The 57,671-nt window shown below is 50.6% G+C and carries 51 protein-coding genes and 1 riboswitch (2 of these 52 running past the window's edge); of the genes, 6 read left to right on the forward strand and 45 right to left on the reverse strand.

Features of this window, described 5'->3' with window-relative positions:
- From ACZ481_RS12310 to ACZ481_RS12325, 4 genes are all read right to left on the reverse strand, one after another.
- Positions 1-64, reverse strand: partial view of a YicC/YloC family endoribonuclease gene (locus ACZ481_RS12310; RefSeq protein WP_464770425.1) — the start only. It extends 809 nt beyond the left edge of the window; 64 of the gene's 873 nt are visible here — the first part of the coding sequence; its start codon is at positions 62-64; the stop codon falls past the left edge of the window.
- Positions 65-223: 159 nt separating this feature from the next.
- Entirely contained in the window at positions 224-829 is a 606-nt protein-coding gene (locus ACZ481_RS12315) for a hypothetical protein (protein WP_464770426.1), read from the reverse strand.
- 192 nt (positions 830-1,021) lie between these two features.
- On the reverse strand, positions 1,022-1,855 hold the full coding sequence (dapF, locus tag ACZ481_RS12320; protein ID WP_464770427.1) for a diaminopimelate epimerase: 834 nt from the start codon (positions 1,853-1,855) through the stop codon (positions 1,022-1,024).
- Between the two features lie 21 nt (positions 1,856-1,876).
- Entirely contained in the window at positions 1,877-4,633 is a 2,757-nt protein-coding gene (locus ACZ481_RS12325; protein WP_464770428.1) for a calcium-translocating P-type ATPase, SERCA-type, read from the reverse strand.
- A gap of 139 nt (positions 4,634-4,772) precedes the next feature.
- Here ACZ481_RS12325 and ACZ481_RS12330 point away from each other — a divergent pair, with 139 nt between their 5' ends.
- Positions 4,773-6,521, forward strand: coding sequence for an Rqc2 family fibronectin-binding protein (locus tag ACZ481_RS12330; RefSeq protein ID WP_464770429.1), 1,749 nt, complete (start codon positions 4,773-4,775; stop codon positions 6,519-6,521).
- Here the strand turns inward: ACZ481_RS12330 and pyrR are convergent.
- The 27 genes from pyrR to ACZ481_RS12465 form a co-directional block, all read right to left on the reverse strand.
- Entirely contained in the window at positions 6,511-7,074 is a 564-nt protein-coding gene (gene pyrR / locus ACZ481_RS12335; protein ID WP_464770430.1) for a bifunctional pyr operon transcriptional regulator/uracil phosphoribosyltransferase PyrR, read from the reverse strand. The genes ACZ481_RS12330 and pyrR overlap by 11 nt on opposite strands.
- 4 nt (positions 7,075-7,078) lie before the next feature.
- Positions 7,079-8,032 carry an RluA family pseudouridine synthase gene (locus ACZ481_RS12340; protein WP_464770431.1) on the reverse strand — a complete coding sequence of 318 codons (954 nt, stop codon included), beginning with the start codon at positions 8,030-8,032 and terminating at the stop codon, positions 7,079-7,081.
- Positions 8,033-8,041: 9 nt separating this feature from the next.
- Positions 8,042-8,512 carry a signal peptidase II gene (gene lspA / locus ACZ481_RS12345; protein WP_464770432.1) on the reverse strand — a complete coding sequence of 157 codons (471 nt, stop codon included), beginning with the start codon at positions 8,510-8,512 and terminating at the stop codon, positions 8,042-8,044.
- Between the two features lie 105 nt (positions 8,513-8,617).
- Complete coding sequence (locus ACZ481_RS12350) at positions 8,618-9,322, reverse strand: TVP38/TMEM64 family protein (RefSeq protein ID WP_464770433.1); 705 nt, start codon at positions 9,320-9,322, stop codon at positions 8,618-8,620.
- A gap of 198 nt (positions 9,323-9,520) precedes the next feature.
- Positions 9,521-10,192 (reverse strand): TraR/DksA C4-type zinc finger protein, encoded by a 672-nt coding sequence (locus ACZ481_RS12355; protein WP_464770434.1) that lies wholly within the window; start codon positions 10,190-10,192, stop codon positions 9,521-9,523.
- A gap of 16 nt (positions 10,193-10,208) precedes the next feature.
- Positions 10,209-10,736, reverse strand: coding sequence for a nitroreductase family protein (locus ACZ481_RS12360; protein WP_464770435.1), 528 nt, complete (start codon positions 10,734-10,736; stop codon positions 10,209-10,211).
- Between the two features lie 24 nt (positions 10,737-10,760).
- Positions 10,761-11,087 carry a DUF5665 domain-containing protein gene (locus tag ACZ481_RS12365; protein ID WP_464770436.1) on the reverse strand — a complete coding sequence of 109 codons (327 nt, stop codon included), beginning with the start codon at positions 11,085-11,087 and terminating at the stop codon, positions 10,761-10,763.
- Between the two features lie 77 nt (positions 11,088-11,164).
- A complete protein-coding gene (gene ileS, locus ACZ481_RS12370) occupies positions 11,165-13,957 on the reverse strand; it encodes an isoleucine--tRNA ligase (protein WP_464770437.1) in 2,793 nt (930 codons plus the stop codon).
- A gap of 297 nt (positions 13,958-14,254) precedes the next feature.
- Complete coding sequence (locus tag ACZ481_RS12375; RefSeq protein WP_464770438.1) at positions 14,255-14,557, reverse strand: DUF167 domain-containing protein; 303 nt, start codon at positions 14,555-14,557, stop codon at positions 14,255-14,257.
- A gap of 2 nt (positions 14,558-14,559) precedes the next feature.
- The gene (locus ACZ481_RS12380) at positions 14,560-15,012 is read right to left on the reverse strand and encodes a DivIVA domain-containing protein (protein WP_464770439.1); all 453 of its coding nucleotides are present in this window, start codon (positions 15,010-15,012) and stop codon (positions 14,560-14,562) included.
- Positions 15,013-15,033: 21 nt separating this feature from the next.
- A complete protein-coding gene (locus tag ACZ481_RS12385) occupies positions 15,034-15,828 on the reverse strand; it encodes a YlmH family RNA-binding protein (RefSeq protein WP_464770440.1) in 795 nt (264 codons plus the stop codon).
- Entirely contained in the window at positions 15,829-16,641 is an 813-nt protein-coding gene (gene proC / locus ACZ481_RS12390) for a pyrroline-5-carboxylate reductase (RefSeq protein WP_464770441.1), read from the reverse strand.
- Between the two features lie 25 nt (positions 16,642-16,666).
- Entirely contained in the window at positions 16,667-17,116 is a 450-nt protein-coding gene (locus ACZ481_RS12395) for a cell division protein SepF (protein WP_464770442.1), read from the reverse strand.
- A gap of 18 nt (positions 17,117-17,134) precedes the next feature.
- Positions 17,135-17,806, reverse strand: coding sequence for a YggS family pyridoxal phosphate-dependent enzyme (locus ACZ481_RS12400; RefSeq protein WP_464770443.1), 672 nt, complete (start codon positions 17,804-17,806; stop codon positions 17,135-17,137).
- 437 nt (positions 17,807-18,243) lie between these two features.
- Entirely contained in the window at positions 18,244-19,410 is a 1,167-nt protein-coding gene (locus ACZ481_RS12405) for an ABC transporter substrate-binding protein (protein ID WP_464770444.1), read from the reverse strand.
- A 326-nt stretch (positions 19,411-19,736) separates the two neighbouring features.
- The gene (locus ACZ481_RS12410) at positions 19,737-20,885 is read right to left on the reverse strand and encodes an NAD(P)/FAD-dependent oxidoreductase (RefSeq protein ID WP_464770445.1); all 1,149 of its coding nucleotides are present in this window, start codon (positions 20,883-20,885) and stop codon (positions 19,737-19,739) included.
- On the reverse strand, positions 20,878-21,156 hold the full coding sequence (locus tag ACZ481_RS12415; protein WP_464770446.1) for a (2Fe-2S)-binding protein: 279 nt from the start codon (positions 21,154-21,156) through the stop codon (positions 20,878-20,880). Before ACZ481_RS12415 ends, ACZ481_RS12410 begins: the two co-directional genes overlap by 8 nt.
- Before the next feature lie 3 nt (positions 21,157-21,159).
- Positions 21,160-21,648 carry a 4Fe-4S dicluster domain-containing protein gene (locus ACZ481_RS12420; protein ID WP_464770447.1) on the reverse strand — a complete coding sequence of 163 codons (489 nt, stop codon included), beginning with the start codon at positions 21,646-21,648 and terminating at the stop codon, positions 21,160-21,162.
- Positions 21,641-22,753 (reverse strand): NAD(P)/FAD-dependent oxidoreductase, encoded by a 1,113-nt coding sequence (locus tag ACZ481_RS12425; RefSeq protein ID WP_464770448.1) that lies wholly within the window; start codon positions 22,751-22,753, stop codon positions 21,641-21,643. The genes ACZ481_RS12420 and ACZ481_RS12425 overlap by 8 nt, the downstream gene beginning before the upstream one ends.
- Positions 22,750-23,055 (reverse strand): (2Fe-2S)-binding protein, encoded by a 306-nt coding sequence (locus ACZ481_RS12430; protein ID WP_464770449.1) that lies wholly within the window; start codon positions 23,053-23,055, stop codon positions 22,750-22,752. Before ACZ481_RS12430 ends, ACZ481_RS12425 begins: the two co-directional genes overlap by 4 nt.
- A gap of 178 nt (positions 23,056-23,233) precedes the next feature.
- On the reverse strand, positions 23,234-24,946 hold the full coding sequence (locus ACZ481_RS12435) for a sigma-54 interaction domain-containing protein (RefSeq protein WP_464770450.1): 1,713 nt from the start codon (positions 24,944-24,946) through the stop codon (positions 23,234-23,236).
- Positions 24,947-25,090: 144 nt separating this feature from the next.
- Positions 25,091-25,903, reverse strand: a complete 813-nt coding sequence (gene pgeF / locus ACZ481_RS12440; RefSeq protein WP_464770451.1) for a peptidoglycan editing factor PgeF — start codon at positions 25,901-25,903, stop codon at positions 25,091-25,093.
- Positions 25,904-26,107: 204 nt separating this feature from the next.
- Positions 26,108-28,189: an elongation factor G gene (gene fusA, locus ACZ481_RS12445; RefSeq protein WP_464770452.1), complete on the reverse strand. Its 2,082-nt coding sequence runs from the start codon at positions 28,187-28,189 to the stop codon at positions 26,108-26,110.
- Between the two features lie 472 nt (positions 28,190-28,661).
- Positions 28,662-29,180 (reverse strand): cob(I)yrinic acid a,c-diamide adenosyltransferase, encoded by a 519-nt coding sequence (locus tag ACZ481_RS12450; protein ID WP_464770453.1) that lies wholly within the window; start codon positions 29,178-29,180, stop codon positions 28,662-28,664.
- Between the two features lie 15 nt (positions 29,181-29,195).
- A complete protein-coding gene (gene ndk, locus ACZ481_RS12455) occupies positions 29,196-29,621 on the reverse strand; it encodes a nucleoside-diphosphate kinase (RefSeq protein WP_464770454.1) in 426 nt (141 codons plus the stop codon).
- A gap of 19 nt (positions 29,622-29,640) precedes the next feature.
- Positions 29,641-30,150 carry a gamma carbonic anhydrase family protein gene (locus ACZ481_RS12460; protein WP_464770455.1) on the reverse strand — a complete coding sequence of 170 codons (510 nt, stop codon included), beginning with the start codon at positions 30,148-30,150 and terminating at the stop codon, positions 29,641-29,643.
- 160 nt (positions 30,151-30,310) lie between these two features.
- Positions 30,311-31,180, reverse strand: coding sequence for a zinc metalloprotease HtpX (locus tag ACZ481_RS12465; RefSeq protein ID WP_464770456.1), 870 nt, complete (start codon positions 31,178-31,180; stop codon positions 30,311-30,313).
- 438 nt (positions 31,181-31,618) lie between these two features.
- Here ACZ481_RS12465 and ACZ481_RS12470 point away from each other — a divergent pair, with 438 nt between their 5' ends.
- Positions 31,619-32,869, forward strand: a complete 1,251-nt coding sequence (locus tag ACZ481_RS12470) for a DNA recombination protein RmuC (protein WP_464770457.1) — start codon at positions 31,619-31,621, stop codon at positions 32,867-32,869.
- On the opposite strand, the gene ACZ481_RS12475 is transcribed toward ACZ481_RS12470, so the two are convergent.
- Genes ACZ481_RS12475 through ACZ481_RS12485 form a run of 3 tightly spaced genes read right to left on the reverse strand, consistent with a single transcriptional unit; the run spans position 32,831 to position 34,186 of the window.
- Positions 32,831-33,622, reverse strand: coding sequence for a TerC family protein (locus ACZ481_RS12475; protein WP_464770458.1), 792 nt, complete (start codon positions 33,620-33,622; stop codon positions 32,831-32,833). The two genes, ACZ481_RS12470 and ACZ481_RS12475, sit on opposite strands and share 39 nt — an antisense overlap.
- Entirely contained in the window at positions 33,562-33,909 is a 348-nt protein-coding gene (locus tag ACZ481_RS12480; RefSeq protein WP_464770459.1) for a hypothetical protein, read from the reverse strand. The genes ACZ481_RS12475 and ACZ481_RS12480 overlap by 61 nt, the downstream gene beginning before the upstream one ends.
- Positions 33,881-34,186 (reverse strand): hypothetical protein, encoded by a 306-nt coding sequence (locus ACZ481_RS12485; RefSeq protein WP_464770460.1) that lies wholly within the window; start codon positions 34,184-34,186, stop codon positions 33,881-33,883. The genes ACZ481_RS12480 and ACZ481_RS12485 overlap by 29 nt, the downstream gene beginning before the upstream one ends.
- A gap of 277 nt (positions 34,187-34,463) precedes the next feature.
- On the opposite strand from ACZ481_RS12485, the gene htpG reads away from it, so the two are divergent.
- Together htpG and ACZ481_RS12495 are read left to right on the forward strand one after the other, a co-directional pair.
- Complete coding sequence (gene htpG / locus ACZ481_RS12490) at positions 34,464-36,425, forward strand: molecular chaperone HtpG (protein WP_464770461.1); 1,962 nt, start codon at positions 34,464-34,466, stop codon at positions 36,423-36,425.
- A gap of 269 nt (positions 36,426-36,694) precedes the next feature.
- A complete protein-coding gene (locus ACZ481_RS12495) occupies positions 36,695-38,938 on the forward strand; it encodes a HelD family protein (protein WP_464770462.1) in 2,244 nt (747 codons plus the stop codon).
- Between the two features lie 49 nt (positions 38,939-38,987).
- Here the strand turns inward: ACZ481_RS12495 and ACZ481_RS12500 are convergent, their stop codons facing one another.
- Positions 38,988-39,251 carry a LysM peptidoglycan-binding domain-containing protein gene (locus ACZ481_RS12500; RefSeq protein WP_464770463.1) on the reverse strand — a complete coding sequence of 88 codons (264 nt, stop codon included), beginning with the start codon at positions 39,249-39,251 and terminating at the stop codon, positions 38,988-38,990.
- Positions 39,252-39,421: 170 nt separating this feature from the next.
- Here ACZ481_RS12500 and lexA point away from each other — a divergent pair, with 170 nt between their 5' ends.
- Positions 39,422-40,039 carry a transcriptional repressor LexA gene (gene lexA / locus ACZ481_RS12505; protein ID WP_464770464.1) on the forward strand — a complete coding sequence of 206 codons (618 nt, stop codon included), beginning with the start codon at positions 39,422-39,424 and terminating at the stop codon, positions 40,037-40,039.
- A gap of 78 nt (positions 40,040-40,117) precedes the next feature.
- On the opposite strand, the gene ACZ481_RS12510 is transcribed toward lexA, so the two are convergent.
- A complete protein-coding gene (locus ACZ481_RS12510; RefSeq protein WP_464770465.1) occupies positions 40,118-40,918 on the reverse strand; it encodes a nitroreductase family protein in 801 nt (266 codons plus the stop codon).
- 337 nt (positions 40,919-41,255) lie between these two features.
- On the reverse strand, positions 41,256-41,387 hold the full coding sequence (locus ACZ481_RS12515) for a hypothetical protein (RefSeq protein ID WP_464770466.1): 132 nt from the start codon (positions 41,385-41,387) through the stop codon (positions 41,256-41,258).
- 379 nt (positions 41,388-41,766) lie between these two features.
- On the opposite strand from ACZ481_RS12515, the gene ACZ481_RS12520 reads away from it, so the two are divergent.
- On the forward strand, positions 41,767-41,913 hold the full coding sequence (locus tag ACZ481_RS12520) for a hypothetical protein (RefSeq protein WP_170233230.1): 147 nt from the start codon (positions 41,767-41,769) through the stop codon (positions 41,911-41,913).
- A 248-nt stretch (positions 41,914-42,161) separates the two neighbouring features.
- On the opposite strand, the gene ACZ481_RS12525 is transcribed toward ACZ481_RS12520, so the two are convergent.
- From ACZ481_RS12525 to ACZ481_RS12560, 8 genes are all read right to left on the reverse strand, one after another.
- The gene (locus tag ACZ481_RS12525; protein ID WP_464770467.1) at positions 42,162-43,493 is read right to left on the reverse strand and encodes an MATE family efflux transporter; all 1,332 of its coding nucleotides are present in this window, start codon (positions 43,491-43,493) and stop codon (positions 42,162-42,164) included.
- Between the two features lie 284 nt (positions 43,494-43,777).
- Positions 43,778-44,287, reverse strand: coding sequence for a GNAT family N-acetyltransferase (locus tag ACZ481_RS12530; RefSeq protein ID WP_464770468.1), 510 nt, complete (start codon positions 44,285-44,287; stop codon positions 43,778-43,780).
- 64 nt (positions 44,288-44,351) lie between these two features.
- A complete protein-coding gene (locus tag ACZ481_RS12535) occupies positions 44,352-45,701 on the reverse strand; it encodes an MATE family efflux transporter (protein WP_464770469.1) in 1,350 nt (449 codons plus the stop codon).
- A 116-nt stretch (positions 45,702-45,817) separates the two neighbouring features.
- Positions 45,818-46,001: riboswitch (cobalamin riboswitch) on the reverse strand.
- 131 nt (positions 46,002-46,132) lie between these two features.
- A complete protein-coding gene (locus ACZ481_RS12540) occupies positions 46,133-46,297 on the reverse strand; it encodes a hypothetical protein (RefSeq protein WP_464770470.1) in 165 nt (54 codons plus the stop codon).
- 245 nt (positions 46,298-46,542) lie between these two features.
- A complete protein-coding gene (locus ACZ481_RS12545; RefSeq protein ID WP_464770471.1) occupies positions 46,543-52,527 on the reverse strand; it encodes an autotransporter outer membrane beta-barrel domain-containing protein in 5,985 nt (1,994 codons plus the stop codon).
- Positions 52,528-52,718: 191 nt separating this feature from the next.
- The gene (locus ACZ481_RS12550) at positions 52,719-53,144 is read right to left on the reverse strand and encodes an OmpH/Skp family outer membrane protein (protein ID WP_464770472.1); all 426 of its coding nucleotides are present in this window, start codon (positions 53,142-53,144) and stop codon (positions 52,719-52,721) included.
- 33 nt (positions 53,145-53,177) lie between these two features.
- A complete protein-coding gene (locus ACZ481_RS12555) occupies positions 53,178-53,636 on the reverse strand; it encodes a hypothetical protein (protein WP_464770473.1) in 459 nt (152 codons plus the stop codon).
- 87 nt (positions 53,637-53,723) lie between these two features.
- Positions 53,724-57,671 carry the 3' portion of an autotransporter outer membrane beta-barrel domain-containing protein gene (locus tag ACZ481_RS12560; protein ID WP_464770474.1) on the reverse strand. It continues 2,034 nt past the right edge of the window, so the window shows 3,948 of its 5,982 coding nt (coding positions 2,035-5,982); its start codon lies beyond the right edge, outside the window; it ends in the stop codon at positions 53,724-53,726.

A 57,671-nucleotide genomic window follows, 5' to 3' on the forward strand; every position in this document is an offset into this window, starting at 1 on the left:
CTTTAATTTCGACCACAATCCGATGGCTTGAATCAATATATTCACCCCGGCCAAATCCGGTCATACTTTTTAGCACGAAACCTGCACCTGCCTTTGCGTATGTTATTATTGACTGATAATACAATTTTAACCCGTAGATTTTACCTGTTATTTCGCTTTATTCATGCTAAATCCCTTTTTACAAAAAAAATAAATGGAGATAAACTCCATTTTTGGCAGGTAATCATTTAAAATTCGGCAAATCGAAGTAAAAGCGGCGCTCCTGCTTATCCTTGGTGATGACGAGTAAAGTAATTGGTTTATTCAGCTGAATATCTTTATCGGAAAAATAAAAATAAGAATGGGCCGTATATTGGGGTTTGTCAGGAAAGCGTGGGGTTTTGACGGGCGGGTTTGCCACTGCATGGTAGGGTTTAAACACCTTCTTCTCCTGCCTGAGGGTGACCTGAACTCCGTCGGTAAAATTAGGGCTGTTACCATTGGCAGTTATACTAAAAACCAGACAGCCGGCATAATCGGCAAGAATTTTTTCACTGTCGGCCAGCTCCACAACCTGCTTGCTCCGGACTTTATCCCGGGCATCGTTAGCTATCAGCAAAAAAGGTGTATATAAATAAGCTTTTTCCGTTGTTTCATTAAGTATAGGAGCTTTTTCCTCATAAACAAGCCAGGGGGCAAGAAACTCCGTAAGTGCCAGCTGCTTACGTTTTATGCCGTAATCCTGCGCTTCAAGGATGACTTCTTTATTTACTAATGATATGGCCCCCCCAGGCCAGGGAATGGAGACCAGGAGCAGCAGGCTGAGAAAAAAAGCGGAAAGAAACCTCACCTAAACACCTCCGATGACAAAATATCTTTGCTATTACTATTAGGCACAGGTCCGAAGAATTCCTTTTTTTGCAGGGATAACTTATGTAGAAACCGGCTCAAGGCGAGCCGGTTTTTAGTACCTTGTCAGCAGGGCTAACCGGCTAAAGGCAACGGCGCTTTCGCCCCAAAGCTTGACGCCGGCCGTGTCTGTTTACAATAAGTATTCGCCCCTGAATACCTCAACCGCCGGGCCCGACTTATAGATATGATTATTGTCGGCCCAGTGGATAAACAGGTCACCGCCGTCCAGCTTGACAGTCGCCTGCCGGTCGGTATGACCGTTGAGCACGGCAGCCACTACCGCAGCGCTGGCTCCGGTGCCGCAGGCCTTGGTTATGCCGGCCCCCCTTTCCCAGACACGCATTCTCAGGGTCTGCCGGTCAATGACCTCAATAAACTCAACATTGGTTTTACGGGGAAAGAGGGGATGGGTCTCCAATTTCGGTCCAATGGCGGCCAGGTCAACGGCGGCTGCGTCATCAACAAAAATGACGCAGTGAGGATTGCCCATGGAGAGCGCGGTGAACCGATAGGTTTGGCCGTCGATCTCAATGGCTGCGGCAATTGCCTTGTCATCGGCATTACCGGTCATTGGGATTTCACCGCGGGTAAGTTTCGGTTCGCCCATATCCACCTTAACTGTTACCAGTGTATCCTGATCAAATATCAGCTCCGGCGTGATAATGCCGGCCAGGGTGTCTAGGGTGATCGTTGTTTTATCCGTAAGGCCGGTTTCATAGAGATAGCGGGCCACACACCGGGTCGCATTACCGCACATGTCGGCTTCACTGCCGTCAGAATTAAAGATCTGCATTTTAAAATCAGCAATAGCTGAGGGCGAGAGCACAACAAGCCCGTCGGCGCCAATGCCGAAATGACGGTCACAAACGGCCAGCGCCTGGCGCCGGTAATCAGAAATATGTTCTGTTTCACTGTTGATAATTACGAAATCATTACCCAATCCATGCCACTTTGTAAACTGCATACTATTCCTCCTAGAGTATAGTTACCGGTTTTGCGGCAAAATCGTACGCCGCGCCGGCCGGCGTTTGAATATGTGTTTGCAGCCGTTTACTATCAGTGTCCAGCCGGAAACGGTGAGGACAAGCGCCCAGTCGCCCAATGAAAGCGGCACAGTGGAAAAAATAGCGCTTAAAAAGGGGATGTACATGACAGAAAGCTGCATAACAGTAGAGAATGTTACGGCGGCCAGCAAATATTTATTACTGGTAAAGGTAAGCTCAAAAATGGTTGCCGTTTCGGAACGGCAGTCAAATACGTGGAACATCTGGCAATATACCAGGGTCGCAAAGGCTGCTGTTCTGGCCAGCGCCAAATCATTCTGTAGATAGTATATCACACTAAAGACAAAAAGTGTGCTTAAACCTATTTGAATACCCCGGCCGATAATTTTCCGGCTTAAACCGCGCGAAAAAACACTTTCTCCCGGATGACGGGGCGGACGCTTCATAATATTGGGATTATTGGGGTCGACACCCAGCGCCATGGCCGGCAGGCCGTCGGTAACAAGGTTCACCCACAATATCTGCACAGGCAGCAGCGGCATCGGCAGGCCCAGCAGCGCTGCTAAAAACATAGTCAGCACTTCGCCGATATTGCAGGATAGCAAGTACCTGATAAATTTCCTGATATTATCATAAATGCCACGGCCTTCCTCCACTGCGGCGACAATTGTTGCAAAGTTGTCGTCGGCCAGTACCATAGCGGAGGCTTCTTTCGTGACATCAGTGCCGGAAATTCCCATGGCAACCCCGATATCTGCCTCTTTTATTGCCGGGGCGTCGTTAACCCCGTCGCCCGTCATGGCCACAATATGGCCCTGACGCTTAAGGGCCCGGACAATTCTTAATTTATGGGCCGGCGATACACGGGCATATACAGTGACTTTATTGACGATGGCATCAAGCTCGCCTTCGCTCATCGCATCAAGCTCGGCCCCGGTGAGGGCTTTATGCTGCCCGTCCCTGTATATATGCAGTTCCTGGGCGATGGCAATGGCGGTATTCTTATGATCCCCGGTAATCATTACCGTTTTGATACCGGCTTCGCGGCACAAGGCAATCGAGGCCTTGGCTTCGTCGCGCGGCGGATCGATCATGCCGATTAACCCGGCAAACACCAGCTCCGTCTCGATAGACTCATCGGGGTTCTTGGCCTGAGACGGTGTCAGGCGGCGGTAAGCCACTGCCAGGACCCGCAGGGCCTGGGACGACATTTGTTCGATAATGCTGTTTATGCCGGCCCTGTACTCACTGGTCATAGTAGCAGGGCCGGCCGGTGTGTGATGATAACGGCATAATTCGGTGATGATATCAGGTGCGCCTTTGACATAAAGAATATTATTGCTGCTGCCATCGCGATAGATAACCGACATGCGGCGGCGTTCCGATTCAAACGGAATTTCAGCTACCCGCTGCTGACTCTTTTCTATTGCCGACTGCCAGATATCCGCTTTGGCGGCGGCAACAATCATGGCGCCTTCGGTAGGATCGCCCTCAATCGACCAGCCTGTTTCAGTTTTATTGCGCCAGATACCTGTAATGGCAATATTATTTTGCTTTAAAGTGCTGTTATTGCAGAGAACACCAATTGTCAGGCACTGCTGCAGGGCTTTATCCTGGCTGATCGCAACCGGCTGCTGGTTAAACAGGATATTGCCTTTTATATCATAACCGGTTCCGGTGACATCATATGTATTGCCGTTAGCAAATACCTGTCTTACTGTCATCTGGTTCTGGGTTAGAGTTCCTGTTTTATCGGAGCAGATTACGGTTGTGCAGCCAAGGGTTTCAACCGCCGGCAGTTTGCGGATAATGGCCCGCTGCTTAATCATGCGCTGAACCCCGAGCGCCAGGGCCACAGTTACAATGGCGGGCAAGCCTTCGGGGATAGCCGCAACGGCCAGGCTGATACCGGCCATAGACATCAGAAATAAGGATTCTCCTCTGATTACACCGGTAACGACAACAATTAAACAAATCGCCAGGCAGCCCCACACCAGCAGTCTGCCCAGGTGGTCCAGCCGTCTCTCCAGGGGGGTGATTTCTTCGGCTGTCTCCTGAATCAGGCCGGCAATATGCCCCACTTCTGTGGCCATACCAGCCGCGCATACTACCGCTTTTCCCCGTCCTCTGACTATGCTGGTGCCGGCATAGACCATGTTTTTCCTGTCGCCGAGCGGAACATCTTCATTAAAGCTGCGGTCGGCTACTTTGCGGACCGGCAGAGATTCGCCGGTGAGGGCCGCCTCCTCTGCCTCTAGATTATGGACGTTAATCAGCCGGCCATCGGCTGCCAGCTTATCACCGGCTTCAAGCACCAGTATGTCGCCAGGCACCAGCTCCCGGGCGGGAATTTGCTGCACCATGCCGTTTCTAACTACTCTGGCGGTGGGCGATGCCAGTTTTTTTAGCGCAGACAGTGATTGTTCGGCCCGGTATTCCTGAATAAAGCCTAAAATGGCATTCATCAGGACAATGACTAAGATCGTGACGGCGTCGGCATATTCACCCAATAAGGCCGATATTAACGTAGCTCCAAGCAAGACTAATACCATAAAATCCTGAAATTGTGCTAAAAAACGTTTCCACCACGGCACCTTTTCTTTTTCGGCCAGTTCATTAAAGCCGAATTTGTCCAGTCTGATCTTTACCTCAGCAGTGGATAAACCATCTGCAAAACTGGTTTGCCAGAATTGAACCGCTTCATCTGGTGTGCGTGTATACCATTTTTCCCTGTTCATGCAGCCACCTCGTTAACAATGCATTTTGCCTTATTAACCATGATATTCCGCTAAGTGGCGAATTAGACCGGGTTTGACCGCTAATTGCAGGGGTGATATACTATTGGCAAATTGTTATTCGCTGACGGAGGTTTCGACAATGAATCTTGACGGATTATCGCTTGCCCCGCTGGTCGGGGAGCTTAATGGCTCGCTCGCAGGCGGGCGGATTGATAAAGTGTTCCAGCCGGACCCCTATTCGCTTTTGCTGTGGGTACGGCAGCCGGGATCAACCCTGCGGTTTTTGCTTTCGGCCAACCCGGAGCGCCCCAAACTGCTGCTTACGGCCGCGGCGCCGGAGAATCCGGCTGTGGCTCCCAACTTTTGCATGCTGTTGCGAAAACACCTGGAAGACGGGCGCATTGCCGGTATTGAACAGCATAGTCTTGACCGGATTGTAAACATCAATATCGATGTGCGCGGTGAGCGGGGCATCATTGTTACCAAACGCCTGATTGTTGAAATCATGGGCAAGCACAGCAACATTATCTTAACGCAGGATAATATCATAGTTGACGCTGTCAAGCGGGTGAGTGCCCAGGTCAGCCGTTACCGTCAGGTACTGCCTGGTAAAGCCTATGTTTACCCGCCTGGTCAGGATAGGTTGAATATCCTGACAACAGATCCGTCTCTCTTTGCGGAAAAGGTCCTGGCAGCGCCTGCCGGCTCGCTCAGCAAAGCGATTACGGCCACAGGCATTGGTCTGGGACCGCTTACAGCGCGGGAGATTGCCTGGCGGGGCGGTTTTTTGCCTGATATCATCCTCCGGGAGCTTGATGCCGCCGATGCCGCTGCCTTAAGCGAAGCGGTGGCGAGTATTGCCGCATCCCTGAAAGCGGGCCAGGTCACCCCCAGTATTATGGCCGAGGGGCAGCGGCCGCTGGCGATAGCCGCCTTTGTCCCCGGGCATCTCAGCCAGTATGAGCTCCTCACTTTCCCCAGCATGAGTGCTGCTGTTGAGCATTTTGACAAATATCAGGGCCGTCCCCCGGTGCCGGAGAAAGAAACCCTGAATAAGCTGCTGGCAGCGGAATCAGGCAGGCTGACCCGCAAGCGCTCTGTGCTGGCAGGCGAGCTGTCGCAGGCGGAAAACGCCGGTGAACTTAGAAAATACGGCGATATTCTAATGGCTAACCTGTATACTGTTACTCCCGGCGTCTCCGAACAGGCGCTGTTTGACATATATAGTGCGGAGCCGGAAGCGCAGCAGGTTATGATTAAATTGGACCCTGACCTGTCACCGCTGGAGAATGCACAGCAATATTATATAAAATACAATAAGGCCAAACGCTCGGGGGAGCATTTGGCCGGTCAGCTCAAAGAATGTCAGAATGAGCTTGTTTATTTAGAGAGTATTGCGCTCGCGCTCGCTCACGCCTTTACCAGCGCTGAAGTGAATGAAGTGCGGCAGGAGCTAATCAGTGCCGGCTATCTGAAAACCTCAGACAAGCGGCGCCCGCCGGCTGTGCCCTCTTCCCCGCTCATGGTTAAAAGCAGTGAAGGCTTTAGCCTTATTATCGGCAAAAATAATCGCCAGAATGATCTTGTGACCTTTAAGCAGGCTCAGCCTGACGACATATGGCTGCACACCAAGGATATACCGGGGTCCCATGTTATTATCCGGGGCGAAAACCGGGTCATTACGGATCAGGCCATCCAAGAAGCCGCCCGCTTAGCCGCCTATTTTAGCAAAAGTCGCCAGTCAACCAATGTTCCGGTCGATTATACCAGGCGGCGCTATGTCCGCAAACCCTCCGGGGCTAAACCCGGTTTTGTCATTTATGATCATCAAAATACCGTCTATGTAACACCTGACGAAGCCCTGGGGCAACAATTGCTCAACCGGTGACCATTTCCTTGATGACAACCTGCTCGCTGCCATCGACTGAAGTCAGCTGTACGCTGACTATTTCTTTGCCTGAAGTCGGTACATTTTTGCCCACATAATCGGCCCTTATCGGGAGCTCGCGATGGCCCCGGTCAATTAGCACAGCCAGCTGAATGGCCGCCGGCCGGCCGATATCCATGATGGCATCCAGCGCTGCCCTCACCGTGCGCCCGGTAAATAAAACGTCGTCAATAAGGACAACTTTTTTGTCATTAATCGAAAAAGGTATCAGTGTTTCATGGACAATCGGCTGATAAGCCAGTGTAGACAGGTCATCCCTGTACAGGGTGATATCCAGCACCCCTACCGGTAATTCAATGCCCTCAATCCGTTTAATTTCTTCGGCTATGCGCTGGGCTAACGGCACGCCGCGCGTTCTGATGCCAACCAGGGTTAAGTCGCCGACCCCCTTATTGCGCTCCACAATTTCATGGGCTACGCGGGTAAGGGCCCGTTTAACGGCTTGGGCGTCCATAATTACAGCCTTGTCTACTAAATTTACGTGTTTAGCCATAGTATTACTGCTCCTCTCTTTTTGTTGTTTTCAGTTGGTTAAGTATAGCAGCCATATCGTCAGGCAGGGGGGCGGTAAATATCATGCTCTCACCGGTAGCCGGATGCCGGAGTGAAAGCTCAGCCGAATGGAGTGCCTGCCCGGTGATGGCAAAATGCCTTTTTCCCGGTCCGTATTTAGGATCGCCCACAACCGGATGCTCTATATATTGCATATGTACCCGGATTTGATGGGTGCGTCCTGTCTGCAGCTTGCATTCAACCAAGGTATAATTAACGAACCGCTCGACAACACGGAAACGGGTAATGGCTTCTTTGCTGTTGCTAAAGGTGACCGCCATTTTTTTCCGGTCAGACGGATGACGGCCGATAGGCGCATTAATGATCCCCTGCTCTTCGGCAATATTGCCATGAACAATCGCCAGATATTTGCGGCTGGCCGTACGGTTTTTAATTTGCCCGGCCAGGTCGAGATGGGCGCGGTCGTTTTTGGCGGCTACCATCACCCCGGAAGTATCTTTGTCAAGGCGATGCACAATTCCCGGCCGGATCTCGCCATTGATCCCTGATAAGTCGGTGCAGTGTTCTAACAGGGCGTTAACCAGTGTCCCCTGATAATTGCCGGCTGCTGGATGCACGACCATGCCCCGGGCTTTATTCAGGACAATAATATCGGCATCTTCATACAGGATGGCAAGCGGAATTGATTCTGCCACAATTTCTATCGGTTTAGCCGCGGGAAAAGCGATGACAATCTGATCATCAGCCTGTGTTTTATGGTTGGCTTTGACCGGTTTGCCATTAACAGTGACCAGCTTGTCGGCAATCAGTTTTTGCAGATGGGAGCGGGACAGCTCGGGCAACCGGTTTGTCAGAAGGATATCCAGCCTGACGCCCTGTTCTGCGTCTGTAGCCGCAAAACTTGCGGTATGACTGACTGGTGTTTGCTCTTGTTCCACAGTATCATCCTATCTTGATTTTTCTTGGTTTTCATTAGGGAAAGACCTAAATAGCAGGGTGTAAATCACGCAGCCGACACCGGTTACGATCGCAATATCAGCCACATTGAATACCGGCCAGATACGGAAATCAAAAAAATCAACAACATAGCCGGTTTGGATTCTGTCGATCACATTGCCGACCGCCCCGCCGGCCAGCAGGCTTAACCCCAGGCGCATCAACCGGAAGTTATCAGGAATCTGTTTGAAAAAATAAAGAGTAAGAACAAGCATAAGCACAGCAATGACAATAAAAAACGTCTGCTGATTTTCCAAAATACCAAAAGCAGCACCTGGATTTAACACATAAGTGATATGAAAAATATTATCCAGCACCGGTAGCGACATCCCGGGCAGCATATGGGCCTGAATATACTGTTTTGACAACTGATCAAGGATGATAACTGCTACGGCAATGATTCCAAATCCTAATATCGGCACCAATCTCTCTCCTATTCTCGTCTTAATGACTTAAACTATGATAACATGATACCGGAATTTTTCCCAAACGTAAAGAAGCGCGGCGCAGATTGCCGCGTTTCTTGCCTACTTGTTTTTATTGGGCAGAAAGTAGCGTTCAAAGGTGTCACGGTAGTAATAGACGATGAAGCCTGTTATGATAAGCAGTGATGTAATGGCCGCAGCCCATTTAAAATCATGGCTCAGATTTTGTCCCACTATCGAATAAAGCACAATAGCCGGCGTCTGGCCGATGGCGGTAGCGACTATAAACTGCGGCAGAGAAATTTTTGTCAGGCCGGCGCCATAGCTTATCACTTTAAAAGGCACAAGTGGGACGAGTCTGGTGATGAATACCGCCACAACACCATGTTTTTTAAAAAAAGTATCGGTAAATAGCAAGTATTTAACGCTGATAAATCGCTCAACTACCGGGCGCCCATACCAGCGGGCAATGCCAAAGTCAAGGCCCGCACCCAGGAGTGCTCCTGTCCAGGAATACACGGTGCCCAATTTCCAGCCAAATATCCAGGCGTTTGTTATCGTTATAATCAGCCCCGGCACCAACGGTACCATGGACTGCAGCGTCATAAGGGCAATGCTGGTTAGTGGCGCCCAGAGACCGTAGGAGAGAATAAACTGGCGCAGGCCTTCAAAATTTCGATAGCGCAGATAAGTAATGCCTTCTGTGGTAAACTGCTGTACCCCCGGTACACCAAAGTAAGCGGCTACAACCAGTCCTAAGACGCAAATTTTGGCAATTATTATGCAGTTTGGTTCCGAACGGGCCATTCAGCCACCTCCACACCCTGGGTTATATAAGAAGATTATGTGTTTGTCATTAGTTCAGCAACCTAAATAATATGCCTGTTGCACGTCTATAATTAAACAAAAAACAGATAAAATCCTGCATGGGCACATTTGACCTGTCAGGTGTTTTAGCCCAGGGCTGCACTGTTCTGGCCGGTAATGTAAAAAGAAACCGGCAGTTTAGCGACCGGTTTCCGATCTTTGGCGTTTGCGGGCATGCCGGCTGGCACCGCCGGGTTCGCTGGGGATAGCGTCTGCAGGTTCAACAATACCCTGATGCTCATTGCTGTTGGGAAACAGTGCCTTGTAATCATAGGAACCCGGAATATCCTGCGGGGTGTCAGAACTCCCGTACCGGGCCACGGCCTGCAGCGCATCCTCGCCGTCATAACCAACTGATTCTTGTGGATCTGTGTCCAAAAAACTGCGGTGAAAAGGCGGCGCAAGCACTTCCTCTTCCAATGGCCGGCCGCCGTTAGCTAATTTTTGGTCGAAATCCTGCTGGCAACGCATACACTGGGTAGCCCAGGGCAGTGCCTCCAGCCGCGCGGGGGCTATTATCCCACCACAATGGTCACAGCGGCCGTAGGTGCCATTGTGGATTTTTTCCAAGGCCCGTTCCACATTGCTTAACAGCACCTGTTCATTGTCCTTGAGGCCCAAATCCTTGCTGCGCTCAAATGTTTCGCTGCCCAGGTCGGCCGGATGGTTATCATAGGTTGACAATTCACCTGTCGTACCGGACACGGCCGAATTTAGCCCGGTTGTTTCCAGGCGCTCTACAGTATGGGACAGTTCCGCTTTTTTTGCTGTCAGCCGGGCTTTGTATTTTGCTAATCGTACGGCGTGCAAGCGTAACTCCCCCTTTCTAATGAATAAATTTAGCGACTTCCGCCAGCCGCAGCCGTTCCTTGCATTGTTTAGGCTGTTCATCGCTGTAGCCGAGACAAATCATGGCCACCGCCCTGAGCCGGGGCGGAGCCTCAACGATTTCAGCGACCTTCTTTTCGTCAAAGGCGCCGACCCAGCAGGCGGCAATGCCCAAGCCTTCGGCGGCTAAAAGCATGTTTTGGGCGGCTGCGGCCGTGTCCTGCAGGCAGTATAACTGGGCGCCCCGTTCGCCATAACGCTCATTGGAGCGGGCCGGATCAGCCAAAACAACGACAACCGTGGGGGCATCGCTGATTTGCTCCTGATCGAAGGCGATATTGGCCAGTTTTTCTTTTACCGTCAGGTCCTGTACTACATAAAAATACCAGGGCTGCAGGTTGCCGGCGCTTGGCGCCATATTTCCAGCCTCGAGAATTCTCGTTAAGGTTGGTTCAGGAATCTGTTCTGATTTAAAATTACGGACACTATGGCTTTCACGCATACAGTCAAAGACGTCTTTGGTCATGGTTCAGCCTCCTTGGAATTCTACTTAAAATGTACCGTTTTTGGTTTCAACAAACCGGACAATATCGGCAATGAAACCACCGATACCGGGAATGTTAAGCAGGATTAGCTGTTTGAGAAAAGCGAGCAGCAGGGCAAATACCAGGCTGGCGCCAATGGCGATTCCTAAACCGCGGGCAATACCGGCGACAAAATTGGTGAAAATCAGCCGGGCCGGACGTTCCAGCATTTCCATGTAATCAGCAAACCGCATAGCCTCCAGCCGGTTGACAAGCCGTTCCAACTGTTTGGCTACAAATTCAGGCTGTTTTTCCTCAGTATGATTAGTATGTACCCGATTTTTATTGTCCATACAAACAGTCCTCCACTTGTGTTATTATTCCCTAATGAAAAAAAATAAACCGGGATGAGTCTCCCGGTTCAAAATGCTTACCTATTTTTTACGACAGTAGTGCACCGGTCACAGAGGGAAGGATGCTCTGTATCCTGGTTCACGGTTGAACTGTAAATCCAGCAGCGTTCACATTTGAGGCCCTGTGCCGGCGCAACGGCAACTGCCAGTTGCAGGTCTGCGGCCCGATAGGCTTCACCCGGAGCTTGTGCAAATGTATTTAATAAGGTTACATCAGACACAATGAGCAGTGTGGCTAAATCAGCCTGAATCGCAGTAAGCGCAGCGAGTTCGTCACCGGCGGCATACAGGGTGACTGCGGCATCCAGCGAATGCCCGATCACTTTGGTACGGCGGGCAGTTTCCAGGGCTTTGGTAATTTCCCCGCGCATTGCCAGAATCTTATCCCACTTGGCCTCCAGCGCCGGATCGAGATACCCGGGCTGCGCCGCCGGCCAGCTTGCCAATTGTACGCTTTCGGGCCGCCCTTTGGCCTGCGGCATGTACTGCCAGACCTCTTCCGCGGTAAATGTCAGCACCGGCGCGACAACTGTCACCAGGGTATTGAGAATTTCATACATAGCTGTCTGCGCGGCCCGGCGCTCAACCGAAGCCGGTAAGGCAGTGTAAACACGGTCTTTAAGAATATCGAGGTAAAAGGCGCTTAGATCTACAGCACAGAAGTTGTGGACAGTATGGTACAGGAGATGGAACTCATAATCTTCATAAGCCTGAGTCACCTTGGCTCTGACTTGTTCCAGCCGCATAAGCGCCCAGCGGTCAATCTCCAGCAACTGATGGTAGGCGACCTTGTCGGTATCGGGGTTGAAATCATGGAGGCTGCCTAAAATATAGCGGAACGTATTCCGGATTTTCCGGTATACTTCTGCCAGTTGCTTGAGAATATCATTGGAGATGCGGATATCTGCCTTATAGTCCGCCGAGGCTACCCACAGACGGAGTATATCAGCGCCATACTGCCTGATAACCTCCTGCGGGAAGATCGTATTGCCAATTGACTTGGACATTTTCCGGCCCTCGCCGTCAACGACAAAGCCATGAGTCAAAACCGCCTTATAGGGAGCAGTCCCCCGGGTGGCCACTGAGGTTAGGAGCGATGACTGGAACCAGCCGCGATGCTGGTCGCTGCCCTCAAGGTAAAGGTCGGCCGGCCATTTAAGTTCCGGACGCTGTTCAAGGACTGCGGCATGACTTGAACCACTGTCAAACCATACATCCATAATATCGGTCTCCTTGCGGAATTCGTTATGGCCGCAGTGCGGGCAGGCAAAGCCCCGGGGCAGAATCTCTGCCGGTTGTCTGGCCCACCAGGCATCTGATCCTTCCTGCCGGAACAACTCTTTGATGGCATGAATTGTCTCGTCATTAATTATATGCTCATTACACTTGGTGCAGTAGAAAATCGGAATCGGCAGGCCCCATACCCGCTGACGCGAGATGCACCAGTCCTGACGGTCGGCCACCATATTATGAATGCGGTCCTCGCCCCAGGCAGGAATCCACTTAACGTCATTGGCAATCGTAGCCAGGGCTTCGCTCCGGAAACCGTCGACCGAAGCAAACCATTGTTCAGTGGCCCGGTAAATGATAGGATTCTTGCAGCGCCAGCAGTGCGCATACTGGTGTTTAATCGAGCTTTTGCCCAATAAGAGGCCAAGGGCGGCTAATTCTTTAATGACCGGAACATTGGCGTCAGCCACTGTCAACCCGGCAAACTTACCGGCTTCAGCCGTGAATTTACCGGCCTGGTCAACCGGATTGATGACCGGCAGGCCATATTTCGTACCTACCTCAAAGTCCTCCTGGCCGTGACCGGGAGCGGTATGGACACAGCCGGTACCGGCTTCCAGCGTGACATGATCGCCGAGAATAACAGGCGACTCACGGTCAAAGAAGGGATGACTGAAGACCATGCCTTCAATCGCCGCGCCTGTCATTGTTGAGAGAACCGTATATTCGCCCAGGTTATTGGCTTTAACCACACTTTCCACCAAATCACTGGCTAACAGGTATATTTCGTCCTGAATCTCCACCCAGGCATATTCAATATCAGGATGGACGCAGATGGCAACATTAGCCGGCATTGTCCAGGGGGTTGTCGTCCAGATCACGGCATATACTTTCGCAATATCCACGCCTGCCGGCAGATTGCCTTTATCATCAATCAACGGAAACTTGACATAAATTGAATGAGATTTTTTTTCGGTATACTCAATCTCCGCTTCGGCCAGCGCTGTTTCACAGGAGGTGCACCAGTAGACCGATTTGAGGCCTTTATAAATATAGCCCTTTTTGGCCATTGCCCCAAAAACTTCAATCTGCTTGGCCTCATACGCAGGGACCAGGGTTACGTACGGATTCTCCCAGTCGCCGGCAACACCCAGACGTTTGAAATCCTCCCGTTGCAGGTCCAGGCATTTGAGGGCATACTGTTTGCACTCACGGCGCAAATCAAGCGGATTTAACTCATGGCGGTTCAACCCGAGAATCTTGATGGCGGCATGTTCAATCGGCAGGCCGTGGGTATCCCAGCCGGGAACATAGGGAGCATCAAAACCCTGCAATGATTTATATTTAACAATAATATCCTTGAGAATTTTGTTCAGCGCCGTACCAATATGGATGTTGCCGTTAGCGTAAGGCGGTCCGTCATGCAGGACAAATTTGGTTTTTCCCATGCTTTTAGTGAGCTTTTTTTCATAAATCTGATGTTCACGCCAGTATTCGAGCAGGTTAGGTTCCCGTTCAGGCAGATTGGCGCGCATGGGGAAATCTGTCTGCGGCAGGTTAAGTGTTTTGCTATAATCCAAAATCAGCACCTCCATAAAAATAAAAAACTCTCATCCCGGAAAGGGACGAGAGATAGTTTCCCGTGGTACCACCCTATTGGCTAAACAGCCGCTTTATAACGCGGTAACGGGCGTCAGGCGGCGGGGCTTACTAAAAGTTCAGTCCGCAGTTCAGGAGCGATATCAGGCCAGGCTTTGGTTACCAGGCTTGCACCGTATCCTGGTTCGCTGTATACCGCCGTCAAGGCGCGTCTCCGTCATTACTGATTTAAAAATTTTATTATGTACCAATATATTATACATGATTGGTGAATAAAGTCAAATATGGGCAGCGAGTATGCGAAAAAAGATATTCTTATCAATACCCTTGACCTTGACGAGTTTCGATCTGTTTTTTTGGCCGCTGGCAATGATGACCGCAGTCCGGGGCACTTTAAATAAACCGGCAACAAAGGCAATGCAGGCAGCATTAGCCTCGCCGTCAACCGGCGGCGAGGTCAGGTTGATTTTTATACTGTCGCCCATGATCCCGCTGACGGCGTTTTTGCTGGACCGCGGCTGGACCCGTACTTTAAACGAGATACCGTCCGGGAGTTCTTTTATATCAAGCTGATCAAACAAAGCTAGTTTTCATCTTCTTCCGCATTGTTAAGCATTTCCATCTGGGCCTGCAGCAGGGTGCGCAGCCGGGTGCGGAAAATCTGCGACTGTTTTCTTACTTCTTCATACTCGCCGGTCATCTTGCGCACTTTGGACATGCCTTCGTCAACCAGCCGTTGGGCGCGTATCTCAGCCTCTTTAATCATCAGCTCGGTTTCTTTCTTGGCATTCAATTTTACTTCTTCCGCCGTTTCCTGGGCAATAACCAGTGTACTATGGAGTGTATTCTCCATATGCTGGTAGTGTTCGAGCTTGCTGTTGAGGCGTTCAATGGATTCTTTTAAATCAATGTTTTCACGATACAGAGTTTCATAATCCTTAATCACTCTGTCGAGGAACTCATCCACTTCCTCCTCATTATAGCCGCGAAAGCCGCGCTTGAACTCTTTATTGTGGATATCCAACGGTGTAAGCATAACTCCCCACCCCTATTCTAATTACATAAATCTTCTGAGTAGAATACTATAGCGGCCCTTTTTCGTTTGACCGGGGACTTCCAGGACTTCGACCCGGCCGCGGCCACGCATGGAAATCACATCGCCCACCTTTACGGCCTGGGCGGGACTTTTGGCCTCCTGCCAGTTTATTTTTACTTTGGCAGCGACAATATCCTCAGCCATGCGGGTGCGGGAAGTCCCAAAGCCGGATGCAGCCACTGCATCCAAGCGTAATGAGGCGACTGTTGACCGGATTTCCTTGACTTTTTCTTCTTTGGCAGGAATATCGGCCAGTGATGCCTGCCTGGCAGCTACGGCGGCCTGGCCTACCTCGGCCAGATTCTGCACAATATAGGCGGCCATATTTGTGTCAGTCATAATATAGCATTGTTCGCTGCCCATAATAATATCGCCCAGCATTTCCCGTTTAATACCAAGACCCATGAGCGCGCCCAGAACATCCCGGTGCGACAAGCGGCAATAGCGGCTGTCCCATTCAACAGACAGGGAAGATATAGAGTAATCCAGGGCACCGGCATAAGCAAGAAATTCAGTGTCGACAAAAGCGGCCTTCATCCGCTCTGCGCCTGGATAACCGCCATTCGTTTCCAGTGTCAGCCGGTCATAGTGAGCCGCTATGGTCTCGGCGATACTCTGACCATAGGGGTCAAGAAATTCACTGATTTTATATTTGCGGTTCTTAAGTGTTATCTCGGCTAAGTCAAGCAGTCTGGCTGCCAAGTCGGCATCACCCGATGCCCGGTAATACCGCAAAATCTTATCCCGTTCGCTCATCTACCGCCGCCCCATTTCACGGGAACGATTGGTGGCGGCTACAACCGCATCAATCAGTGCGGCCCGGATGCCGTTTTGCTCCAGTACATGCACGCCGGTGATGGCCGTACCGCCCGGTGATGTAACCATGTCCCGCAGTTTTGCCGGGTGTTCACCGGTTTCCAGCACCATTTTGGCCGCTCCCATCAGGGTTTGTGCAGCTAACAGGACCGCTGTCTGACGGGAGAAGCCAACTCTTACTCCGGCATCGGTAAGCGCATCAATCAGGACAAAGGCATAAGCCGGACCACTGCCGGAAAGGCCGGTTACCGCATCCATCGTATCTTCGTTGACTGTAACCACTTTGCCAACAGAGGCAAATACCTCCGCCACCGGCTCACTTACCGCTGTGGTGGCATATTTCCCCAATGCCATGGCGGACATCCCTTCGCCAACAGCAACCGGTGTGTTGGGCATCACCCTGATAATAGGCACTCCCGGCATTTTGCCCTGAAAGGCAGCAATGGTTACCCCGGCGGCTACGGAAACAACCACAGTTGTTTTGGCAACAACCGGTGCAATCGTATCAATTACCCCAGTGATTACCTGGGGCTTTACTGTTAAAAACAGGATGTCCGACTGCCGGGCAATCTCCTGGCTGTCAAGTGCCGTTGATACCGTAAAAGTACCGCGCAGATAGCCCAGACGTTCAGTTGAAACATCGCTTACTGCAATTTGTGACGGCATCACTAAGCCGGCATGCAGAATGCCGCGTATCAGTGCTTCGGCCATGGCGCCGCCGCCAATAAAGCCTATTTGTTTGTTTGTCAGCATAAATCCTCCGTCTGGTGTGTTAAAACTATTTATTGGCCCAGGGAAGCAGTGTCTTGTCACCGCCCTCGTCCCGCGGGCTGTAGGCAACATCTACATTATTCGGGGCACATAAGAAGATATGATTGCCGACCTTTTGAATCTGGCCGTTTAAAGCATAGGTTGTGCCGCTAATAAAATCAATCATACGTTTCGCAATATCCGGATCGGTATTTTCAAGGTTGACTACCACCGGTTTACGGCTTTTTAAATAATCGGACACATGCTGCGCATCATCAAACGAAAACGGCTCAACAACCATGACCTTGACCTGTTTGCCCTGTTGCTGGCTGCTTGGGGCCATCGGCAGGGTTACGACATTATTATTGCTCTTCTGTTTTAGCTTTGTTTCGGTTTCTTCCGGTCTTGAGCGGTCTTCCTCCTGGTCTGCCGGTTCAAAAAGACCAAGGCTGCCCCATACTTTCTCCATAAACTTCATAACGCTCTTTCTCCTCCCCTAATATTGGCGCGAGCCAAATATTCCAGTACCGATACGCACCAGGTTTGCCCCTTCTTCGATGGCCACCGGATAATCGTTGGTCATTCCCATTGATAGCCAGTTAAACTCAGTATTGGCTAATTTTAATAATTTTAATTCCTGGTACAGCTGATAGGTCTCTTTAAACACCGGGCGGATTGTCTCCGGGTTTTCACTGAACGGCGCAATGGTCATCAGGCCGCAAAGTCTCACATGTTCGAGCTGGCTGATTACTCTGGCCAGCGGCAGGGCTTGTCCTGCTTCCACGCCGAATTTGCTGTCTTCGTCCGCAATATTTACCTGCAACAACACATCCTGGCGTTTGCCCAGCTTGCCGGCTATATTGTCAATCTCGCGGGCCAGCCGCTCACTGTCAACAGAATGAATCAAATTAGCCAGCGGCACTGCCTGCCGCACTTTGTTTGTCTGCAGATGGCCGATCAGATGCCATTCGGCCGACCGGCCTGCTGCCTGGATGGCCGGGTGTTTGGCCACCATTTCCTGAACCCGGTTTTCCCCCACCGCAGTTATCCCTGCGGCTAAAGCTTCCAGCATGGCTGATACGCTGTGGTTTTTAGTGACAGCCACAAGTTTGACCTTGCTTATATCTATTTTTTGTTGTATTTCTGCAATATTCTTCGCAATTGACATGGCAAACCCTCCATCTTATTAGGTTATTCGCCCAGAAACATAATTTTCCTCTAAAAATGATCTATTTATTCAAGCTTTTCCCATAAAAATTAGAAAAACCGCTGGCGCGGTCTTTGGGCTTTGCACCTAGCAAATAATCCTGGAATACAAGGGAACGGCTTTACTTTTGGCATGACCCAAAAGTAACAAAAAGTCTAGGCCCGAAGCCTCCAAAAGCTGAAAAGCCGGGCGGTATTCCTAAAATCGCAAACTCGCTCCGCTCAAACAGTGCGATTTCTTTACGGAATACCGCCCGGCTTTTCTTCTGTGGAACGCTTTTTCCGGCAAAGGGCCGGGGGGTTACCGGGGGTGCGGGGGCACCGTCTCTGCTCAAGCCGGGCAAAAAAACTGCCGTCTGGTTAAAGCAGACGGCAGTTGAATTTGTAAGCAAATTCTTCTTATGGTTTTACAGTTTCTTTATAGACTTGCTTGCCATCTTTCATTTCCAGAATAACCGCACCTTTGACGGCATCATGGTGATCATTAAGCGTCAGGTCGCCGGCCGCACCTTTAAAGTCTTTCGTTGCCGCCAGGGCTTCACGGATTTTGTCTGCCTCGGTGCTGTTGGCGCGTTTGATGGCGTCGACAAGTACGTAAGCGGCATCATAACCAAGTACGGCCATGGCGTCAGGCATTTGGCCGTATTCTTTTCTGTAGTTTTCGACAAAGGCTTTGGACAGCGGGCTGGTATCTTCTACTGAGTAATGGTTGGTGAAGTAAGTATTGTTAAGGGCCTGGGCCCCGCCGATTTCATTTAGCTTCGGTGAATCCCAGCCGTCGCCGCCGACTACCGGCACCATAACACCCATTTCACGGGCCTGTTTTACAATTTTGCCAACTTCTTCATAGTAGCCGGGTACATAAAGGATATCAGGGTTGGTGGCTTTAATTTTAGTCAGGATTGTTTTAAAATCCTGGTCTTTTTGTAAGTAGGCTTCTTCAGCAATGATCTGGCCGCCGCCTTTGGTAAAGGCTTCTTTGAAGAAGGAAGCCAGCCCTTTGCTGTAGTCGCTGGAATTATCAATCATAATAGCTGCTTTTGTAGCCTTAAGGCTGTTTAAAGCAAAGTTGGCGCCGACAGTGCCCTGGAAGGGATCGATAAAGCACACCCGGAAGGTGTATTCTTTCGTTTTGCCTGTCTTTTCATCCAGGGTTACTTTCGGGTTGGTGGTGGCAGCGGCGACAAAGGGAATTTTGTTGGCTTCCGCCACCGTTGAGCCGGCAATGCCGTTGGAGCTGACGGTAAAACCGGTTACAGCAATCACTTTATCCTGGGTAATAACCTTGGTCATCGCATTGGAAGATTCAGAAGGTTCGCCTTTATTATCGGCAATGACCGGCTGAATTTGCTTGCCGAGGACGCCACCATTGGCATTGATTTCCTTAAAAGCCATTTTGGCGCCATTCGCCGCGGCTGTTCCAAAAGACGCAGTATTACCGGTAAGTTCGTAAACTACACCGATTTTTATGTCTTTGCTGGCCGTATCGCCACAACCGGTGACCAGCCCTGCCAACATAACCAGCATGGTTACCAGACAGGTCATTTTTACTCCGACTTTACTCATAATATCCTCTCCCTATTTACGCGAAATTTATGGAATACCCGGAACCTTATTAATCTATCACCTCCACTAAAGATCCATTGTTGACAAGCAATTGGGGTAAAAAAAATAGCTTTTGGGAGAGAATACAAAAAAATGTCTTTCTCCAAAAAGCAACTTTGCTTAGTATACCAAAAATTTAATTATACTTTTGTTTCCTATGATTATACATTGTATTACGGTTTATTGAAATTTGCAAGAGGTATTTTTCTTCAAAGAAAAGTATTTACAGTTTTTCTACTGTTGTTTTTCGTCTGCCCCAAGAGCGGCAGGTTATGCCGCTGTCCTCATCAGACGACAGAAGGCTCAATATATAATTCGCCCCGGGCAAACCTTTCGGCGCTGAACATATTGATCGGAATATCGGTGGGTAATCCCAGCACGGTTTGGGCCATCAGCTTGCCGACCATGGGTGAGATCATAAAACCGTGGCCGCTGAAGCCGGCGGCGGTATAAAAGCCCTGTAGATTACTGTCAGGTCCTAAAATCGGTGTGCGGTCCGGGCACATGTCATAAAGGCCGGCCCACTGCCTGACCACATTCAGACTGGCAAGCGGCGGCAAGATCTTAGTGACCCGTTTGGCCATCTCCGTCAGAAACTGCCAGCTGGAAGCGGTGTTAAAGGTTTCCGGCTCATCCGGATGACCGATCCCCATAATAAAACTGCCATGGGGAGTTTGCTGACAATAGAGATTATGGTAAAAACACATAACCATCGGCGTTTGCATAGGCTCTACCGGCTCGGTTACCAGTATTTCATGACGCTCCGGAAAAATCGGCAGCTCGATGCCGGCCATGCGGCCGACCATTTTGGCATAGCCGCCGGCCGCATTAATAACGGTGTTGGTGGCAATATCCCCCTTGTCGGTATGGACTGCCGTGACTTTTCCGGCCTTGGTGCTTAAGCCGGTTGCTTCGGTATAGGTATAAAACCGGACCCCTAACCGGGCCGCCGCTTCGGCGTACAGGCTTGTTACCTTAAAGGGGTTGGCATGGCCGTCCTGGGGACAAAAAGTAGCCCCCAGCAGTCCGTCTGTATTTAAATGCGGCACAATTTCTTTGGCCTCGACGGGTGTTGTCCAGCGGGCCGGTATAGCAAGCGAGTTTTGCAGGGCAAGATTTTTCTTGAATTGGTCTGCCATTTTTTCAGTGTACGCAAGTAAGAGATAGCCGCCCTGTTTAAACTCAATATCACCATTGACTTCTAATAATGCGGGCAGGTTTTCCAGCATATTTACACTCTCGCGGGCCAGCAGGCAATTGGTTTCGGTGCCCCACTGCATCCGGACGCCGGCACCACACCGGCCGGTTGCCCCGCTGGCCAGATAGCCGCGCTCGATGACGGCAATCCGGCCGGCACCGGCTTTGGCCAGGTTATAGGCAATAGAACAGCCGACAACACCGCCGCCGATCACTACGATGTCCGCCTGTTTAATCATGCTTGCCACCTCCTGCCGCTAACGCCCCTAACGTGATCGGAGCCGTCGGCGGCCGGAACGTTGGCAGCATAATATCACCGGCCCGGACTTTTAGCGCTTTGGCCAGTTCCTGGGCGATTAAGGGGGTGCAGGTCCGGCCCTGGCAGGGGCCCATGCCGCAGCGGCATTCCCGTTTGAGCTCTTCCAGCGTATGTTTCCCCTGCTTGATGAGCTCCTGGATATCTTGCAGGGTAATATCTTCACAGCGGCAGATGATAACCGGTTCTGTCATGACCTAATCCTCCTTGCGCAGGGCAATGCCCCGGACATTCATAGCCTGAGTTTTGGGAACAGTCACCCATATCACGGCTGTTTTGTTTTTATTCTGCTGAACCCTTTGCACCTGGGCGGGAGCGATTGTTTCGCCCGTGCGGCTGAGGGCATCAGCCAGCTGGCCGGCTACCGGCAGGGGCAAAAATTCATAAGGCAGTTTAATTAAAGCTTCCTGCGGATTGTAAGCACAGTCAACAACAAAGATTGACAACCCCGGGCAATGGGCCAGGCAAATGCCGCAGCCGTTGCACTTGCTTTCATCAAGCCGGGGCCGTTCATTAATATCGGCGCCGATGGAGATTGCCCCGCGCGGGCAGGCATCCGCACAGGGGTTGCAGGGAATGTTCTGAAAGCATTCAAATATCGCTACAGGGCCCTGGACGAGTCTTGCCGGGGCCGGTAAAACCTCATTGATATCCTCTGTTGTAGGCACGCCTGTCTGTTCAAGCATTGCCGGTCACCTCCCTTAAATCATTGCTATGAGGGTCAAGTCTCACTTTGGCCAGGCCGGCGCGGATTTTCGCGCTGACGCTGCCTGCTCTGAGTGCTGCCAGCTGGTTTTGCGCTTCGGCATAGTCCTCTGCTCTTACTGTCCGGCCCAAATCGGCAGCGGCTGCCAGACCGGCTAATTTTCCTTCCACCATAGCGGCGGAGGCTTCTTCAACCCCGGCAACGTCACCGGCCACGTAAATATCCGGGTGGGTGGTCTGCAAACTGGCGCTGCGGTAAGGGACATAACCGCCCAATTCCGGCACAAAGGCCATGTTACAGCCTGCCTGCCATAACAGTTCGGCCAGCGGCGTCAGGCCAACAGCCAGACACAGGCCATCGGCCTTGATAGCGAACTCGGTCCCCGGCAGCTGCCGCCAGGCGGAATCTAACCGGCAGACAGTCACCCCGGCCAGTGCGGGGCTTCCATAAGCGCCCTTAATTGTGTGGCTCGTGTAAATGGGGATGCCGGCCCGCCGTATTTTTGCGGCATGTACTAAATAGCCGCCGATCTGCGGGGCTGCCTCGATAATACCGGCAACCTCAACCCCGGCCTGCAGCAGTTGGTAGGCAACAATCAGGCCGATGTTGCCTGCGCCTACCATCAACAGGCGCTTACCGGGCATGACGCCATGAACATTCATGAGCGTCTGGACTGCCCCGGCTCCGTATATGCCCGGCAGGTCGTTGCCGGGAAAGGCCAGTGTTTTTTCGGCCGCACCGGCAGCAACAATGATTTTTTTGGCCTTGATTGTGGCAAAAGTATCATTATGCTTGACTGTCAGCATGCCGTCTTCCTGATAGTAACCCAGCACGGTGGCGTTATTCCAGGCGGTTATGCCGGGGAGTGCCAAAGCCTGTTTGATTAACAATGAGGCGATATCAACCCCCCGTTCACCGGCATATTCACTTTTAGAGCCGAAAAATTTATGAGTTTGCTTGATAAGCTGGCCGCCATAATATTCGGCCCGCTCAAGCAGCAATACCCGTGCCCCCAGCCTGCCGGCATGAATGGCGGCCATAAGTCCGGCCGGCCCGGCGCCGATAATTGCAATATCTATATTCATGGCAGCGTACCTCTTCCTGTCTGCGTTTCCACTGTCATCCCCGCCTGCAGGGGCTCCACACATACCCGTACATTTGGCAGGCCATTGACAACCATTAAGCAGGAAGAACAATTGCCGATGGCACAGAACAGACCCCGCGGCCGGTTAAGCCCGTGACTGTGCCTGAGCACGGTAATACCGGCGGCATGAAGTGCGGCCGCAATCGGCTCACCGGTATAGCCTTCGAGCTGTCGGCCGTTAAAGCTGAACTGAACTTTGCTCTTTTCCGGAAAGGTTAATATTGGATGATTGATGATGCGCATAACTGCACCTCCTTATAGCTTTAATATTGCAAGAAGCATGCCAAAGGTACGGAGCACGTGCAATTATGACTGTTTAAGGCGGGAGTTCCATAAAAAGAAAGCTGAGGGTGCTTGATTTCAGCGGTGGCATCAAGTCGGTTATTTGACGCTGCTGTCAAATAACTGACAGCAGTTAAAACTAACCCAGCTGTAATTGCCGCATTTTATAATATAAGGTACTGCGCGGGATACCCAGCTTTTTAGCCGCTGCTGCTTTGTTGAAGTTGGCCTCTTTAAGGGTTTGCTCGATTAAGGCGCGCTCAAGCAGGGTCAGCTCCGGGATGGTTGTCAGCCCGGTGGCTTTTGTTGTTTTTCCCTGATAACCGGCTTTGAAATTCGTTGGCAGACTTCCTGTCGTTAGGGTATCGCTGTCGGCCAGAATAACCAGGCGTTCTAAAATATTATTGAGTTCGCGGACATTGCCGGGCCAGTCATACTCCAGGAAAGCGGCCATCAGAGCCGGGTCGACCTTGTTAATATCGGCCTGCGTATTGTGCAGGGTACTAAAATGTTTTAGCCCCCTGTAGACCAGCTCCGGAATGTCTTCCCGGCGGGAACGCAAGGGCGGTAATTGTAAAGTGACTACATTCAGCCGGTAATATAAATCCTCGCGGAAATCACCGCTTGTAATCATATCCTCCAGGTCCCGGTGGGTTGCCGAAATAATACGAACATCCACTTGCACCGGCTTGGCGCCGCCAACCCGGTAAAACTTTTTTTCCTGCAGCACCCTCAGCAATTTTACCTGCATTTCTTTAGGCAGTTCGCCAATCTCATCCAGGAAAAGGGTCCCGTTGTCGGCAAGCTCAACCAAGCCGGCTTTGCCTTTTTTATCGGCCCCGGTGAAGGCCCCCGGCTGATACCCGAACAATTCGCTCTCAAATAAGCTGGCCGGAATGGCGCCACAGTTAATCTCAATAAACTTGCCCTTCCGGCCGCTGGCAATATGAACCGCCCGGGCAAATATCTCCTTGCCGGTACCGCTTTCCCCCCGCAGCAGCAGCGGTACATTTGTGGCCGCTACCTTTCTGGCCATGCCAACAGCTGCCAATATCCCCGCACTATGGCCACTGACACTGGCAAAGGCATCGGTGCCTGTATTGATCTTGTCTATCTCGTTTTCCAGCGACTGGACCTTTTTACTGGTACGAGACAGTTCCTGGTTAAGGGTTACAATCTCGGTAATATCACGTTCGGCCGATACGCCGCCGACTGTTTGGCCTGCAATCAGTATGGGCGCGGCATTAATCAGCACATGCGTATTGGAACAGGGTTTATGATACTGGTCCTTAACAGTAACCTGTTCGGCAGCGGCCTGCTTTACCAGCAAATTCGTAAAAAAATGCTCAATAGAGTTGCCCAGTATAGCCTCGGCCCCAATGCCATACAGTTTTTCCGCCCGTTTATTCCAGATTACTACCTGATTGGTTTCATTGATTACACATACGGCCTCATTGACTGTATCGAGCACTGCCGACATTTGGGTCTGCTGCAGCTGAAGCCTGGCAAGCAGCGCGGCAAATGCCAGTTCAGGCGTACCCAGGGCTACTATTTTACCCGCCTTTACAAACAGGCTGGACTGGGACATGAATTCAGCCGGCAGATTGTCCAAGGCTGCGCACAAATAGGAAGAAGGTCTGAGAACGGCATTGAAAGCGGCAATATCACGGGCATACAGGCCCGGGCCCTGCAGTTGCCTGGCGGTAATAAAACCCCATTGACCATCGGCCTGCAGGATGACGGCTGCCTGCTTGTCAGTTGCAAAACAGGCGGCAACATCGGCCCGCGGCAGCAAGGGATTAACCTCAATTATTCTATCAGTGACCACATCTTTAAGCAGCAAAGACTGCACCCGTTACTACCCCCTTATAAATAAAAGACGCAGTGTTTCCTGAGAGGAAACAGCAGCGTCTTTGCCGTGTCAGATTTTTGACGTTTTCTTTTATTATAGTTGGCTTCTGTAATAAATTCAAGTATCAATCTAAGATAAGATAGTTTAGAGGGCAATCACTGCGCCGATCCGGCCTGTGCGGCCGGCTTCAGCGCGGTGGGAATAAAAAATTTGCGTATTGCAGGCAGTACATACCCCGCTTAGGCTGATGTTCTCGTCTAAAACACCAGTCTCTTTCAACTGTTGGCGATTGGCTTCCCAGAGATCAAGGTGCCAGTGCTCGCCGGCCGGAGTGGCCAGCTCTTGCCAGCGGCTAAAGTTTTCCTGCAGCTTATTAATGACCGGCTTGTTCACTTCATAGCAGCAAGGCCCGATGGAAGGGCCAATCCCCACCAGGCAGTCGGCCGGATTGGTGTTGTATTGCTCCATCATGGCGAGCAGCGTTTTTTGTCCGATTTTCGCAACCGTACCTTTCCAGCCGGCATGGCTGATACCGATGGCCTTTTGCACCGGGTCGGCGATAATCACTGGCACACAGTCGGCAAAGAACAACATGAGCGGTATGCCCGGAACATTGGTAATCAGGGCGTCGGTGCCTGTAATTGCTTCATGATAATGGCGGGAACCGCGCCCGGCATCCTGGGCGGTTACCTGGTAAACTACCGAGCCGTGCACCTGGTCGGCAGTAACCGCATGTTCTGCCGATAATCCCAGTGCCTGGCAAAAAGCCTGGCGGTTTTGCCAGGTCGCACCGGTATCGTCGCCAACGTGCAGGCCCAGGTTGAGACTGGCATAAGGGGCGGAACTGCGGCCCCCGAGGCGTGTAGAAATACCGTGTTGGATGGCCTGTGCCGATAAGCTGGCAAATTCTCCATACCACACGCCGTTAGTGCTGTGCTTTACTATAAAATCACCCATTTATTGAACCTCCGGTTTAAGCTGACTATTTCTATTATATTAATACACCTGTTCCCCTGTAAATATATGCCCGCAAATCCCCCCCTGCAATTTTCTTTTTCTGAGTTCAGCCGCGAAATTTCACGAAATTTTGCTGGATCATAGAATGATAAGGCCCTGCTACTCTGTTGTCAGCAGAGTAGCAGGGCCGTTATCCCGCTGCTTTTATGCTTCTTCCAATTTATCCTTCTTGGCACCGGCGATAATGGCTTCCGCTATTCGCGCCGGCACGTCTTCATAGTGAGAAAAATTCATGTCAAACGAGCCGCGGCCCTGCGTAATAGAACGGAGATCTATACTGAAGCGGGACATTTCAGCCAGCGGTACCTGCGCTTTAACCCGGCCTAAGCCGCCGCCGATGGGCTCCATGCCCTGAATGCGACCCCGTTTGGTATTTAGGTCGCCGATGACGTCCCCCATATAGGACTCGGGTACAAGGACCTCTACTGAGTAGATTGGCTCCAGCAGTACCGGTTTGGCCTGCAGCACCCCTTTGCGCAGGGCCATGGCGCTGGCAATTTTAAACGCCATTTCCGATGAATCAACTGTATGATAGGAACCGTCGGTCAGGGTGACTTTGACATCCACCATGGGGTAGCCGGCAAGCAGGCCGCCGGCCAGGGCGTCCCGGACGCCCTTTTCCACGGCCGGGATATACTGACGCGGTACGGCACCGCCAAAGATGGAGTCGACAAATTCAAATTCCGCTCCTGGTGCCAGCGGTTCAAGCTGCAGCCAAACATGCCCGTACTGGCCGTGGCCGCCGCTCTGTTTTTTGTGCTTGCCTTCGACTTTGGCTGTACCGCGAATTGTCTCCCGGTAAGGCACCTTCGGGCTGGCAAGCAGTGTTTCGACCCCAAATTTACGTTTCATTCGTTCGGTCATAATATCCAGATGCAGTTCGCCCATGCCGGAGATCAGCAGTTGACGGGTTTCCACATCTTTTTGCACTTTAAAGGTGGGATCTTCGTCCATAAGCCGGGCTAATGCCTGGCCAATCTTATCCTCATCGCCTTTATTCTTGGTCTCAATGCTTCTGACAAACATTGGTTTGGGATAGGGAATTGGTGTAAAAATAACTGGTTTATCCTTATCGCAGAGTGAATCGCCGGTGGCTGTTTCCTGCAGCTTCGCCACTACCACAATATCACCGGCGTGAACGGCAGTGACCGGGTCCTGCTGTTTGCCGCGCAGAGTGAAGATTGTGCCGACACGCTCAGATTTTTCTTTGGTTGCATTGTATAATGAACTATCAGGCTTCATGGTGCCTGAATAGAGCCGGATATAGCTAAGGCGGCCCACAAAGGGGTCGGCTGTGGTCTTAAATACCATGGCGGAAAAAGGGTCGGCAGCGCTTCTTTCCACAAGCTCTTTGGTTACCGGATGATAACCGGTAATTGGATTGGTACCCGGGGCCGGCAGATAGCTGATAATCGAATCCAGCGTCTGCGTTATCCCAATGTTTTTAAGAGCTGAGCCGCATAGCACAGGGAATACTTTAGCCTGAGCGATTGCCGCCAGTAAACCGCTGCGCACTTCTTCATTACTCAGTTCTTCGCCGTCAAGGTATTTGGCTAACAGCTCGTCATCGCCTTCGGCCGCCGCTTCAATAAGTGCCGTCCGCGCGTCCTCGCACTTGGCCAGCATCTCGGCGGGAACATCCGTTTCCGTGTACTCCCTGCCGTTTTTTTGGGGTACATAGGCTTTCCTTGTTAGCACATCGACAATACCCTGAAAACTATCCTGGGCGCCGATGGGCAATTGAACCGGGACAACACCGTTGCCGAATTTTTCCTTCATGCTTTCGACAACACTATAAAAGTCGGCGTTTTCCCGGTCCATTTTATTAATAAAACATATACGGGGCAAGCCCAGTTCATTTGCATAGCTCCATACTTTTTCCGTTTCCACCTCTACCCCGGAGGCGGCACATAATACAACACACACACTGTCAACAGCACGCAGGGCACTCTTCACTTCCGCTACGAAATCAGCGTAACCGGGAGTATCCACAACATTTATTTTATGACCGTTCCATTCACAAGGGGCCAAAGCTGCACTAATCGTTACCTTGCGTTTAATCTCTTCCGGTTCAAAGTCAGTTGTTGCCGAACCATCATCAACACGTCCTAAACGGTTTACCGCGCCAGAATTAAATAACATGGCTTCTGTCAAGGATGTCTTGCCGGCTCCTCCATGGGCAACAATTCCAACATTTCTTAACCTGTCGCTCTTGTACTCTTTCATGGCTAGTTCCCTCCTGTTGTGGTGTGATTAATTTCAATACTGACATTTTGGAGTTACAATTCTCTGTTTACTAGAAATATTCCTTCTTTTCTGTCTATTTGTTTGCTTTAAAATTAGCAAAAACATAATGTTTTATTCCATATTTATAAAATTTTTCCAATGAATATGCAGGCTATATTTATTTTAAAAATTTTTTGAGGTATACATGCAAAAAAGAGCTATTGTCGCATAGCTCTTTTTTGCATGTATACGTATTATACTTTCAGCAACAAACGCATCAGTTTACGCAGCGGTCCAGGCAGTGACATGACATAGAAGCGGAAGTTCACCATGCTCGCCCCCTCATTTTAGCTATTATCAATGCTAGTGCCTTGACACTAGCGCACTCCTAAGCTATCGATATAGTTTATGCGGGTTGTGCAAAGTTGTGCCACTTCTCCTGAATCTGCAATTTATTTACAGCACGTGACAACTATTTTGGGTTTTCTGTTTCAAACCGGGACAAGACAAAACATAAATCTGACAAACGGTTAATAGCGATAAGCAGTTGTTCGTTTACCGGTGTTTCCGCTTCCTGCTCTGTAAACCGTAAAATTTGCCGTTCAGCCCGTCTGGTAACGGTTCGTGCCAGATCCAGCGCAGCGGCCCCCGGTGTTTCGCCCGGCACAATAAACCCTGTTAAGGGTGGCAGGCAGGCATCAAATTCATCAATCGTTTGTTCCAGGTCCGCAACATGGCCGGCTGTTACATACTGCTGCTTATTACCGCTGCTTGCCAAATCAGCCATAAACAACATAAGGAGTTTTTGCAGCTTGTATATGGCCTCTTGGGTTTTAAGGCTGCTACAACTGGCCCGGGCCAGGCCTAAGGCCGAGTTGATTTCGTCAACACTGCCGTAAGCCTCGACCCTGGCGCTGGTTTTTTTTACTCTTTCGCCGGTCAGCAGGCCGGTCGTACCTTTGTCGCCGGTTTTGGTATACACTTTACTCATTTAATCCTCTCCTGGTTAATTATTTACTTGAACAAGTTCCTGTTCGGAAAAATAAATGGCAATTTCCCGCTGGGCACTGGCCAGACAATCGGAGCCATGAATAATATTCTCGGACATGACTGTGGCATAATCGCCGCGGATGGTTCCCGGCGGCGCATCAACAGGGCTTGTCGGCCCCATCATGGTCCGGACGAGCCTGATCGCATCAGGACCGGCCAGTACCACGGCCACTACCGGGCCGGCAGTAATGAAGTCAATCAGCGCAGGATAAAAGGGTTTGCCCTGATGCTCCTGATAATGGCTGGCAGCCATTGCCGGTGTTAGCCTGAGCAATTTCATTGCCGTCAGGGTCAGTCCCTTTCTTTCAAACCGGCTGAGGATTTCACCGCAAAGTTTTCGCCGGACGGCGTCAGGTTTTAAGAGTACTAAGGTGCTTTCCATTTTTGTTTAATCCCTCGATTCATATGTACTTTTGCGCATCCTGGGAGTAAATAAGAGCCGACTGGTGAATCGCCAGAATTTCTTCCGGGCTCACTGTACGGACAATCTTGCCAGGCGAACCAACGACCAGCGAATTAGGGGGGATTTTTTTCCTCTCCGGAATAAGAGACCCGGCGCCAATAATACAGTTTTCGCCAATTGTGGCATAACTTAAAATAATTGCTCCCATACCAATGAGGCAGTTGCTGGCAATTGTACAGCCATGTAAAATGGCACCATGCCCTACAGTAACATATTCCCCGATCACGGCCGGAGTGTCATGTAATACATGCACAGTACAGTTGTCCTGGATATTGGTATACTGTCCGACGGTAATGGGATGAACATCACCCCGGAGTACCGTATTGAACCAGATGCTGGCGTTGGCGCCAATGGTAACATTGCCGATAATTCTGGCGCCTGCGGCAATAAATGAGCTGCTATCTACCTGCGGTTGTATGTTGTTATACGGAATGAGCCGGTCTGACACGTGCAATCAACTCCCGGTTTTATCTGCCAGACAGATGCCATGCAATAATAGGTGCATGGTGCCGGCCAAACGGCATCTTATATTTTTTCCCTGCCCAGCTGTTTATATCCTGCAAAAAAATCCTTCTGAATTTCATTTCAGAAGGATTTTGCCAGTAATTTTAGCGTGCCTTTTTCGCCTGCGCTTCCAGTTTGGCCACCCGGTCTGCTGTTGACGGATGGGTGCTGAAAAGGCTGACCATCATGCTGCGTGCCCCGCTGAGCGGATTGACAATGAACATGTGCGAGGTGGCTGGTGTCGCTTCAGGCATTACCTGATGCCGGGCATAGTATTCAATCTTCTTTAACGCACTGGCCAGGGCCAGCGGATTACCGGAAACAGCGCCGCCTGTTTCATCGGCGATATACTCGCGTGAACGGGAAACGCCCAACTGGATAAGCGTGGCTGCCAGCGGTGCCAGCACTACCAGAAATACAAACTCGATAATGCCGCCGATACCGCCGCCTTCTCCATCATCACCACGGCCAAAACCAAGGATCGCTGACCACTGGGCAATGTTCGCGATCATGGTGATGACACCGGCCACACTGGCAACAATAGTGCTGATCAGGGTATCGCGGTTTTTAATATGAGCCAGTTCATGGGCGACAACGCCTTCCAGCTCTTCATAATTGAGGGCCCGCATAATCCCGGTCGTTACAGCCACAACCCCATGCTCGGGGTCACGGCCGGTGGCGAATGCGTTCGGGACATCGGTATTGATAATATACACCTTCGGCATTGGCATTCTGGCTTTTTGGGCCAGGCCGCTTACCAGCCGGACCAAATCCGGTGCGCTCTGCGGCGTGACCTCCTGGGCGCCATACATTTTCAATACAATTTTATCACTGTACCAGTAGCTGGCAAAGTTCATCGCAATAGAGATTACAAACATCAAAGTCATGCCTTGGGTACCGCCGAAAAAAGCACCGACTGCAACCAGCAGCCCGGTCAGCGCAGCAAGTAAAACAGTAGTCTTAAGTGTGTTCATTAAGACACCTCCATAGTATTTATATTAAAGTTGAACTTTACAGTTATAACTTATGTCACGCTAGTTAAAGATGACATCGCCCCTCCATTTCATTTATTATTTAATTTAATTATAAGTGATTTACTTATAATTAACAATAGTCATTTAAGCCCGAATTTTCATGTGTCCTGTCATATCGGTCAGGATATTCATGCTGTTGTCCTGTAGCTTGTCCGCAAGAATTGGATTGTGTAATCACGCCTGTTATCTGGATGACCATTCGCAATCACTGACCTTACCCTTGGCATGCTCAAATTCGTTCCGGCTTATTCATATATCCTGTAAAAAAACATGTATGATTTGCAGCAGGCGCCTGTTGGCTGACAGAAGGGTTTATAGCCGCGCGCCTTGAACTTGAATAGGTAATAAATACTAAACCCTAAGGACGGTGCATTGGCAATGAATGATTTATTTGCAGGTATTATTTTGATTTTACTGGTTATTAACGGCAGTTTACTCCTGCTGCTGCTAATAAGAACACATAAATTGGGCCAGAACGGCTTAGCCCCGTTTAAACAGCTGGCCTATAATCAGGAACGTATCGAGGCTATGGTTAGGGATGAACTGGGAAAGAACCGGCAGGAGCTGACTTTTAACAGCAAAGCCCTGCGCGAGGAGCTGACAACGCAGCTGCATGGCTTTACTAATGCCAATGACCAGAAATTCAACCGGCTTATTCAGATCAATGAACAAAAGCTGGATAAAATCCGTGAAACCGTAGAATGGAAACTGACAGCGATGCAAAGTGATAACAGTAAGAAGCTAGAAGAAATGCGCATAACGGTTGATGAAAAACTGCACGCCACATTAGAAAAGCGCCTGGGGCAGTCATTTCAGCTGGTAAGTGAGCGGCTGGAGCTGGTGCATAAAGGACTGGGGGAAATGCAACAGCTGGCCTCCGGGGTCGGTGATTTAAAAAAAGTATTATCCAATGTAAAAACGCGGGGTATCTGGGGGGAGATGCAATTGGCTTCCTTACTGGAACAAGTATTGACACCGGATCAATATGCAGCCAATGTGGCCACCAAGCCCGGCAGTCAGGACCGGGTGGAATTTGCCATTAGACTGCCAGGCAAGGACAATAACGATGCCGTGGTCTGGCTGCCTATTGATGCCAAGTTTCCCCAGGAAGATTACCTGCGGCTGATAGAAGCGCAGGAAATGTCCAATCCCGAGCTGGTTGCAGGTGCCGCCGCCGGCCTGGAGGCACGAATTCGTCAGGAAGCAAAAACAATTAAAGAAAAATATATTGATCCGCCTAATACCACTGACTTTGCGATCCTGTTTCTGCCGGTGGAAGGCCTCTATGCCGAGGTCTTGCGCCGCCCTGGGCTGTGCGACAGCCTGCAGCGCGAATACCGTATCAACATCACCGGGCCGACAACACTCGCAGCCCTGCTCAATAGCCTGCAAATGGGTTTTAGAACCCTGGCCATTGAAAAACGCTCCAGTGACGTCTGGTCGCTGCTTGGGGCTGTAAAAACCGAATTCGGCAAATTTGGCGACGTTCTTACTAAAACTAAGGAAAAACTGGATCAGGCCAGTAAACAGCTTGATGCCGCCACCGTACGCACCAGGGCTATTGAGCGAAAACTAAAAGGGGTAGCCCAGTTACCGGCGCCGGAAATGCTGAAGGTGCCGGGAGAATAGGCAGGCAGCGGTGCGGAATAATAAAGCCCCCGCTGTCTTTACCAAGGCAGGGGAACCAACGTGATTAATGATGATTTTTGTGGTGCTGGTTTTCAGAAAATAGCCTGATACAATCACCGCCAAAGTGAGTCCGGTTTTAATAAGCAGTGCGTGGCCGCTGAGATAGGTTACCATTGCCTTGTCGCTGATAATCATCTCCGCCGCTGCGTAGCCGAGTACGCCGGCGCCGGCATAGATAATAGACGGGAATCTGTCCATGAGCTTCATAAGCAGCTGCGCGCCGAATACCACCAGCGGAATGCTGGTGGCAAGTCCGGCGGTAATCAGGCCGTACTTGCCGGCGGGGACAGTCTGGGAAATAGCGGCTAACGCCAGCACATTGTCCAGGCTCATAATAAGGTCGGCAACCAGAATAATTTTGATGGCTTCCCGGTAAGATGCGGCTTGGCCGTATCGCTTTCCTTTGCTGTTGTCTCTTAACAGGCTGACAGCGATGTACAGCAGCGCCAGCCCCCCCAGGAATTGCAGGAAGGGCGCATCCAGGAGGCGGGCGGCAATAAAAGTCAGAATGATTCTTAGAATCACTGCGCCAAGGCTGCCCCACAGGATCGCCTTTTGCCGCTGGGCAACTGGCAGGTTTTTGCTGGCGAGGGCAATAATGACAGCATTGTCGCCACTTAACACGAGATTGATCAAAAGTATGCTTCCCAGAGCCATACACCACTCAGGCCCGATTGATCCCCAAAAATCCATTCCACTTCCTCCTCTATTTTTACTATTGTATTATTGTCACAGGCACGGCAGACTACAAAACTGATAATAGGTAGATTTTGGCTGTTTTCCTTACGCAACATAAAAAGACCCCCGGTACGCATAAAACACATACCGAAGGTCTCGCTAGCGGTTACGCCAGCAGTCGGCGGCAACGCCTGCTGGCTAGTAGCGTGACAGTGATTAGAGCAATAAAGATTTCTCTTATTGCCGGCTTCAGGGCAGGCTGCCAGGAGCGTGTCATCCAAGCGCATAATATTCATTTGCATCAATATGCACCCAGAGATGACGAACGGCAAATTCAGCGGCACTCTCTTCCGTTCCTTCTCTGACCGGCTGCAGCAGTCTGGCGCGGGCCTGCTCAAGCGTGCTGAAATCACCGCGGACAGTAAAAATTCCGTAAGAAAAATCATCAATCATCACGTGAAACCGTGTCAGGCCAAACTGGTCTCCCTCGCCCCGGCCGGCATAAAAAATGGTGGCCGGCGATCCTGTCGGCGATGCGACATCGGTTAAAACCTGCATGTTTTTTTCTAATACAGACATTTTTGTTCCTCCTTATGATTTCTTTACTTTTTATTATACATAGATGAAAACAATCATGCTATTTTTGTAAATAAAGTAAGCTCTTATTTGTTGAAATATTATTTATTCAACGTTGAGATGTATTGCATTACAGATTTTGGCTTGCTGTTTGCCATTTTTTATCTTATTCCTGGTTGATTTTATTGTCTAATTTCGTTATTATTTAAATAGCGTTAGCACTCGGCGGTTAAGAGTGCTAATCATAACTTTACAGATAATGGAGTAATGGAGGTTTACTATGGCCCAAGAAGCAATGAACAAACAAACCAAGGAATTTCAGGCTGAGACCAAGCAATTGCTGGATTTGATGGTGCACTCTATTTACACCAACCGGGAAATATTCCTGCGCGAGCTTATTTCCAATGCGTCAGACGCCATTGACAAGGTCCGGTTTGAAGCTTTAACAAATCATGCCCTGCTTGAAGACAATGCTGATTTTGAGATTTTTATTTTGCCTGATGAAACTATTAATACCTTAACTATTTCGGATAACGGCATGGGGATGACTTATGAGGAAGTGATTGAAAATATCGGCACAATTGCCAAGTCAGGCACCAAAGCCTTTCTTGACAAAGTAAAAGCGGCCGGTTCAGCCGCCGATACCGAGCTAATCGGCCAGTTTGGCGTGGGTTTTTATTCTGCTTTCATGGTGGCCGAAAAAGTCACACTGCTTACCCGTGCTCCCGGACAAGCCAAAGGTGTCCGCTGGGAATCGGACGGCGACGGAACCTATACAATTGAAGAAATTGAAAAGGAAACCCGCGGTACTACACTGATTCTTACCCTCAAAGAGGAATACCGGTCGGCTGAACAGCCTGAGGAAAACTTCCTGAATCGCTATAATCTGCAAAATTTAGTTAAAAAATACTCAGACTATATCCGTTATCCTATTAAAATGAATTTTGTCAAAGAAGAAAAACCGCTGGATAAGGACGGTAAAGTGATTGAAGATGCGCCAGCCGCCCAGACGGTTGAGGTCCGCACCCTCAACTCCATGGCCCCCCTTTGGACCAAAAATAAAAATGATATTACCCAGGAAGAATATCATCAATTGTATAAAAATCTGTTTCATGCCTGGGAGGATCCTCTGGAAATAATCCATTCCAAGGTGGAAGGCGCAGTCGAGTATACTAGTTTATTATTTATTCCTGCCCATGCACCTTTTGATTTTTATCAGCGTGAAGCAACAACAGGTATCCGCTTATATTCAAAAAACGTGTTTATTATGGATAATTGCCAGGACCTTCTGCCCGAATACCTTCGTTTTGTGAAAGGCTTAGTGGATTCGCCGGACTTCTCGCTTAATATATCCCGCGAATTGCTCCAGCATAGTCAACAGCTAAAACGGGTTGGCAAAAATCTTGAGAAAAGTGTGTTGAAAACACTGGAAAACCTATTGAGTAAAGACCGGCCGAAGTATGAAAAATTCTGGCAGGAATATGGCAAGGCCCTTAAAACCGGTGTGTATTCGGACTATCAAAGCCGGGATAAGCTGAAGGATTTGCTGCTGTTTGCCACCTCGCACGCTGCCGATGAGCTTGCCAGCCTCGAAGACTATGTTAGCCGGATGGCCCCCGCCCAAAAAGTTATTTATTATGCCACCGGCAAAGACCGTTCTTCGGTCGAACGCCTGCCGCAGATGGAACTGCTCCGGGAAAAAGGGGTTGAGGTTCTTTATCTGTATGACAGGGTTGATGAGTTTGCCATTGATGCCCTGCATGAATATAAAGAAAAAAAATTCCAGTCGGTCAGCCGCGGTAATTTGGAACTGGATGATATTGATGCGGCTGAGACTAAAAAAGACACGGCCGAATTAAATAAGGAAAATGAGCCTCTGATCAAAGCCATCAAAGAACATCTCAGCGGCAAAGTGGCCGATGTGAAGATCAGCAGCCGGCTTAAATCAAGTGCCGTTTGTCTGGTAAGTGATGATAACGGGATCAGCCTGTCCATGGAGCAGATCCTGTCGGAGATGAATAATAGCATGTATAAAGCCAAGCGGATTTTAGAAATTAATCCGGATCATGAAATCTTTGCGGTATTAAAGGATTTATATCAAAGTACCCCTGAATCTGAGGACTTCAAAGATTATTGCGACTTACTCTATGGACAAGCCCTGCTTATGGAAGGGATTGCTCCGGATGATCCAATCAGCTTTGCCAACAAAGTAGCCAGCTTAATGGCCCGCAGCAGTCATTAAGACAGTTTGCGCCTACCAGCTTATCTGGTAGGCGCTTCTCTTATTTAGCTGAAACCAGTACACCTTAACAGTATCCATATCGGTTTGCAAGAATACATGTAAAGCGACGCATAAGCAGATAATTCTTTCCAGGGATGGCCGGGAACATAATGACTAAATATAATTTAAACAATTTGTACCCTGTTCTCCTCTCACCCTTTTTCAATTACTTACTGCCCGGGAATTGAATATAATTAAATGTTGGGCTACATTCTCTTGAGGAGGAACATATGAATCAGCAGGAACAAACTTTTGAGATCGGCCGGCTGGCCAAAACACTCCGGCAGATAGCAGAACAAATTCAAATCAGCGAGCAGAGTTCCGACAGCCACCGGGATACCCTGCAGGCCACTCTGCAGGATTATTGGAAGTCGGGGGGCGCCAGTTCCACTGATGAGGCCCAGTTTGTTGAAACTATGGACCGTCAGCGGGCCTTGTCCACACACGTACAGGGCACAACCCGCCGCTTGTACAAGATGCTAAAATCGCCTTATTTTGGCCGTATTGATTTTGCTGAGGCGGGTGAGCGCCGGCCTGAGCTGATTTATATTGGCATTGGGAGTTTAAGTGATAAAGAGACCGGTAATTTTATGATTTACGACTGGCGCGCCCCGGTAGCGAGCCTGTTTTATGATTATGGCAGGGGAACGGCGGCATACCATTGCCCGGCCGGCACAATTACCGGTGTTATATCTCTTAAACGGCAGTTCAAAATTGTAAACGGGCAAATAGAATACATGTTTGATTCGGACTTGAAAATTGATGATGAAATCCTCCAGCAGTTGCTGAGCAAAAGTGCTGATGATAAAATGCATACGATTGTCAATACCATTCAGCGTGAACAAAATCGCATAATCCGCGATCAGTCGCACCGGGTATTATTTGTTGAGGGCCCTGCGGGCAGCGGCAAAACGTCGGCGGCTTTACACCGGGTGGCTTTTTTACTATATCAGGACCGTGCCAGACTAACGTCCCAAAATGTGCTAATTCTCTCGCCCAACCACATTTTTGGTGATTATATTTCCGGTGTGCTGCCGGAAATTGGCGAAGAAAACGTTATGCAAATGACATTTCAGGATTATGTTTCCCTGGCCGCTGCCGAAATGCCTGTCCGGTTTGAGGCCCGTACCACCTACCTGGAACAGATGCTGGCACCTGAGGCAGATCCCCAACGGGCCGCTAATGTACGTTTCAAATCCTCGGAGTTTTTCTGTCAGGCTTTGCTCCGCTATTTGGACCGGCTGGCGGCAAGCAGGGTGGATAACTATCCGGCGATCACCGTCCGGGGGCAAACCATCTTTCAGCAGGAAGAATGGCACCACTATTATAGCGGCAGTTTTGCGATGATGCCGCCGGTGCTGCGGCTTGAAAAAATTAAAGCAATTATCCAAAAGCGGCTGAGTGAGGTTGTTCAGAGAATTCGCCGGGAAAAAATGGCTGAGATCATTATTGCCGGTGATGAGATTAATGAAAAAGTAATCAAATCACTGGCCAGAATGCAAACCAGGGATGAACTGCGGGCCATAACCGATCAGATTGAGCAATTGACCACAGTGGATGTTGTTAATGAATATAAGCAGCTGTTTACAAATGACCGGTTACTGCGGGAGAACGGCCTGGCTGTGCCGGCGGACTGGAAAACGGTGCAAAAACAGACGCGGGCTTACCTGAACAAGGGTATTCTTCCTTATGAAGATATCCCGCCGTTTTTATACTTTCAGGGTATATTGCAGGGTTTCCCTGCTAAACCTGATATTAAGCATGTCATAATCGATGAGGCCCAGGACTATACAAGTTTTCAGTACAAGATTCTTGCCCGGCTGTTCCCCAACTGCTCCTGGACCATCGTCGGCGATCCTGCCCAGTCAGTACAGCCTTACCTAAGGACTGCAAGCTTCAGGGAAGCAAGTCAAAGCATCGGCGTCGAGAATACCCTGCTGTTCAGGCTTACAAAAAGCTACCGTTCAACCTGTCAAATCCAGGCTTTTTGCCAAGCTTTACTGCCGCCTGCTGCGGGCGGGGCAGTTGCAGTGAACCGCTCCGGTCCGTTGCCGGTTATTCTGCACGGGCAGCAGCCCGGGGACCAAACCGCCGCTATTGCCAGTACCATACAGGCAATGCTGAACCAGGGCTGGAATTCTATTGGGGTGGTCACTAAGACTGCCGCCCAGGCGATGACTGTTTATCCAACCCTTGATTATGCTGTCAGGGCCAGCCTTGTCACCAGGGAAGATGATGAATTCTACCGGGGTGTAGTTGTTATGCCGGCCTATTTAGCCAAAGGGCTGGAATTTGATGCCGTATTGGTAGTAAACGCTGACGGCAGCAATTATAGTCAGGCTCAGGACCGGCATATACTGTACACGATCTGTACCCGGGCCCTGCACCGCCTGGTTGTTTATTATACCGGGACCCCCTCTCCCTTTATCGCCTCCCTTGATCCGGCGTTATACAAGACTGAGCCTGACTGGTAACAGAAAAAGCTGCCAGCCGGCAGCTATATTTATGTATGTATGTATGTATTTATTTATTTACCGGGACCTTTAACAGCTGACCGGGATAAACCTGGGCATTATTATTTAACTTATTTACCTGCCTGATTAAAAATACCTTTTCCCTGATGTCTTCTTGCGGCGTAATATAGTTAGCCGCTATCTTCCAAACCGTATCACCTGGCTGAACACGGACTGTTTCATAGGCCTCTGTACCGGCGAAGGCACTTGAATTGGCCAGAGGAGTAATTACAAATAAAACGAGAAGCAGGGACAATGTCAATATAGTTTTCATTCAATACACACCTCACTGAACCTATGTTCGATATGAGTTAATTGTAGCACAGTACATATGTTCTGCGCAAGTATGTTCGATATTTTTATTTTTGCATATTATCGATAAAATTTCAGAACTCATGTTCTCTTTTTTTCCTGTTTGTGGTACAATTGGGACGAGGTGATATTGTGGCTGTTAATTCACTCAGCGTTAAGCAAAATCAGATATTAAACTATATTAAAGAAAATCTCCGGGCCAAGGGGTATCCGCCTTCTGTACGTGAAATTGGTGAGGCGGTTGGCCTTAGCAGTAGTTCTACTGTGCATTCACACTTAACCAAGCTTGAGTCATTGGGTTATATTAGACGGGACCCTACCAAACCCCGGGCTATTGATGTCCTCGATGAAGCGCAGTGGCGGCAGAAAACCGTGATTCCCGTACCCTTAGTCGGCATGGTGACAGCTGGTCAGCCCATATTAGCTATTGAAAACATTGAGGAAACATACCCATTGCCGGCAGAACTCTTAGGCAGTGAGGATGACGTATTTATGTTGTCTGTCAAGGGGGACAGCATGATTAATGCCGGTATTCTTGACGGCGATTACATACTGGTCAGGCAGCAAAGTAATGCCAATAATGGCGATATTATAGTAGCTTTGATTGATGATGAGGAGGCTACCGTAAAACGGTTCTACAAGGAGGCCGGCCGGATCCGGCTGCAGCCGGAAAATGATCTAATGGAACCTATTTATGCGGAACAGGTAGCTATTGTTGGCAAGGTTGTAGGGCTGTTCAGAAGTATGTAAGAAAACACAGGGAATTAAAGCAGATGACAAGCTGGCAATTGCCAGCTTGTCATCTGCTTTAATTCCCCTGCTAAACCGTTACATCCAGGTAACCGCCAATGGATTGCGGTCAACAAGCCTGTAATAACGATATTGAGGATAGCCGACCATGACTGCCCCTGTGATCACCTTGCCTTGGGGGATGTTAAACAATTTTATCAATGGTATATAATTGGCAAAGGCGCACATTTCAAAAAGCCCTGCCCAGCATGAACCTAAGCCGAGGGCCGGTGCAAAAAGCTCAAGATAGGCAAATGAAAATATAGTATTTTTTCTGGCATGGGCAAGCGTAGTTTCAGTAACGGCCAGGATTAAGTGCGGAGCTCCCCTGAGGATGGGGTCTTTTCCATTTTCGTAATAGGAGCGGATATGATAATCAAAGCTCCAGTGTGTTTTTGGCTGTTCCTCCATCCAGTTTATGGTTGCAGCTGTAGCTTGTTGAAGTATTTTTGCGTCTTCAATAATTATGTATGCTACCCCCTGGCTGTTACTGCCGGTAGGTGCAAATCGCGCAATATCTATTAGTTTTAATAACTGATCACGGGGAACTGGCTTGTTTTTGTAGCGCCGGACAGAGCGGCGTGAACGAAGGAACTCCCGGGCGTCTTGTTCACTTAGAACAGGAAATCTCTCTAATGTAATCTGGTTTGCCAACAGGGCTTTCTGATTATTAATGGCAGCCTGAGGACATACGGCCACACAGTGACCGCAGGCAATACAGGCCTGCGGCAAGATTTGCTCTATACCGGCAGTGCCTTTAATCAGAACTCCCACAGGGCATACTTCGGCGCAAATACCGCATTGAATACATCGCTGTTGATTTGTTTCCAGCAAACTCAAACTAACCACCTCTTAGTTTTACCGTATTCTATAACGGCCGAATAATTCTGCTATAATAATAATCATTTATGTATGAATAAGCAAGTACGCACTTTTTTGTAGCATAGTATCCTGTTATATACTGAATGATATTTAAACCATCTAATGCTTTTCTTTATACCATAGTACCAGCAGGATAATATAAAGCGTTAACAAAATCCCAACAAAATAATAATTCACGTAATCACCTCTTAAGCTTATCATCTCAAGAAGCAGTAAAAAAATACGAAAAGGCAGCCTGCATGTAACGCTGCCTGCTGCCAATCAAAATGACTGGAATTTATTGAGTTGACAATCATCAAGGCCTGCTGATCCGGATCTGAGTTACCTCGCAGCCGGCAATTTCAATCTCCCTGTTTCTATAAAAGGCAATTTTGCAAAAGCGAAGCAGGTTTGTCGGCAGATTAACCACACTCCATTTAGGTTTCATGGGTATTTTCCTTTCTAGGGGAAAGCCATAATACTTTATATATATTATATAGAAGAAAAGCTATGCAGTCCATTGGAATATATAGGCAGTAAATTCCGGCAGATAATAAAAGAGCCGCCCCCGCGCACAGGAAACGGCTCGCACCGGTGACACACTCGGCCACTCGGTTTTGGCCTTTGGCCATGGGCAGCTATGTAAACTCTCTCGCTATACCGGCGTGCCGGTTAGCGCAATAAGTTTAATTTCATTATACATGTTGCGTTGCTTTTATTTGTTAAGTCCGGATTAATTATTTGTTAAGGAGGTTGCCGCCGGCGGGTAACCTCCTTTCAACATAATCCGTATAATAAAGTAACCGGTATTGTAAGGTGGTGATAAATTGATTATTGATTTTGATGAACAAAAATTTAGAAGCGAAGTTAAAAATATGGTTCGCCCCTTAGGATTAAATAAACGTCAGGTTGAAGAAATAATCAACCAGGCCTTAATTGCGATTCGTAAGGCAAGTAAACCTGCAAAACTGTAAATAGTGCCGGTAGTGGTTAGGCTGACATGCAAGTCAGCCTTTTTTATCCTGTAAAAAGTATAACTTTCCGTCTGGATAAGGGCAACAGCGGCTTCTGTCTTCGCTAAGGCTCGGCGCCAGCCGTATTTTCTTTACCCATCAGAATTATAAAATGCAAGACCATGATCTAAGGATAAGAAAATCTATATCCTAAAGGGCACAGGCGGCTGCTGCCGGCGTCTTGAAGACTTGGCGTAAGCCAAGTTGTTCTAATGTAACATCAGCTTTTTAAATCGATAAAACAAAAAAATGGAGCGAAGTACATAATCAATCAAATTTACCAGCCAAACGCCGGCAATACCCCAGTGGAAAAAAAAGCAGAGTACATAAATGCCGATGACGCGAATGATCCAGATGCCGGCAATTGTACTGTACATCGGACTTTTGGTATCGCCTGCCCCCTGCAGCGCTCCCGCTATAACCAGGCTTACGGCTGTAAACGGCTGGGCAAAAGCGTCAATCCGCAGCCCGATGGTCACCATATCGATCACCCTTTGATCACTGGTAAACAAGGCTCCCGCCAGAGAGGCGAAAATAAAATACAGAATGCCGACAAGCCCCATAAAGACGGCAGCAACGCCCATGATGACAATTCCGTAATGATAGGCGTCATTCTTACGGCCGGCACCAACATGATTGCCGACAATTGTTGTGGCGGCAACAGCAATGCCATAGCCTGGCAGGAAGGCAAACTGAGATATGATTCCGCCAAAAATAAAGGACGAGTAGGCATCTGTTCCCAGCCGGACAATCAAGCCGGCATAAAATAACTGTCCCAGCCGCATAATTAGCCTCTCGGCGACAGCCGGGCCGGATATCTGTAATAACGGCCGGATAAATTGGCCTGCCCAGCCCTGGGCTAAAGTAAAAGCGATTTTTGACTTTTGGATATAAACGTAAAGCGCCAATACGCCAGCCAGCCGCGCAATCGTTGTAGCCCAGGCGGCGCCGGCAATTCCCCAGCCGTTCCAGCCGCCAATACCAAAGATCAGCAGATAAGCCAGAATAATGTGCAGCAAATTTACCCACAGGCCGACCTTCAGCGGTGAGGTTGTGTCACTGGCACTGCGTAATATGCTGCCGAATATCGTCATGAGGGAAATCAGCACAGACGGGACGCCCACAATTTGAAAATACGTTATACCCGCCTGCAGGACTTCAGGCTCAGTTCCCATATAACGCAGCAAAGGTTCAGCAAACAGCAATGTGACAACACCAAAAAACAGACCTAAAATGATAGCAAGCCACGCTGACTGCCGGGCGATGGCTTTGGCCCGGCCGGCATCTCCGGCCCCGAGGCAGCGGGCAATCAGCGAGGAGGTGCCTATCCCCATCGCCATAAATACCGCAATATAAATGGCTACGATGGCATTGGTGACGCCGACGGCGGCAACTTCCTGCAAGCCGATTTTAGCAACAAACAGGGTATCAATAAAACCGACAATATTTAATAACAAGTTTTCGATTACCGTTGGCACAGCCAATGTCAATACTACCCGGACTTTCTCTTGCCACGTTTCGCTACTAACCGTATTAGACATTTGCAAATCTCCCGGCTACATAGTATCGTTCCAAACCCGACTTTGCTGTAATTTAACCGCCGTTTCCACCTGGTTTCAGACTTTGCTTTTTACTCATATCCCCCTATGGGGGATATTTCAATTAAAAAAATTATCCTGCTATTCAGGATTAGTGATAAGGTATACGGTGCTGTCTTTATCCGGCAGCAAGCTAACAATAAGCAGGAAACCATAAAGATGCTTTCTTACCGAAATAAGAACAGCATCTTTCCGGTTATAATACAGGCCTGTATTTTGCCTGGCGGTTATAATTGCTTTTCCATATGAACAATTTCAAAACTGCCGCCTTGGTCAAGGATAATTTCAAACCCCTGTTTCTGCCAAAAGTTAAAGCCTCCCGGCAAAAAGTGATGGGTGTGCAGATACAGCATTTTGTACCCGTGCTGCCGGCAAAAGTCAGTCATTAATCCGACAAGCTTTGAGCCAATTCCCTGGCGCCGTAAACCGGCGTCAATATAGCAGCGGCCCACTTCGGCCGTTGTGGGCAGATGGTAGCGGCCTTTGAGCAACTCGATTCTGTCATTGTAAGCACAAATCGCGGCCGAGCCGACAACGGTTCCCGCTGGCGTAAATACCGCCCACATATTGCAGTTTTCCGGTTCAAGGTAGGTTTTTCCCAGTCCCCAGACATCGTCAGTAATGGCTGCCTGACCTTCCTGGTGAAACAAATCCCGCAACTGTTTTAACAAAAAATCCTGTACAGCGGCTATGTCTTCAGACCGAATGGGACGAATTACTAAATTCTGCGTAGCCAAGCAAATACCCTCCCTATAGCGTTTAGTTGTTATATTCTTCCTGCAGGCCTGAGCTGCCTCCTTGTTAGGCTTTAGCCGTCAAGGCGGCGATTTTTCTGTTCAGTCCCGGCAGATAAATCCACAGGAAAAGCGACCGGCCCAGACTGAAAACGATAAATGCCAGCCAAATACCATGGTTGCCCAGGGTGGGAACGGCCAGCCACAGGGAAATGAAATACGTGATCAAAGAATATATCAGTGAATTACGAACAGGCGCGGCCGCCGTTGCCCCCACAAAAATCCCGTACAGCTCCAGCCCCCAGAAAGCAGCCAGCGGAAACAGGGCTATCCAGTAACTATACTGCAATGCAGCCTGCTGCACATCGGCGAGGGTTGTAAACATTTGAATCAGAGGAATTTTAAGCGCGATTGCTATTGCTGCCAGGACAACGGCCGTAGCGCCCCCCCAGATAGCTGTCAGCTTAACGGTCTTGACATAAAGAGCCTCATTCTTTTCGCCAATTGCCTGGCCAACCAGAACGGTACCGGCATTGGCAAAGCCGCTCAGGAAATAGGCCATTACAAAATGCAGTTGCAATAAAACGGCATTAGCCGCCAGAATGGTGTCCCCATACCGCAGGCCATAAGCAGCCAGGCAATCGTAAACAGTCAGCAGACAGGCTGTTCTGATAAATAGATCCCGGTTTACTTTCATCATCTGGACCAATGGCGCCGGATCAACAATCTTTTTTGCTGAAAGCTTTTCCAGTGTAATTGCCCTGCTTTTTAATAAAATAGCTGCACTCAGCAGGAACGCCGCAATCTCGGCAATCAGCGTTGCCGCAGCTACCCCGCCGGCAGCCCAGCCGAAGCCGCCGACAAACAGTACGGCTAGTACCATATTCAGCACATTCATAAAAACCTGCAAAGCCAGTGACAGCTTTACTTTCGCCATTCCCATCAGCCAGCCGACAATGACATAGTTGCCCAGCGTAAACGGCGCGCTCCAGATGCGGATATGATAATAGGCGGCGGCAATCTCGCCAACTGTCTCATTCGGCGCCAGCAGGGCAAAGGCGATTTGCTTTATCGGCCACTGGAGGGCAACAATTACCAGTCCGAGGCCAACAGCAATCAGCAGCGGCCTTAGCAACGCCAGTGCAACTGCCTGTTTATCACCGCTGCCACTGGCCTGGGCGCTAAATCCTGAAGTGCTGACCCGCAAAAAACCCAAGATCCAGTATAATGTGTTAAAAATAAGTACCGCGATAGAAACGCCGCCGATGTAGGCGGCTTGCGGAAGCCTGCCCATAATTGCCGTGTCGACAACTCCCAGCAGCGGTGTGGTTAAGGTGGCAATGGTCAAAGGTATGGCCAGAGCCATAAATTTTTTATGATCGTTCAGGCCAATCACAGTTGTTGTTTTTTCCCGCATTGGTGCTCCTTACTGTCGGTATAATCAAATAAATACCCCAATGCAGCGAATGCATTGGGGTAAAATAAGCACAATAAACTATTGCCCCAATCGCCTCCCTATCGTTCGCAGGTAATAACGGTGATTGAATATAGGCAGTTCTCCTGGCTCTGGATCATTGCTCCTCCAAACCTTCCCGAGACACAAGGTTTCAGTGGTATTTCTTGGAATCGCTCTCCCATTACAGTGGCGGGACCGCGCCGGCTTTCAACCGGACTTCCCTATTAAGCCCTCGCGGGCACCTATATCGTAGTTATGAAGTTTCATACTCGCAGCTTTTATCACAATCTGTAAGACACTTGCATAAAAAGTATTGCATAAAATGACCAAATCTGTCAAGAGATTGCACCGCGGTTATCCGTCTTGCCTATTTTACCGCTTCCTGTCTTGTTTCAGCAAAGGATAAAAACGATTAAGAGGGTTAGAACAATCAGAAGCACAACACCCACCCATACCTGCCAGCTTTCAAAATTATGAAAAGCTGCGAATCCATTTACAGCACCATGGGCTTTACGGCCGACATCATTAATCGTAGTTTTAATTTTTTCTATATCCATTTTACATACCTCCATATTATGTTATTTTATTATATTCACATTGGCGCAAAGCCGTTTGCAAAAGTTTAATTATTTTTCGGCATAACAAGCAGGCCTGCTATTTCTCCTGAATAGCAGGCCTGCTTGTTATGTCGTTGTGGGGCCAGGCTTCCCAGCCGCCGTTTAAGGTGTGTGGGCACTGTGATCATACCAGGCTGTGAAGCAGCCAGGCTGAAGTCGCCTTTTACCACGGATACAGATATTTATCAGAAGCTCCAGCGCAGGCCGGCGTCAACGCGCCAGTCGGTGTCGATATCGCTGCCGGTGCTCTTTTCCAGATTGGCATAGGCATAGGAATTATCGCTCACTTTGGCGCTGCCGCCCAGTTGGAAGACCGCCCAGCTGCCCCCCAGGTCCACCCGGCTGCTTTTGGCCTCTTCGGCTGTGAACCGGCTGCTGAAGTCCCCGCTGAATTCATGCGCCAAAAAGGCTTTGGCATAGATGCTGGTGGTGGCTGTCAGGTGCCCGACGCCGACCCCGATCCGGCCAACCAGGCTGGTAAAGCCGTCCTGGCTGATGTTCATGGTCCGGTAGTTGCCGTCCCCGTCTTTTACATCGCTGGTGGCGGTATAGTCTTTGCCCTGCAGCCGGCCCCAGCTCAACTGCAGCTGCGGCTCAACATACAGGCCGTTGCCGTGTTCGAGGCGCCGGCCGTATTCGGCGCTCACCGACAGGCCGTTTGTTTTGTAGTCGCCTGCCACTTTATGGCCCATTTCGTTATAGACGGTGAAGTCATTTTTCACCTGGCCGCCTTTTACGACGATGTCGGTGTAGTGCCCTTTACCGCCCAGCCAGCTGCCGTACAGGGACAGGCTGGTCGCCGTATTGTCGCCTTTGCCGCCCAGGATATAGTCGCTTTCCCCGTCGTTGTGGCTTACGGCCGCACCCAGGCGCCAGCCGTTGTCTGTCTCTTTGTCATAGCCGAGCTGGACAGCCTTATAGCTGGTGCTGTAGCGGGTATTGCCCTGATCGTATTTGTTTTTGCCGGCATAGACGCTGGCCCAGATGCCGCCGGCGTCCGGCGCCAGGCGCAGTTCTCCCAGGCGTTTTTGCATATCGTTATTTTCCGCCCGCCACAGCAGGGCCGACGACACCATGGCCGATTTGGTGCCGCTCATGATCATGGTTTCGTACTGCCCGTATTCAATGGGGTTTTCCGGGGTAATCACCGTGCCGTCCGCCAGGCTGCCCTGCCCGTCGGCTTCGGCAAAGGCGATGTCGCCGACTTTCCACAATATGCCGGGGGCGGTCAGGCCCTCGCCGATGGCCACCTTGCCTGCCAGATTGCGTTCCGCCCCATTGGCTTTCGTGTAGCCGCTGTAGGTCAGTTTGCCCGCCAGGGCGTTCAGGACGCTGGTGACGGTTTCCTCCTCTGCCACATCAATGCCGCTGCTGTCGGTCATTACTGTGATTTCAGAGCCGGCCGCCGCTTTTTTGATGCTGATGCCGCCGCCCACGATATCCGCCGGCTCCAGGCTGCTATGGCCGTAAATGACCATCGTGCTGCCGCTGTAGTCCTCAATGGCGATGCCGCTGGCGCTCTTTTGCTGGATGATGCCGCGATTGGCGGCGCTGTCGCCGCCGTGGAAGCCGGTTACATGGCTGATGCCGTCAAAGGTCCCCTGCAGCTCTGCCTGCGTGTACTCAAAGGCAGTGGTATCGTAGGTTAGCCCCTGGGAATCATGAATCCACAAAGCGCCGTTCTGTAAAAAAAGATTAAAGGTTCCCAGTTTATCGGCCCCGGCATTGTCGGCCACGCCTTGCCAGTAGGATTCGCCGGTGGTCAGGGCCAGATTAACCGTGCCGTCGAGCAGATTTTTACTGGCAGCCGTAGTGGCTGCATTTTTTATCGCCAGAATGTTGCCTTCGACCTCGACCTTGGTGTTGCCGGGGGTCAAGGCAGCTGTTGCTGCCAACGTCTTAGCCGCCAGGGGCGCTATCGTCTGGGCCGGGTTCATATTCAGGTTGATGGTGCCGCTGTAGGCCAGCAGCGCATGATTGTTAATGTCTTTGTTTTCATTGGTGTCAATGCGACCGCCTTTTAGGTTGATCACACCGCCGGCATCGGTGCGGCAGTCGGTGATTACGCCATTGCCATTGATCGCGAGATCCAGCAGGCCGTTGATAGTAATTATGCTGCTGTTAGACTCCCTGTTTAAGATGCCGGTCACATTTTCACTCCGCGGGGTGGCCCGCTGCACCGGACCGGTACCATCAGCCGGCTGGTGTTTGATATCCATCGCTACATTGCCATTGATGGTCATGGTTGCTTGGGCGCCAGGCTCCCAGTTCGTAAAATCCTGGGCAATACCAATGGCTTGTCCATAGCTGTATTTGTTAATCATATCGATACTGATATGGCCGTCAATGGTAAGGTTACTGCCGTTGCCGCTGTATATGCCGGCGCTGTTGGCAGCATTCGTGCCATCAATTTTCAAGCCGTTTTTGGCCTCAACAACCACGTCCTTATAGATCCCCTGGTTGCCATAGAGGGGCGTATAGGTTTGGATACCGGCAGCCTGATAATAACCGCCCTGGGCCGATTGGCCGCCCAGTTCGATGACCGTAGCTTTTTCCAGTACATATTTGCCGTTAATGACAGCACCGGCTTTCCGGAATTGCTCGTCCACCGCAGGATCACCGGTAAGGGAGGTTGTAAATTTCGTTGCAGTCTGACCCAGCGGCGCTGGCGACACCTGGCCGACACCGCTGTGGCCGTCAAAAATAATGGGTTCCTGCCGGACCAGTTTGGACGCAGTCAGGCCTTCGGCAATTTCCGCGAACCCGGTCAGGTTGCGCTCGCCTGTTATGTAATTGGTGTAGCTGAGTTTCGCGGCCAGGTTGTCCAGGACTTTCGTGACCAGGTCTTTATCCTCCGGCTTGATGCCGCTGCTATCGGTGCGCAGGGTAATGACCGCATTGTCATTGCCGGTTTTCACAGCCGCCGTAATTTCGAGATCGCCGCCAATGATTTTAGTTGGATCGACCTCATCATGCTCATAATAGGCCAGCGCCTGCCCCTGATAGTTAGCCAGCGTAATTTTGCCGGTTTGCTTTTGGACAATCAGGCCGCGGCTGGTTTCGCTGTCACCGCCGGTGAAGTGGGTGACCAGGCTTTGGGCAGCATCATTGAAGGTAGACGTGCCACCGTAGCGGAAGCCGCCGTCCTGGTTGGTCCAGGTGGCCCCGTTTTGCAGGAACAGGTTGATCGTGCCGCCGGCGGGGTTGTCCGCCAGACCGGCCAGATAGGAATCTTGATTGACCAGTGCCACATTGAGATGGCCGCCGCTGCCGGCGCCTACCCACTGGCCGGTAGCTTTCAGGTTGCCTTCGATTTTTACATCGTTGCTGCCGGCTTGCAGGCTGTCGCCGCTGCCGTTGACATTGACATTGACAGTACCGTCAGCGTACGCCGAGATCGAAGCATAATCCCGGGACACGATCCGGCCGCCGCCGATGTTGATATACCCGTCATTGCCCAGCGCATTGACGCTCCACGCACCGAAAGACTCGATATCAACAAGCCCTTTAATATCAACATGACCATGATTAAATACCTTAATCCCCGTCCAGTTGACATTAAAAATACTGCCTGAATCGACTCCGCCCATGCCCATGACGCCTCTGATTTTTACGGCCTGATCCCAGGTATTGTCATTGTTGATTATTACTTCGCAGGCTTTATCATCCTTGGGATACCTGTTGCCGGCGGCAATCCCGCCGGCGTAATAGGCGCTGGAAAACGTACTCAGATCAATGGCCCCGGGGTTGTTGATGGTTACCGAGGTATCACTGTTCAGCGCATAGATCACAGCCGAGGTTGACTGCGCCATCTGGCCCTGGCCGATATTATTGCGAATGGTCAGGTCGTGTCCATTCATATTCAGTACAACCGCTTTATTGTCATCCGGATTAATCGCAATCGCATACTGCATATTGGCCGGATCAGGCGTAGCCCCTTCAATGTTGATACTATTATTGATTACGGCGTCTGCTGTGAAGGTGTAGGTCGAAGTATTGCCGGCTATGGCAAGCACGCCGCGGTCGGCAAAGGCCTTATCCTTGACGCTGTCGCCGGTAATAACCGCATTAAACGGGGTAAGGCCCGTATCAGTCACACTGCCCGCCCCGGTGGTTTTGTCAAAGCGAATGGTGCCGATCTTCCGGGCCAGGGCCCCGGCTGTCAGGCCTTCGGCAATTTCCGCATACGCAGCCAAATTGTTTTCGCCGGTTACATACGCGCTGTAGGTGAGCTTTTGGGCCAGACTGTTCAACACACTGTTTACGACTGTGTCATTGGCAAGATCGATCCCGGAATTATCGGTCCGCAAAGTAATGGCAGCCTCTTTATCCGCCGACTTGATTGTTACCCTGCCGCCCTGAATGGTGGCCGGGTCGTCCGTCCCATGGGTAAAATACACAGCCGCCATACCGCTGAATTTGTCGATGGCCAGATCGGCCGCACTGGTTATACTGCCGCGTAAGCCGTCTACGTTCGGGCCGGTAAAGTTGTTGACAGTCGTTGCCTTATCCTTGGTATTGCTCCAGTTGGAACGGCCCATCAGCGTGAGGTTGCCGCCCTTTTCCAGCGTCCCGGTCCAATTCGCTTTGCCCAACAATAGTATGCTTGCTCCGTCTCTTTTGGCACTGCCTTCCCAGTCAGTGGTTGTCAGGGACAAAGTGCCGTCACTGTCAAAGGTGCCTTGCCAGGTATGCCCGGCTACATTATTTTGGAAAGCTACATTCACATGGCCGATTGCATTGCCGTTCCAGGTCTCGCTCCCGTCACCGCCGTATCCGCCTAAAACAAGGTCAATGCTGCTGCCTTCCCCTTCCGCTACCGCATCACCATTGATTTCCTTAGCGCCCCGAAAAGTGATTTTACCGCCGTCTTTCGCATACAGCGCCACATTGCCGTTCGTATTGATGATGCTTTTTTTATCTGTCTGGTTAAGGTTGACAACCCCGCCGTTTTCAGCAACGACGCCATAGCCGCCGTCCGTAACGATGTTTATAAAGGCGTTGCTGTTGATGACGCCGTTTTGAATTGCTTTGATGCCGGCAAAATCCGTTCCCGTCCCATTGATAGTCAGAAAATTGTTATAATATACTTCGGCAATCTCAACGGTGCTGGTACCCTGGCCGTTGGCGTTGCCGGCAAAGATCCCGCCTGCATAGGTGCCGTCAGCAGGGCCAAGGATACTCATCCCGCCATAGGCATACACCTTCACGCCGGCAGCCTGATCATTATAGATGCCGTAAACTTTGCCGCCGTTGGTTTTTATCCCGGTCAAATCTAACAGGAGCGATTGGTTGGAAGCATTGCCGGTGGTAACATAGAATTGTTTGCCTTCAGCCGGCATGATGGCGGCAAAATTACCACCGGCAACCGTACTGGTCACATCAGGCCTGATGGTAGTGCTGCCTCTAAAATTATAGGTAACCTGCCGATAAGGATCGGTTGCCGCAGGATCTTGCTGAATATACTCTTTGTAGTCCGCATCTGTTGCTTCATTGCCGGTAAGGGCAGTAGTAAATTTATTAAAAGAATTAAAATTAGTTGATTTTCCCCGACCGGTTGCCGATTCAAAAGCGATAGTGCCCTGCTTCATTACAAAAGACCCCTGGGTCAGTCCTTCGGCGATTTCCGCATACCCGCTCAGATTTCTTTCATTGCCGTTAGCCTTCACATAGTTTCTGTAGGTCAGTTTTTGTGCCAGCGCATGCAAAACTTCCTGCACTTTCTCGGCATTGGTCAAGTCGATCCCGCTGCTGTCTGTGCGCAGCCGAACCAGTGCCTTTTGATTGTTCGCATCTTTTTCCGCGGCAACAATGGTAAGGTTGCCGCCATAAAACGCAGTGGGATCGGCTGCAGCATGGGTGTAAACATACACACCGGTGGTGCCGGTATATATATCGATGGTGCTATCGGCAGAATCCTTGCCGATAACGACGAAGCTATTGTCCGTGCTGCTTAAGGCCGAAGCAGCCGGCAGGAAGTCCTGAGTTTGAAAAACAGGCCGGCTATTGTCCGCCGGTTCCCTGTCGCCGATGGAAAGCACAAACGCCTCAGCCGTCGCCGCCGGTTCCTCAGCCAGTGCTATTCCCCCCGCTGAAACGCTGCAGCCAAGCGCGACTGCCACCGCTAAGGCCAAACTTCGTGTTTTCCGGGTAACCTTTTTTCTTTTCATCTTTTTACCGCCTTTCCGTTATTGCCTGCAAGGCTCTCTCGGCTCTGCTGACAGGTAATCTCACTGTTCCCTGAGTGAATGCGATGATAGGGCCGGGAACACGACACATAGCTGTTAAGGTTGTATATGGAATATAGCTGCTCCAGCAACGAAGCAGCTATATTCCAGCATAACGATAATCCTTGCTATTTTTATTTTGCTACTTCGGCAATTACTGCTCCGGTCAGGTCTTTGCCGCCAAATACGATTGTGCTGCTGTCTAAAACCGTCCCGATACCTTGGGCTTTGGCAACTTTTATGATTGCCTCGCTGATTTTTTGCTGAATGGGTCTCAGCATCTCTCTTTCCTTGTTGTTAACCTGTGCCGACAGCTTTTTATTCAAAGCGGCCTTGCCGCTGTCATCCAGTGCTGCGCTCTGTTCATTAAATTGTTTCTGGGCGTTTTGACGTTCCCGGTCAATCGCCGCAATCGCCGCTTTCACCTCAGGATAGCTGGTAAATACTTTCTGCACATTAACATGACCGATCTGTTCGGCCGCCAGAACCTCGCCCGGCGCGGCCAGGCTGCCCACTAATGCCAGGACGAAAAACAGAAAAATAAACCATTTTCTTTGCATTGATTTCACTCCCTGGAAAAAAGTACGTTTGCGTTACTCTGTCCAAATCTTACGCATAAAATTAGGATATTCCTGCTGCAAATGCTGCAGGAGCTGATCCAGAATCCCGATGACAAGCTTTGGTTCAAAGCTGTCATGATCGGCAGCCACACAACAGCTTAAAACAAGATTTCCTTCTGTTGTCACTACATATTTCAGCATCCGGTAAGTCTGATTCAGTTCATTGGCATATACGGCCAGCTCCGGCAGCGGCTTGCCGCTGACAGCGCCGCTTACCGCCTGGACCTGTATCATGGTATAAACACTGTCATCAATGATGACTGCTACCGGCAGATTCTGGCCCTTAACAGCCAGGTGGCTATGAAAAACCACGCTGTTCAATTGATCGTTTACCACCTGGGCAGCAAAGCCCTCCACCTTGTTATCAGCAAGATACTTTTCAAAAGCTGCCACTTTTATATTTTTTTGTGCGGTTGCTTGATTTTCTGTCATTAATCTTCATCCTCTTCTTTACTGTATTTACGGTGTTGATGTACTGGCTGCCTAGAATCACCCTGCGAGCCCGGCCGCCGTTTTTTATCAGAAGCTCCAGCGCAGGCCGGCGTCAACGCGCCAGTCGGTGTCGACATCGCCGCCGGTGCTCTTTTCCAGATTGGCATAGGCATAGGAATTATCGCTCACTTTGGCGCTGCCGCCCAGTTGGAAGACCGCCCAGCTGCCCCCCAGGTCCACCCGGCTGCTCTTGGCTTCTTCGGCTGTGAACCGGCTGCTGAAGTCCCCGCTGAATTCATGCGCCAAAAAGGCTTTGGCATAGATGCTGGTGGTGGCTGTCAGGCGCCCGACGCCGACCCCGATCCGGCCAACCAGGCTGGTAAAGCCGTCCTGGCTGATGTTCATGGTCCGGTAGTTGCCGTCCCCGTCTTTTACATCGCTGGTGGCGGTATAGTCTTTGCCCTGCAGCCGGCCCCAGCTCAACTGCAGCTGCGGCTCAACATACAGGCCGTTGCCGTGTTCGAGGCGCCGGCCGTATTCGGCGCTCACCGACAGGCCGTTTGTTTTGTAGTCGCCTGCCACTTTATGGCCCATTTCGTTATAGACGGTGAAGTCATTTTTCACCTGGCCGCCTTTTACGACGATGTCGGTGTAGTGCCCTTTACCGCCCAGCCAGCTGCCGTACAGGGACAGGCTGGTCGCCGTATTGTCGCCTTTGCCGCCCAGGATATAGTCGCTTTCCCCGTCGTTGTGGCTTACGGCCGCACCCAGGCGCCAGCCGTTGTCTGTCTCTTTGTCATAGCCGAGCTGGACAGCCTTATAGCTGGTGCTGTAGCGGGTATTGCCCTGATCGTATTTGTTTTTGCCGGCATAGACGCTGGCCCAGATGCCGCCGGCGTCCGGCGCCAGGCGCAGTTCTCCCAGGCGTTTTTGCATATCGTTATTTTCCGCCCGCCACAGCAGGGCCGACGACACCATGGCCGATTTGGTGCCGCTCATGATCATGGTTTCGTACTGCCCGTATTCAATGGGGTTTTCCGGGGTAATCACCGTGCCGTCCGCCAGGCTGCCCTGCCCGTCGGCTTCGGCAAAGGCGATGTCGCCGACTTTCCACAATATGCCGGGGGCGGTCAGGCCCTCGCCGATGGCCACCTTGCCTGCCAGATTGCGTTCCGCCCCATTGGCTTTCGTGTAGCCGCTGTAGGTCAGTTTGCCCGCCAGGGCGTTCAGGACGCTGGTGACGGTTTCTTCCTCTGCCACATCGATGCCGCTGCTGTCGGTCATTACTGTGATTTCAGAGCCGGCCGCCGCTTTTTTGATGCTGAGGCCGCCGCCCACGATATCCGCCGGCTCCAGGCTGCTATGGCCGTAAATGACCATCGTGCTGCCGCTGTAGTCCTCAATGGCGATGCCGCTGGCGCTCTTTTGCTGGATGATGCCGCGATTGGCGGCGCTGTCGCCGCCGTGGAAGCCGGTTACATGGCTGATGCCGTCAAAGGTCCCCTGCATTACATCCGCGCTGGCCTGATTGTAGGTTTGTCCCTGGGAATCATGGATCCACAAAGCCCCATTTTGTACATACAGGTTGAAGGTGCCGAGCTTGTCAGCGCCGGCATTGTCGGCCACGCCTTGCCAGTAGGATTCGCCGGTGGTCAGGGCCAGGTTGATCGTGCCGTCGAGCAAATTATAATCGGCAGGCGCGGTGGCGGCATTTTTCATGGTCAGAATATTGCCCTCGATTTCGACTTTGGTACTGCCGGGAGCCAGGGTATCCGCTGCCGCCGTCGTCTCGGCCGCCGCGGCCTGCGTCGGCGCCGGCTTCATGTTCATGTTGATAGTACCGCTGTAGGCGGTCAGCGAGTGATTGTTAATGCCGGTATCTTCATTGGTAACGATCCGCCCGCCTTTTAGGTTGATAACGCCGGCGGCATCAACCGGGGAGTCGGCGATGACGCCGCTGCCGTTAACCTTGAGGTCCAGCCGGCCGTTGATATTGATCTCGCTGCCGTTGGCCTCCTTGTTCCAGATGCCGACTGCGTTTTCAGAACGCGGGTTAGAGGCCGCGACTGCGCCGGTGCCGTCGGTCGGCTGGTGTTTGATATCCATGGCCACATTGCCGTTGATAGTTAGGGTTGCTTTGGCGCCGGGTTGCCAGTTTTCCAGATTCTGCATCAGGCCGATGGTTTGTCCATAGGTATATTTGTTGGCAAGCTGGATAGCGACATTGCCGTCAATGGTGAGTGTGCTGCCGTTGCCGTTATAAATGCCGGCCAGCTGCATGGCAGTAAGCTTGCCTGTATCGGCGCCGTCGAGCTTTAACCCGTTTTTAGCCGTAATATTTACGTCTTTAGGGGTTGGCTGCGCTGACGGCGTATAGGTCTGGATGCCGGCATAATAATTGCCGCCTTTCATCAGCTGATCGCTAAGGGCAATAACCGTAGCTTTAGCCAATACGTATTTGTCGCCAATCATTGTGCCGGCTTTTCTGTATTGTTCATCTGTGCTGGCATCGCCGGTAATGGAAGTGGTGAATTTGGTGACGAGCTGCCCGAGCGGTTCTGCCGATACCCGGCCGGCACCGCTGTTTTCATCAAAGATGATGGTTTTCTGGCTAAAGACCTTGGCAGACGTTAGTCCTTCGGCAATTTCCGCATAGCCGGTCAGGTTGCGCTCGCCGGTCAGATAGTTGGTGTAGCTTAACTTGCTTGCCAGATTGTCGAGGACTTTGGTAACCAGGGTTTTATCCTCCACATTGATGCCGCTGTTATCGGTGCGCAGGGTAATGACCGCATTGTCATCGCCGGTTTTCACGGCTGCGGTGATCTCGATGTCGCCGCCCAGGATGTTGGCCGGATCGGCGGCTTCGTGTTCATAGTAGGCCAAGGCATGGCCCTGGTAATTGTCCAGCCTGATTTTGCCGGTTTGCTTCTGGACAATGAGGCCCCGATTGGTCTCGCTGCTGCCGCCGTAGAACCGGGTGACCCGGCTCACGGTCGCATCATTGAAGGAGGAATCCGAGCCGTAGCGGAAGCCGCCGTCCCGGTTGGTCCAGGTAGCCCCGTTCTGCAGGAACAGGCTGATCGTGCCGTCGTACGGATTGTCCGCCAGGCCGGCCAGATAGGAGTTGCTGTTGACCAAAGCCACATTGATATGGCCGCCGCTGCCGGCGCCCACCCACTGGCCGGTTGCTTTCAGGTTGCCCTCAATCATGACGTCGTTGCTGCCGGCCGTCAGCGAGCCGCCGCTGCCGCTGACATTGACATTGACGGTGCCGTCACTGTAAGCGTCCAGGGAAGGATAGTCCTGGGACACGATCCGGCCGCCGCCGATGTTGATGTAGCCGTCGCTACCAATGGCGCTGGCGCACCAGGCGCCGTAGGACTCGATGTCTACGAGGCCTTTAATGTCGATATGGCCGTGATTGAAGACCTTCAGGCCTGTCCAGTTGATATTAAAGATACTGCCGGAGCTGACGCCGCCCATGCCCATGGTGCCCCGGATTTTGACGGCATGGTCCCAGCTGTTGTCATTGTTGATAATGACCTCGCAGGGCAGGGCGTCGGCGGCATACCGGTTGCCGGCGGCGATCCCGCCGGCGTAGTAGGCGCCGGAAAAGGTGCTCAGGTCAATAGCTCCCGGATTGTTGATGGTTACTGAAGAGTCGCTGTTCAGTGCATAGATAATGGCCGAAGTGGACTGCGCCATTTTTCCCTGGCCAATATTGTTGCGAATGACAAGGTCGTGACCGTTCATATTTAAAACAACGTCTTTTTCGGCATCCGGATAAATGGCAACAGCGTATTGCATATTGGCCGGATCCGGGGTGGCGCCTTCGATGTTATGATTATTATTGATAATGATGTCCTGCGTAAAATTGTAGGTGGAAGTATTGCCGGCCACGGTAAGGATGCCGCGGTCGGTATAGGCTTTATCCTTGGTGATGTCGCCGGTAATTACATTGTTAAACGGAGCGATTACGGCCTCCGCAACACTGCCGTCACCGGTAATGCTGCTGAAGGAAATAGTGCCGACCCG

Source organism: Sporomusa intestinalis (assembly GCF_055383785.1).

What these genes read in the sequence shown, in the direction of transcription:
- ACZ481_RS12365 (WP_464770436.1), bottom strand. Translation starts at nt 11,087, where the DNA reads ATGGACAATAAAAATCGGGTACATACTAATCATACTGAGGAAAAACAG.
- ACZ481_RS12360 (WP_464770435.1), bottom strand. Translation starts at nt 10,736, where the DNA reads ATGACCAAAGACGTCTTTGACTGTATGCGTGAAAGCCATAGTGTCCGT.
- ACZ481_RS12425 (WP_464770448.1), bottom strand. Translation starts at nt 22,753, where the DNA reads ATGAATATAGATATTGCAATTATCGGCGCCGGGCCGGCCGGACTTATG.
- pyrR (WP_464770430.1), bottom strand. Translation starts at nt 7,074, where the DNA reads ATGGCTAAACACGTAAATTTAGTAGACAAGGCTGTAATTATGGACGCC.
- ACZ481_RS12515 (WP_464770466.1), bottom strand. Translation starts at nt 41,387, where the DNA reads ATGAAACCTAAATGGAGTGTGGTTAATCTGCCGACAAACCTGCTTCGC.
- fusA (WP_464770452.1), bottom strand. Translation starts at nt 28,189, where the DNA reads ATGAAAGAGTACAAGAGCGACAGGTTAAGAAATGTTGGAATTGTTGCC.
- ACZ481_RS12450 (WP_464770453.1), bottom strand. Translation starts at nt 29,180, where the DNA reads ATGAGTAAAGTGTATACCAAAACCGGCGACAAAGGTACGACCGGCCTG.
- pgeF (WP_464770451.1), bottom strand. Translation starts at nt 25,903, where the DNA reads ATGGGTGATTTTATAGTAAAGCACAGCACTAACGGCGTGTGGTATGGA.
- ACZ481_RS12470 (WP_464770457.1), top strand. Translation starts at nt 31,619, where the DNA reads ATGAATGATTTATTTGCAGGTATTATTTTGATTTTACTGGTTATTAAC.
- ACZ481_RS12550 (WP_464770472.1), bottom strand. Translation starts at nt 53,144, where the DNA reads ATGCAAAGAAAATGGTTTATTTTTCTGTTTTTCGTCCTGGCATTAGTG.
- ACZ481_RS12330 (WP_464770429.1), top strand. Translation starts at nt 4,773, where the DNA reads ATGAATCTTGACGGATTATCGCTTGCCCCGCTGGTCGGGGAGCTTAAT.
- ACZ481_RS12485 (WP_464770460.1), bottom strand. Translation starts at nt 34,186, where the DNA reads ATGTCTGTATTAGAAAAAAACATGCAGGTTTTAACCGATGTCGCATCG.
- ACZ481_RS12480 (WP_464770459.1), bottom strand. Translation starts at nt 33,909, where the DNA reads ATGCAAATGAATATTATGCGCTTGGATGACACGCTCCTGGCAGCCTGC.
- ACZ481_RS12555 (WP_464770473.1), bottom strand. Translation starts at nt 53,636, where the DNA reads ATGACAGAAAATCAAGCAACCGCACAAAAAAATATAAAAGTGGCAGCT.
- ACZ481_RS12535 (WP_464770469.1), bottom strand. Translation starts at nt 45,701, where the DNA reads ATGCGGGAAAAAACAACAACTGTGATTGGCCTGAACGATCATAAAAAA.
- ACZ481_RS12420 (WP_464770447.1), bottom strand. Translation starts at nt 21,648, where the DNA reads ATGCTTGAACAGACAGGCGTGCCTACAACAGAGGATATCAATGAGGTT.
- ACZ481_RS12540 (WP_464770470.1), bottom strand. Translation starts at nt 46,297, where the DNA reads ATGGATATAGAAAAAATTAAAACTACGATTAATGATGTCGGCCGTAAA.
- ACZ481_RS12415 (WP_464770446.1), bottom strand. Translation starts at nt 21,156, where the DNA reads ATGACAGAACCGGTTATCATCTGCCGCTGTGAAGATATTACCCTGCAA.
- ACZ481_RS12395 (WP_464770442.1), bottom strand. Translation starts at nt 17,116, where the DNA reads ATGAAGTTTATGGAGAAAGTATGGGGCAGCCTTGGTCTTTTTGAACCG.
- ACZ481_RS12380 (WP_464770439.1), bottom strand. Translation starts at nt 15,012, where the DNA reads ATGCTTACACCGTTGGATATCCACAATAAAGAGTTCAAGCGCGGCTTT.
- dapF (WP_464770427.1), bottom strand. Translation starts at nt 1,855, where the DNA reads ATGCAGTTTACAAAGTGGCATGGATTGGGTAATGATTTCGTAATTATC.
- proC (WP_464770441.1), bottom strand. Translation starts at nt 16,641, where the DNA reads ATGCTGACAAACAAACAAATAGGCTTTATTGGCGGCGGCGCCATGGCC.
- ACZ481_RS12350 (WP_464770433.1), bottom strand. Translation starts at nt 9,322, where the DNA reads ATGGCCCGTTCGGAACCAAACTGCATAATAATTGCCAAAATTTGCGTC.
- ACZ481_RS12495 (WP_464770462.1), top strand. Translation starts at nt 36,695, where the DNA reads ATGAATCAGCAGGAACAAACTTTTGAGATCGGCCGGCTGGCCAAAACA.
- ACZ481_RS12500 (WP_464770463.1), bottom strand. Translation starts at nt 39,251, where the DNA reads ATGAAAACTATATTGACATTGTCCCTGCTTCTCGTTTTATTTGTAATT.
- ndk (WP_464770454.1), bottom strand. Translation starts at nt 29,621, where the DNA reads ATGGAAAGCACCTTAGTACTCTTAAAACCTGACGCCGTCCGGCGAAAA.
- ACZ481_RS12405 (WP_464770444.1), bottom strand. Translation starts at nt 19,410, where the DNA reads ATGAGTAAAGTCGGAGTAAAAATGACCTGTCTGGTAACCATGCTGGTT.
- ACZ481_RS12400 (WP_464770443.1), bottom strand. Translation starts at nt 17,806, where the DNA reads ATGTCAATTGCGAAGAATATTGCAGAAATACAACAAAAAATAGATATA.
- ACZ481_RS12525 (WP_464770467.1), bottom strand. Translation starts at nt 43,493, where the DNA reads ATGTCTAATACGGTTAGTAGCGAAACGTGGCAAGAGAAAGTCCGGGTA.
- ACZ481_RS12465 (WP_464770456.1), bottom strand. Translation starts at nt 31,180, where the DNA reads ATGAACACACTTAAGACTACTGTTTTACTTGCTGCGCTGACCGGGCTG.
- ACZ481_RS12325 (WP_464770428.1), bottom strand. Translation starts at nt 4,633, where the DNA reads ATGAACAGGGAAAAATGGTATACACGCACACCAGATGAAGCGGTTCAA.
- ACZ481_RS12545 (WP_464770471.1), bottom strand. Translation starts at nt 52,527, where the DNA reads ATGAAAAGAAAAAAGGTTACCCGGAAAACACGAAGTTTGGCCTTAGCG.
- ACZ481_RS12475 (WP_464770458.1), bottom strand. Translation starts at nt 33,622, where the DNA reads ATGGATTTTTGGGGATCAATCGGGCCTGAGTGGTGTATGGCTCTGGGA.
- htpG (WP_464770461.1), top strand. Translation starts at nt 34,464, where the DNA reads ATGGCCCAAGAAGCAATGAACAAACAAACCAAGGAATTTCAGGCTGAG.
- ACZ481_RS12430 (WP_464770449.1), bottom strand. Translation starts at nt 23,055, where the DNA reads ATGCGCATCATCAATCATCCAATATTAACCTTTCCGGAAAAGAGCAAA.
- ACZ481_RS12410 (WP_464770445.1), bottom strand. Translation starts at nt 20,885, where the DNA reads ATGATTAAACAGGCGGACATCGTAGTGATCGGCGGCGGTGTTGTCGGC.
- ACZ481_RS12385 (WP_464770440.1), bottom strand. Translation starts at nt 15,828, where the DNA reads ATGAGCGAACGGGATAAGATTTTGCGGTATTACCGGGCATCGGGTGAT.